This window comes from Aeromonas salmonicida, assembly GCF_028355655.1.
Classification (GTDB): Bacteria; Pseudomonadota; Gammaproteobacteria; order Enterobacterales; family Aeromonadaceae; genus Aeromonas; species Aeromonas salmonicida.
Map to the genome: position 1 here is coordinate 3,177,669 of NZ_CP110645.1, position 57,086 is coordinate 3,234,754.

The window sequence follows — 57,086 nt, forward strand, 5'->3', positions numbered from 1 at the left end:
CCGTCGCCATGGCCAAAGAGTCCGAACCGGATCTGATCCTGCTCGATCTCAACATGAAGGGGCTCTCCGGTCTGGATACCCTCAAGGCGCTGCGCACCGAGGAAGTCACCTCCCGCGTGGTGATCCTGACCGTCTCCGATGCTCGCCAGGACGTGGTCGCCCTGCTCAAGGCCGGCGCCGATGGCTACCTGCTGAAAGATACCGAGCCAGAGATGTTGCTGGCCCAGCTGGCAGACGTGATGACCGGCAAGCAGATCCTGAGCGAGCCGCTGCGTCCCTACCTCGAGAACATCTACGAGCTGGACCACCTGCAACAGAAGCTGGAAAGCTTAACGCGTCGCGAAATGCAAATCCTGCGCGAAATTGCAAAGGGCCTCTCCAACAAACAGGTCGCTTCCGTGCTTCATATCTCCGAAGGCACGGTCAAGGTTCACGTCAAGAGCCTGCTGAAGAAACTCGAGGCGCAAAGCCGCGTGGAAGCAGCCGTCATGTACCTGGAGCAGCGCAACTAACCTCCCCCTTCCCCACAAAAAGCCACCATTCGGTGGCTTTTTTCATCCTCTGGCACAGTCGCTGCATTGTCCTATTCAGCAACTACTCAATGGAGGACGGAACATGAAACTTCAACCTTTGGCATTGTTCCCCTTGCCTTCCCACATACTGCCTGGTGGCAAGCTTCCGCTGCGTTTGTTTGAACCGCGCCACCTGCAGATGCTCAAAGAGTCATTCATCAATGACCAGGGGTTCGGCATAGTGATGGAAGAGGCGACCACCACGGGGAAATCCGGGCGGATCCTGCCGGTCGGTACCCGGGTCAAGGTGACCGATTTTTATACCCTGAATGATGGTCTGCTCGGCGTCACGGTGCTCGGCATGGAACGCTTCTGCATTCATGAGATGGAAACGGACGAGATGGGATTGCGCCGTGCCAGGGTCGAAGCCCTGCCGAACTGGCCAAGCGCCCATTCAGACTTCAGTGACAAGCCGCTGGTCACCCGGCTGCGGGAAGTGTTCGAGCAGTATCCCGAGCTCGATGAGCTCTATCCGGACAAGCAGTTTGACGATGCGGCCTGGCTCTGCCAACGCTGGCTCGAGATCCTACCCATGCCGATCTATGAAAAACAGATGTTGATTGCCAAACAAAATAGCGAAGCGGCTCGTCAATTCTTGCGCCGACTGATCGCACAGTGAGTCAAAGAGTCTTTGCAAAATGCGAATATTCCCACAATGAAAATAACAATTTCGCATTTTGCAAACAGCGGATAGCAATAAAAACAGACAATACCGCTGCAAGCCGCATAAACAGGTTCTGAAAAAGTTGGCACGACTTTTTCATATAGAACAGTACAACCCGATTTATCCCGTGCTCTCTTCAGTATTTGCTGAAGAATTGGTCAACCACCCAGGTTGACCATTTTTTTTACCTGCGATCCGGCAGTTCGGGATGAAAATAGCGTTGCAGGCACTCTCTCAGTCGCATCAGGCTGATGGGCTTGGCTAGAAAATCATCCATTCCCTGGGCTAGGCAACGGGCCCTGTCTTCGGCCATGGCATTGGCCGTCAAGGCCACTATGGGCACCTTGCAGCCCAGCTCCCGCAAGCGGCGAGTCGCCTCCAATCCATCCATCTGCGGCATCCGCATGTCCATCAGGATGAGATCAGGCTTTTGCTCCGCCACCTGGGCCAGCGCCTCCAGGCCATTGGCCGCCAGCCGTACCCGGGTCACCAGTTTTTGCAGCATGAGCGAGACCACCAGCTGGTTGACCGGGCTGTCTTCCACCACCAGCACATCCAGATCCTGAATGGGCAGTTGATCCGGCTCGGGCCGGCTGCTGCACTCGCATGGCAGCGCCATGCCGGGCAGCTCGAACCAGAAGCAGCTGCCCTGACCAGGAGCGCTCTGCAATCGGATCTCGCCACCCATCAGCTCCACCAGCCGTTTGCTGATGGCCAACCCCAGGCCGGTGCCTGAGAAGCGGCGGGTCGCCGAGCTGTCGACCTGAGAGAAAGGCTCGAACAGGAGCGCCTGATCTTCGGCCGAGATACCGATGCCGGTGTCGGTGACCGAGACTCGCAGCCGCTCATGGCACCAACCCAGTTGCAAGGATACGCTGCCCTGACTGGTGAACTTCACCGCATTGCCGAGCAGGTTGCTGATGACCTGTGACAGGCGTACCGGATCCCCCTGCAACTGGGGGGGCACTGCCTCATCCACCAACCAGCGCAGGATAATCCCCTTGCTACTGGCACGCGCTTGCAGCGGCTCGATCAGGGATTGGCACAGCTGGGTCGGGTGCAGGGTCTCGCAATGAAATTCCAGGGTGTGGGATTCGATTTTCGAGAAGTCGAGCACATCGTCGATGATGGTTTGCAGCAGGCGTGCCGAGTGGGTGGCATGTCCCAGCAGAGTCTGCTGCTGGGGTTCAAGCTGGGCGTGCTGCAACAGGTCCAGCATGCCCAGCACCGCATTCATGGGGGAACGAATTTCGTGGGTCATCATGGCCAGGAACTGCGACTTGGCGCGGTTGGCTGCCTCGGCCTCATCTCGGGCCCGTGCCAATTCCTGCTCGCGGCGGATCTGGTTGCCTACATCCCGCGCAGTCCCCCGATAGCCGATGAATACACCGGCGGCATCGAAGCAGGGCTCGGCGTTGATCTCCATCCAGCAGGGGCCCTTGACCAGGCTGACCTGGGCCCGTACCGCCCGCACCGGCAGATGCAGCGCGATGAGACGACGGTACTTGCCCCACTCTGGATCCCGTCTGTCATAGGCGTAATCGTAGAGGCTCTGGCCGGGCTGATGCACCAGCACGTCCCCGTGATAGCCGGGCGCCGACACATAGCTGAGCCTGTGCTCAGTGTCCGTCTCCCAGAACCAGTCGGAGGCCATGCCGGCGAAGCTGCGAAAGCGCTGTTCGCTGGTCTGCAATGCCAGGGTCTTGAGTTCAACCTGTTCTTGCAACCGGGCACGATAGGCGATGTTGACCAGGGCTTGGGAGATGAGCGGGCGGCAGCGCTGCATCGCGGCCTTGCTCTTGAGATCGAAGGTACCCATGACGGCGTGACGGCAGATGAGGACACCGGAGAAACCGGGGGCACGCAACCCCGTCATCATGACGCTGGCCCAGCCGGATACGTGGGCCAGCGGCGCCAGCTCAGGCAATTGGGTGGGATCATAGATGACCAGTGTTTCCCCCTCGATGGCGCGGGAGAAGAGGGGCGTCAGTTGCCAGTCCCGACCCACTTCGCCATCCTGGGTGCTGAGGTGAGTGACGCCGACATCCCCCTCCCAGGCCACCACGTCTGCATGTTCGAAACCGATGAAGGGCTTGAGCACCTGGATCAGGCTGTCCAGCACCTGCTCCAGGGTCTGGGCATCAGCCAACGTAGCCACGCCACACAGCAGGGTCTGCGACTCCTGGCGATATTTGGCCTCGCGTTCCCGACAACGCACCAGCTCCACCAGCGTGGTCTGCAGCTTGTCCCCGAGGGCTTCCAGTTCGGTATTACCTATCATCTTGTTTCCAGCGCCATATATCAGCTGTCGAGGAAGATCACGCTCGATACCATCAGGTTGCCGTGTGCCAGCTCACCGTGGGGTAAACGCCCCTGCTCACCGAAGGTAAACGGGGTAATGAAGGGGATATCCCCCAGCCGTGTGTGAAATTGGTCGACGAATTGGCATAAGCTATCACCAAGAGCCAAGCGACAACCAGCACAAAAAATCACTAGGGCCCCGAACGGCCGCATCTCTGTGGTCATGCCGTATTCGGGTTCGATGCGGGTCGCGTTCAGACTCCGCTGCAACAGCCCCTCCTGGCTGCTGTACATCAGCAGCAATTTCTCCCCGATCTGGGTATCGGTAAAGAGGCGCAAACCGCCCCCTTCTGTCACCGCCTCCGGGTGGGAGAGCTTGTAGTAGGGCATGTCGTCCAGAGTGCCCACCTGACGGGCCAGCGGCGAGAGCGTTGTCTCCCGCAGTATGGGCCCCACAGGCCAGGGTGTGGTTCGTCCAATCCAGCGGGCATAGACCTCGGCGGCAGGCGCATGATCAATGGTGAGGATCTCCCGTCCTGCCAGGGCGGTAATGGTGCCACGATGCTCGGTAGGGACATAGCTGGAGTGAAACTGGAACGCCAGCTGGCACTCAGGATAGAGCACGGCCAGCGCGACGCCCTCGCGGGCACTGCCCTCATCCCAGCACAGCTGCCAGTCACCGCCGACGCTGTTGTCTGCCGCCGAGCCCCCCACGACAGGGACGGTCGTGCCCAGCTCTGCTTCGATGCTGGCAAGCATCGCCTCCTCCTGACCTGGGCTTGCGTGCAACAAGATGAGCTGGGGCAATTCGCCAGGACGCCCGCCATCGGCGATGGCACTGCGCAGCAACTGGCGTACATCCACGTCATCCCCCGTCTGCCCGGCTACCCCGTAGGCGCCCTTGCCATCATAGAGAGCCGCCACCGCCAGCCCGAATCCCTGACGAGCGTGGTGCCCAGTCTGGGTCATGACACCGCCGCAGGAGCTGCACCCTATCAGTCGAGTGGTTGGAAACTGCTGTTTGAGGTGGCGACGCAGTTCCTCGGCATCGTGGGCTTGGGTAAAATAGACCAATAACAGCGAAGGGGAATGGGGTGCTTGAGCGAGCAGCCGCTCACTGACCTGCCGCGCAGCCAGCAGGGAGGTCTCTTCAAGAGAGTGAGCCGTCAGAAAGTTCAACACCATCTCCTAGTTGTTCATGATGCTGGAGGTAAGCAAAAATCATACCTTAATCAAACAATTATCCCGTTTCGTCGGCTAGAATGGCCCTCGATTGAGCCCAACCACAGGACAGCTGCATGTGGCAGAAAAATATCAATGACTTTGACCGGGTCGTCGCCATCGGTGGTGGCCACGGCATGGGCCGTGTGCTCTCCTCACTCTCGTTTCTCGGCCAGCGCCTGACCGGTATCGTCGCCACCACGGACGACGGCGGATCCACAGGACGGCTGCGCAAGAACCAGGAGTGCATCGCCTGGGGAGATCTGCGCAACTGCCTCAATCAACTGGTCACCGACCCCAGTATTGGCAGCCTGCTGTTCGAATACCGCTTCGCCGGCCGCGGCGAGCTGGCGGGCCACAACCTCGGCAATCTGATGCTGCTGGCGCTCGACAACCTCTGCGTACGCCCTCTTGATGCTATCAAGCTCATCAGCGACATGCTGAAAATAGAGTCACAATTGTTACCCATGTCAGAATTTCCCACCGATCTGTGTGCCCACACCGTCTGTGGCAACCAGATCCTGGGAGAGGTCTCCATCGATCAACTCGATACGCCTCCCCTCTCCCTGAGCCTGAGCCCGGAAGTGCCGGCGACCCGCGAGGCGGTGCAAGCCCTGGCTCAGGCCGACATGATCATCCTCGGACCCGGCAGCTTCCTCACCTCCATCATGCCGCCCCTGCTGCTGGCCGAAGTGGCACAAGCCATCAACGAGAGCGATGCCATGCTGGTGTTCATCTGCAATCTGGTGGCCGAAAATGGCCCTGCCAGCCAGTTGAGTCTGCTCAATCAATGGCGCTGGCTGGAATCACGGGTCGGTGCAGGCCGTGTCGATGCCATTCTGGCGCCAGCAGGGGAATATCCTGTCGAGCTGGCCAGCCAGCTGATCCAGGCCGAACTGGGTGAGGCTGACCTCCCCCATCGCCACGATCGGCTGAAACTAAAATTGGCGCTGGATAGGGTTATCCAGCAACTGATCAATCAACGCTAGTAACTGGCAAAGACGCGCAGCGATGAACACGGGGTCACTGCGCAACAAGCTCAGTGATAGTTGGCAAGGTGGGAGAGGACCTGAGGCAGGGATTGCTCCAGCTGGGTCAGCAAGCGGGCAACCTCGTCGGCATCTTCGTGCTTGCAGGCCAGCTCCAGTGCCACCACCTGCTGATAGCTGAGCTGGGCACCATAGCTGCCGCAGGACGATTTCATGCTGTGGGCAAGCCGGGCCAGCGCGGGCCAGTCCCGCCGTTCGTAGAGAGGCCGAAGCTGGGTGAGCTGCTCACCCACCTCCTCGATGAACACCGAGATCACGACCGGCATCATCTCCTGACCTATATCTTCCGCCAGCTGTCGCAACACTTTCTGATCCAACCATTCCATCCCTCAGCCCTCTCTGGTGGTATTCAAACAGACCATACTATAGATGCCCAACGTGACAGCGTCATCCCTCGCCCATATTCACTTGCTGACCGGCAAACGGTGGAGAGAAGGAAAGTGTGATCGAGCTCTATTAATTTGGTGAGAGGCAGGCGTTATTGAAATATAAACATTGCCAATAAATTAACATTTAAATAACAATAAAGGCCGTGAGAATGATGCAGCTCAGCAACACCTCTCTCATCCCTTTTTGCCTGTATGGCTGCTGCGAAGAACCAGGGTAGGATTCTACCCTGGTATTTTTTACATTTAAATCAGACGATTACCGAATCTAACTGCCGCATACTCGCTCACCAAGGCGAAACAGGCTGAACTCGCCGGGCGCCATTTTGACCCAATTTTCATTGCCAGTGAGCGGGCGGGTCGCCACCAGGGTGACCACGTCATCCGGGGTTGTCTCGCTCTGAAAATCGATGGCCACATCTTCATCCAGCAGCCGGGCCTCGCCAAACGGAGCACGCCGGGTGAGCCAATGCAGGTTGTTGCTGCAATAGGTCATCACGAACTCCCCATCCGACAGCAGCATGTTGAATACCCCGAGTCCGCGCAATTCATCGCACAGGGTCGCCAGATAGCGAAACATGGCGGGGAAATTGGCGGGACGCTTGGGGTATTTCTGCTCCAGTCGGTTGAGCAACCAGCAAAAAGCATGTTCGCTGTCGGTGTCTCCCACCGGACGGTGCCGCCCGGTTGCAAGTCGCTTGTAGCCAGTCAGCTGGCCATTGTGGGCAAAGGTCCAGTAGCGGCCCCACAGTTCACGGGTGAACGGATGGGTGTTTTCCAGCGACACGCAGCCGCGGTTCGCCTGCCGGATATGGCTGACCACGGCGCGACTCTTGATGGGCAACGCCTGTACCAGCTTGGCTATCGGCGACTGGGCACTGGGCTCGGGATCCTTGAAGGTGCGAAACCCCCTCCCCTCATAGAAGGTGATCCCCCAGCCATCCTTGTGTGGCCCCGTCTTGCCGCCGCGCAGCATCAGACCGGTAAAGCTGAAGCAGATATCGGTCGGCACATTGGCACTCATGCCGAGCAGTTCGCACATAACCAGCGGACTCCTTATTACTTGGCCATCTCTTTTTCGACCAACTGGATCAGGATATGAATCACCTTGATGTGCACTTCCTGAATGCGGTCGGCATAACCAAAGTGCGGCACCCGGATCTCGACATCGGCCAGACCCGCCATCTTGCCACCATCCTTGCCGGTCAGCGCTATCACCTTCATGCCCTTGGCATGGGCGGCTTCGATGGCCTTGAGGATGTTGCCCGAGTTGCCACTGGTGGAAATGCCGAGCAAGACGTCACCGCGACGGCCGACCGCTTCCACATAACGGGAGAACACATAGTCGTAGCCAAAGTCGTTGGAGACGCAGGAGAGGTGGCTGGGATCGGAAATGGCAATACCAGCATAGCCTGGACGGTTCTCGCGATAACGGCCCGTCAGCTCCTCGGCAAAATGCATGGCATCACAGTGGGAGCCACCATTGCCACAGGAGAGCACCTTGCCTTCCTGTTTAAAGGAGTCTGCCAGCAGTTTGGCGGCTGCCTCTATGTTCTTCAGATTCTGCTCATCTGCCAGGAACGCCTGGAGCACGCCAGCAGCTTCGGTCAATTCATTGCGGATCAGTTCTTGGTACATGATGTCTCTTCCAAAATGTGGGCGGCGTCATTGTCGCACAAGCCAATCCAATCGTCGCCCCCCAGCCAGCCAAGATGCCGCCTGCAGGACGTTATGCCGCTCACAGCGTGAAGGTAACGAGCTTGTAAACAGCTTGATAAGTTTGTGCGTATGAATTACAACAGGGGCCATATCCAACAGGTCAGACCTCTGGATCAGTTAATCTACTGCTTAGCCAACTTCGGCAACTCATGCAAGGAGCGAAAAATGACGACGACCCTCACTCTGCTCGGGGTGATCCTGGTGATCGGCGCCATGGCTTATCGCCGGGCGTCTCTGTTCACATCCACGCTTGCCACGGCCGCCGCCCTGGTCGCTGGCACCCTCTATGGCCATGTCCCCCTGCTGGTGTGGGCACTGTTCGCCGTGATTGCCATCCCCCTCAACCTGGTGGATTTTCGCCGCAATCAGCTGACCAAGCCGCTGTTCAAGATCTACAAGTCGATCATGCCGGAGATGTCCCGCACCGAGAAGGAAGCCATCGAAGCCGGGACCACTTGGTGGGAAGCAGACCTGTTCGCCGGCAACCCGAACTGGAAGAAGCTGCACGCCATCCCGGTCAGCGTTCTGTCAGCCGAAGAGCAAGCCTTCATGGATGGCCCGGTTGAAAACGTCTGCCGCATGGTCAACGACTGGGAAGTGACTCACGAGCGGGCCGATCTCTCCCCCGAGGTATGGCAATACCTGAAGGACAACAAGTTCTTCGCCATGATCATCAAGAAGAAATACGGTGGTCTGGAATTCTCCGCCTATGCCCAGTCCTGTGTGCTGCAAAAACTGTGTGGCGCCAGCGCCGTGCTGGCCTCAACAGTAGGCGTCCCCAACTCCCTCGGCCCGGGTGAACTGCTGCAACATTACGGCACCGATGAGCAAAAAGACCACTACCTGCCCCGCCTGGCGGTAGGCAAAGAGATCCCCTGCTTCGCCCTGACCAGCCCGGAAGCGGGTTCCGACGCCGGCTCCATTCCCGACTTCGGCATTATCTGCAAGGGTGAATGGGAAGGAGAAGAGGTGCTTGGCATGCGCCTGACCTGGAACAAGCGCTACATCACGCTCGCCCCTATTGCTACCGTGCTGGGTCTGGCCTTCAAGCTGCGCGACCCGGATCACCTGCTGGGTGACGAAGAGGAGCTGGGCATCACCTGTGCCCTGATCCCGACCCACATCAAGGGGGTAGAGATAGGCCGTCGTCACTTCCCGCTCAATGTGCCGTTCCAGAATGGTCCGACCCGTGGCGACAATGTGTTTGTACCGCTCGACTTCATCATAGGTGGCCCGGCCATGGCCGGTCAGGGCTGGCGCATGCTGGTCGAATGCCTCTCGGTTGGCCGCGGTATCACGTTGCCCTCCAACAGCACGGGCGGCGTCAAGATGCTGGCCCTGGCGACCGGCGCCTACAGCCGCATCCGCCGCCAGTTCAAGCTGCCCATCGGCAAGATGGAAGGCATTGAAGAGCCGCTGGCCCGTCTCGGTGGCAACGCCTACATAATGGGCGCTGCCGCCAACCTGACAGTGACCGGTATTGATCTGGGGGAAAAACCCTCGGTCATCTCCGCCATCGTCAAATACCACCTCACCGACCGTGCCCAGAAGTGCATCATAGATGCCATGGACATCCACGGCGGCAAGGCCATCTGCATGGGCCCGAACAACTATCTGGCCCGTGGCTATCAGGGTGCCCCGATCGCAGTGACAGTAGAAGGGGCCAACATCCTGACCCGCAGCATGATCATCTACGGTCAGGGCGCCATCCGCTGCCACCCCTATGTCCTGCCGGAGATGCTGGCAGCCAGCCATCCGGACAAGGAGCAGGCGCTGAAGGATTTCGACAAAGCCATGTTCAGCCACGTCGGTTTTGCCATCAGCAACCTGGTGCGCAGTTTCTGGCTGGGCTTGACCGGTGCTCGCTTCGCCGCAGCCCCTTACAAGGATCAGACCAAGGGCTATTACCAGCAGCTCTCCCGCCTCTCGGCCAACCTGGCCTTCCTGTCAGACATGGCCATGGGCACCCTGGGTGGCGAGCTCAAGCGCAAGGAGCGCGTCTCCGCTCGCCTGGGCGACGTGTTGAGTCAGCTCTATCTGGCCTCAAGTGCCCTCAAACGCTATCAGGATGAGGGTCGTCAGCAGGCGGATCTGCCACTGCTGCACTGGGCACTGCAAGATGCGATGTTCAAGGCGCAAGAGGCTATCGACGAGCTGCTGCGCAACTTCCCGAACCGCTGGATTGGCCTTGCGCTGCGCGTCATAGTGCTGCCCCTTGGCCGTGACATGAAGCGCCCGAGCGACAAGCTGGACCAGCAAGTAGCTCGCCTGCTGCAAACGCCGAGCGAGACTCGCAGCCGACTGGCACAGGGTCAATACCTGACCCGCGAAGAGGGCAACCCCTTCGGCTTGCTGGAACAGGCGCTGGATGACGTGCTGGCAGCCGAACCGCTGTTTGACAAAGTATGCAAAGCTGACGGTATCAAGCGTCTGTTTATGCAACTGGACAAGGTGGCGGATGCGGGTCTGGCGCTCGGTGTGCTCAACCAGAATGAGGCCGACTTGCTGCGTCGCGCCGAAGAGAGCCGCCTGCGAACCATCAACGTCGATGATTTCGACCCCATCGACCTGGTTGCCAACAAGACCCTGTTCGAACCATCGGCCTATCACAGAGCAGCCTGATACACAGAAAACGAACCTGACGCCTCCCATGTGGAGGCGTTTTTTATGGACCTGGATCACGATGACAACAAAGAGATTTCACAGATCAAATTTTATTTCTCAATAAGTTTCCTATCCTTAGTGAAGCAGTTAATGTAAGCACAGGATCCCAAACAGGATTGCATGATGGATGACCAAATCCTGATTATTGACGATGACGATCTGCCCCTTCAGGAACAGCAGCAAGCTGGATGGAAGGTGATGATTGTGGATGATGAGCCCGAAGTGCATCGCATCACCAAGATCACCCTGAGCAAGTTTGAATTCGATAACAAACCCATTGAATTTTTGCATGCTTATTCAGCTGCCAAGGCCAAGGAGTTGCTCGCCAAGACCCCGGACGTAGCTTTGTTGCTGCTCGACGTGGTCATGGAAGTCGATCACGCCGGTCTCGATGTGGTCAAATTCGTGCGCGAAGATCTGCAAAACAAGATGGTGCGCATCGTGCTGCGAACCGGGCAACCGGGGCAAGCGCCGGAAGATGATGTGGTCACCAACTACGACATCAACGATTACAAGGACAAGACAGAGCTCACCTCCCAGAAGCTGCGCACCCTGCTGCGGGCCAGCCTGCGTTCGTACCGCGATATTCGCACCCTGGAGAGCAATCGCCAGGGACTGGAAAAGGTCATTGAGGCTTCCAAGGGGATCTTCGAAAAACGGGCGCTACGCCAGTTTGTCGAGGGCGCGCAGGAACAGCTCAGCGCTCTGCTCAATCTGGAAGAGTCCCAGATCTATGACGTGAAGCAGCTTGCCTATGAGGTGAGGGATCAGATCCTGGAGCCTCTGCTGCCCGGCCATCCATCCGTGCGGCTTGTCGATGCTCCTGCTATTTTGCGTCAGGCCATGACCAATCGCGCCAACGTCTATGATGGCAACCAGATGGTGCTCTACTGTCAGAACCCCCGCCATCACCTGTTGTTTCACATCGAAACCACCCGTCAGCTCAGCCAGATGGACATGGGGTTGCTGAGCCTGTTTACCGAAAACATCATAGTGGCGCTGGAGAACATCCGGCTCAACGAGGTGATTGCAGATAACCAGCGCGAGATCATCTATCGCATCGGCGAGCTGGTGGAAACCCGCTCCAAGGAGTCCGGCCTGCACGTCAAGCGGGTCGCCCTCTACACTGAGCTGCTCTGCCAGCTGCTTGGCATGAGCGAGGAGCAGAGCGAGCTCATCAAGCGCGCCTCTCCTCTGCACGATATCGGCAAGGTCGGGGTCCCGGATGCCATTTTGCACAAGCCAGGCAAACTGACCCCGGAAGAGTGGGAGATCATGAAGACCCATGCCCAACTGGGGCAGGACATGCTCTCCGGCAGCGACCTGGCCCTGTTCCAGATAGGTGCCACCATAGCCGGTAACCACCACGAAAAGTGGAATGGCAGCGGTTATCCCCGCGGTCTCAAGGGAGACGATATTCCGCTGGAGGGACGAGTCGTGGCGCTGGCCGACGTGTTTGATGCTCTCGGGTCGGATCGCTGCTACAAGAAGGCGTGGCCGCTGGACAAGGTACTGGCGCTGATAGAAGAAGAGAAGGGACAGCACTTCGATCCCCAACTGGTGGAGCTGATGCTGGCCAATCTGGACAAGTTCCTCGAGATCCGCGATCAGCACAAGGATATCTACGTCGGGGATCATTGACCCCTTTCACACCCGTGCACCAACTGCCGCATATAAAAAAGCCGCCTCAACAGGCGGCTTTTTAGTGAAGGCCTGCTCGTTACTGTTCGGGCAGGTTCAGGTCTAGCTTGGCCTCGGGTTTGGCCCCTTCGCTTTCGGCCTTGTGCGCGGCCATCGCTTTCTTCATCGCACGGCGCTTTTGCAGCAAGATGAATCCCACCCCGCCGAGCAGGACAACCAGTATCCCAGCCCCGCCTAGCAACCATATCAACCAGCCGCTGCTCTCTTTTTCCTCAAATTTGACCTGGGTCGGAACCGCAACCGATGCCACAGGTGTAACCGGAGGGGGAGCCGCCTGCACGGGGAAAATATTGAACGATTTGACCGGCAGTATGACCTGGATCTCGCGGCCCAACCGGGTTGTCCCAAACAGAGTCGCACTCACCTCATATTGACCAACCGCCTTGAGCGCCGACAGATCCACTTCGACTTTGAACCCGGTCGCCACAGCACTGAAAGGCAGACTCTCATTGGTCGTGTTCATCGCCTTGCCTTTGACGACCACGGAGGCGGGATCCAGCTCATCGCCGTCGATCAAAAAAGAGAGCCGGGCACCAACCTCTTGTGACGGGGGCGTCAAGGTGAAGTTGACGGGGAGCGGATAGACAAGGACATCCTGAGACCTGGCCCGGGAGAAGACCTGATTGCCGGTGCTGTACAAAGCCCGATACTTGCCGGCTGGAACATCGAGCAGAGCCTCGGCGGTCATGACGCCATCTCCCGGCACCTCGTCGAGCCCCTTGCCATCATCAAGGTAGTGGCCAAGCACTTCATCCAGAATGGGCTCACCCTGCTGGGTATCATCGTTGAAACGCTGCAACTTCACCGTCATGCCGAGATCCGTGAGGTAATACCCGTCTTTGGGCGGCGCATCGTCAATCAACAGCCAGGATTTGAGTTTGATCACCTCCCCTTGATAGAGCTGGGTCGGCAACTGCTCGGTTTCAAGCTTGATGTTCGACAGGATCCGCACCCGATTGTCAGGGTCTACCTCGCCGATGGCCTGCCAAGGACCCGGCATGGGATCACGAATGGTGATGAGATCATGATCCTTGAGCGCCAGCCAGCCCACCTCGGGTGGTGTGACCTTGCCGACATAGAGCTTGCTGCCATCGGGACGCACCAGTATCACGGAGGAGGTGCCCGGCTTGCGCGTCACGATGAAGGTAATCTCCTTCACGCCATAATCGATGCGAAAGCGATTATCGAGCAGGGGAATGTCAGAGGGGGCAAACACCTCGTTGGCCGTGACCGTCAATGAAGTCAACAGCAGCAGGCCACTCCATAGCTTGCTCATTGCCGCCACAGGCAGGCACCTCCCTTCTTCTGGACCAGGTCTAACCTGGCCTCGTGCACCGCTTCGATATCGGCGCCGGCGCGCACTACCTTGAGCGGCGGACGATTGCTCTCCAGTCGACGAATGCTGGTGTCCTGATTGCGCTCGCTCTCACTGCTTTCGGTGGCCAGGTTCAGCTTGGTCTGGCCACCCGTCATCAGCAGGTAAACGTCAGCCAGGATCTCCGCATCGAGCAAGGCGCCGTGCAGGGTGCGGTGAGAGTTGTCTATGCCATAGCGATCGCACAGCACATCCAGGTTGTTACGCTTGCCCGGGAAAAGATCCCGCGCCATCGCCAGGGTATCCGTGATGCTGCAGATATCCCTGGTTTTGAAGTTGAGCCCGAGCTTGCCGAACTCATAGTCCATGAAGCTCACGTCAAAGGGGGCGTTGTGGGCGATAAGCTCGGCGCCACGAATGAACTCGATGAAATCGTTGGCGATCTGGCTGAATGAGGGCTTGTCCGCCAGGAAGGCATCCGTGATGCCATGCACCTGGATGGCCTCGGGATCCACTAGCCGATCCGGTTTGATATAGACGTGGTAGTGATTACCGGTCAGCTTGCGGTTGATCACCTCCACACAGCCAATCTCGATGATGCGGTGTCCCAGATAGATGGGGCCACCGGCTGTGTTCATACCTGTGGTTTCAGTATCCAGAATGATCTGGCGATTCAGTTGGGGTGTGTTCATGATCCAATCTATGTCAAACTTCGGCCTTACCCGCTAGTTTACCCCAAGACTCACGCTAAAAAAGATCGATTGCTCATGTTAAAACACATTGATTTATACACGGATGGTTCCTGCCTCGGTAATCCCGGCCCGGGTGGCTATGGCGCCGTCCTGGTCTATGGCGATCACCGCAAGGAGATTTCTGGCGGTTTTCGGTTGACCACCAATAACCGGATGGAGCTGATGGCCGCCATCATGGGGCTGCGCACCCTCAATGCCGCCTGCCAGGTACGGCTTACCACCGACAGCCAGTATGTGCGTCAGGGGATCACCCAGTGGATCATCGGCTGGAAGAAGAAGGGGTGGATGACCTCAAATCGTCAGCCGGTCAAGAACGTCGATCTCTGGAAAGAGCTGGATGCCGAAGTGGCCCGCCATCAGATCGAGTGGCTCTGGGTCAAGGGGCACTCGGGTCACCCCGAGAACGAACGCTGCGATGAACTGGCGCGCGATGCCGCCAGCGGCAAGGAACTCGCCGAAGACATCGGCTACCAGCCCTGACGTGCCATGCCCGGTGCCGCTATCGACTCAGGCAAACGCCAGCGACGACGCACCGGGATGAGCGGAAAACGCCGTTTGCGCGCCGCTATTACATAGACGGATGCAAACGGTCTGCAGTAATCCCGCCCCACACTCTCCCGCCACCAGCCGATCCGGCTCTGTTTGCCCATGAACGAATAGCCGAAGCGTTCGTCAAACATCACCTCACAACCGAGCAGTTGCAACCAGTCGGTGACCCGTGCCGGGGTGAACATTCGTGCCGACCAGGGCAGACGTTGGCGCAGGAAAGGCAGACAATGACCAATACCGACCAGACTGAGCGGGTTATAGCCGCTGACGATGAGCCAACCATCGTCAGTCAGCACCCGCTCTGCTTCACGCAGTACCTGGTGGGGATCGGGCGAGAAGTCGAGGCAATGGGCAAGCAGACAGGCATCCACACTGCCGGTGCGCACCGGCAAGGCCAGCGGATCGCCCTTGATATCCAGCAAGCGGCCACTGGTCGCCACCCCTATCTGGTGACGAATGGAAGAGCAACCGCAAGAGAGCTCGGCGCTCAGAGCGCCCACTTTAAGCAGATGATAACCAAAGAGATGTGGGCACCAGCTATCGAGCCGCTCCTGGATCTCGGCAGCCACCCAGTCCCCCATGGGTAACGCCGACCAGCTGGTCGGGACCTCGATTTGTTGTTCGGTACGTGCCAACTGCATAATGGGGCTCAACTTGGGGTGCGAACGCCATCCAGTTATATAAGATACCCTCCCTAAAGAGAAGCTAACTCATGTATACCGTTATCACAGTTCCTGCCTTTACCGACAATTACATCTGGTTGATCAGACACGAAAATCACTGCTTGGTGGTCGACCCGGGCGATGCGGCCCCCGTGCTGGATCGGCTGGCTGCACTGGACTTGCAGCTCGATGCCATCTTGCTGACTCACCACCACCAGGATCATGTGGGCGGCGTCACTGCCCTGCTCAAGCATTTCCCCCATGCCAGATTGTATGGCCCCAAACATGACCCCATGCCCGATCACCATGGCCAGTGGCTCGATGACGGGGATCAGATCAACTGGCATGGTTTGAGCCTGGATGTCATTCATGTGCCCGGTCATACCCATGGCCATATCGCCTACCACGGCCATGGCATGCTGTTTTGCGGTGATACGCTCTTCTCCGGCGGTTGCGGTCGCCTGTTCGAAGGCACCCCGGCCCAGATGCATGACTCGCTGCAGCGGCTTGCGGCCCTGCCCGACGACACCCTCATCTATTGTGCCCACGAATACACTCTCTCCAACCTGCGCTTCGCCTACGCAGTCGAGCCCGACAACAAGGCGATCCAGCAGCGGATCGGCATGATCAGCAAACTGCGCCAGCAGGGCCTGCCGAGTCTCCCTTCTCGCCTGGGCGATGAGCGCGATTTCAACGTTTTTCTGCGTTGCGAGCAGGATTCCGTGAAATTTTCTGCTGAAAAACACGCCTTAAAATGCTTGGAAAATCCAGAGGATACCTTCGCCGTCCTGCGCAGCTGGAAGGACGTTTTTTGAACGAACCTTGATCAGGGGGCCATTGCCCCTTATGATGCCAGCTGTTTTTCAAGAGATGACCTGAGCGAGATGAAGGTACGAACGGCCTTATTGGCGGCGCTGTTTCTCAGCGGCTGCCAAAACCTGAGCCATCAGGATGACCGGGCGCTAACGGCAATCGAGCCGATCAAGTCCCCCCAAGTCAACAAAAAAGCGTATAAAAAACATTCGACGCGCTTCCTGTTCGGTGACGAACAGATCGACGCACTGGATGACACGGATAACCTGTGGGTGCGTATCAGCGATGATATGCAGTTTGAACCACAGGACAATGCCCGTGTCAGCCAACAGCGTGATTGGTTACTGCGCAACGATAAGCATCTGGCGACCATTGCCAGCCGGGCTGAGCCCTACCTGTATCTGATGGTAGAGGAAATCGAACGGCGTGAGCTGCCAATGGAGCTTATTACCATTCCCATGATCGAGAGCATGTTCGATCCCCACGCCCGCTCCCGCAGCAATGCGGTCGGCCTGTGGCAATTCGTGCCTGCGACCGGCAAGAACTTCGGTCTGCGCCAGGACAGCTGGTATGACGGCAGACGCGATGTATTGGCCTCCACCAATGCCGCGCTGGATTACCTGGAATACCTGAACCGCTTCTTTGATGGCGACTGGCTGCAAACTCTGGCTGCCTACAATGCCGGTGAAGGGCGCGTGCGAAACGCCATTGTGCGCAACCAGAAGGCCGGTCGTCCCACCGATTACTGGTCTCTCGATCTGCCGCGCGAAACCCGGATGTATGTCCCCAAGATCCTGGCGATGGCTGACATGATCCGCAATGCGGACAACTACAATGTCACCCTGCCGGTACTGGCCAACAAACCGCAGCTGCGGGTGGTCAATACCGGAGGCCAGATCGACTTGAACGTGGCTGCTCAGCTGGCGGGCTTGCGTCCGGCTCAGCTGAAAGAGGTCAACCCGGCCCTGAGCCGCTGGTCGACGTCTCCCCAGGGCCCCTATCGGTTGCTGGTACCGGTCGAATATGCCGATACCCTGGAGCTGGCGCTGGCCGATCTGCCACAGAGCGAGCGTATACGCACCCGCTCCTATCAGGTCACCAGTGGCGATACCCTCTCCCGCATCGCCCAGAACAACGGGGTGAGCGTGCAACAGCTCAAGTTGGCCAACAACCTGCGTGGCAACAATCTGCGCCGTGGCCAGACCCTGATGATCCCGACCGGCAGCAGCAAGTCTGTTGTCAGTCCGGCCGTTCAGAGCAAGCCGCAGCAAGTCGCCAAGCGCAGCGGTGGCAAGCTCCAGTACAAGGTGCGTTCCGGTGACAGCCTCTGGAGCATCAGCCAGGCTCACGGGGTCAATCATGACGAGCTGGCAAAGTGGAACGGTCTCAATGCCAAATCGTCCCTGAAACCCGGCATGAAGCTGGTGATCTGGCCCAAGCAGGGCAAGAGCAGCAACAAGTCCATGGTCTATCAGGTACGCCGCGGTGACTCCCTCTCCGCCATTGCGGCCCGTTTTCAGGTAGCCGTAATGGATGTGATGCGCTGGAATCAGCTCGGCAAGAGTGACAACCTCAAGCCGGGTCAGGAACTGACCCTGTTCGTGAAAAACAGCAGCTGATTGTTCACCACTCCATAAAAAAACACCCCGCCAAGTGCGGGGTGTTTTTTTATCGGGTCTGGCTGCTCCTATCCGGGAACATCCATCAGGGGGTGATGGCCTGGGCCGAAAAGCGCGCCATGATGGGATTGTGATCTGAGGCATCGGTGGCCGGGCTGCTCACTTCCACCAGATCCAGATTGCGGTAATAGAGATGATCCAGCGGACGGCCAAATGCGGTACGGCGCAGATCCGGCACAGGAATGGCTTCCTGCAACCCCAGCTCCCCCACCAGCTTGTTCAACCAGAATTCCCGCTTGTCGCTCCAGGTGTTGAAATCCCCGGCCAGAATGACGGGCCCCTGATGACGGCGAATGAGAGCCGTCAGGTCATTAAGCTGTTCACGGAAGGTGGCCATGCCCAGTTCGAAGTTGACTGCATGCAGGTTTACCACCAGCACACCGTCAGGATCGCCCTGCAAGGGGTACAGGCTGACCAGACCAGATTTTGGAATGCGTAGCAGAGGCTCGGGGGAACGAACGCCGCAGACGAAGGCCTGTGGCGTTTTGGCGACCGTCATGACGCCAAATGAAACGCCGCCCTGAGTAAAGGCTTGCAACTGTTGCCACTGAAACTCACCGGCCTTGAGCCAGTCCAGCATGTCCGGACGGGTCGCCGACTCCTGCAACAACACAAGATCCTGGGATTTGGCATACTCGTCCAGCCCCTCGCGCCAGTTTTTACGCTGACCCTTGTAGAGGTTCCAGACTGTGATGCCAAACTCGCGGGGCAAGGCGGTGGAGGCCAGCGCCACCAGTGGCGGCTTCTGACAGTTGACGCCGGGAATGATGCCCTGCGCCGTGATCATATGATCCTGATCCGGTACCTCGAAACAGCCAACCAACCCCAACGTCAACAGCGACGTACCCAGAATGCGATAACTATTTTTCATTGGCTAACAACCACCTGCCTCTGCATTGTGTCATGACCATCACAAACGTCACCGCTGCCGACTAGGCTCATAGCTCGTGTCCGGCCCGGCTCATCCAGAAGGAATTCAACGATGGCGAGACAGCACCAGTACCGCGTGACATTTTATGATCAACAAGGAAATTGTCATCAAGTAGAGCTTTCCACCGTCTATCAGATCAGACGGGATCCCCAGTGCGATCTCTGCCTGTTCGACACCGAGCAGTGTGTCGGCTCGGAAGAGATGCTGGAACGCATGATACGGCAAAAAACCGGCTTTGAGCAGGAAATATCCATCATCAACGCCCGACTTGTCTGAGCCGGATCAGACGGGTACCGGACGGGATTTACCCTGCTCGTCGATGGCAACATAGGTGAAAATCCCCTCGGTCACGCAGTAACGTTGAGCCTCGTTTGCACGCAGCACCGGCTTGACCCAGACCTCCAGCTTCAGACGCATGGAGCTGCGGCCAATCTTCAGGCAACGCCCGTAGCAACACACCACATCACCGACCTTGACCGGGCTGTGAAAGGTCATGCCTTCGACGGAAACGGTACAAATACGTCCTTTTGCCAGCTCCTTGGCCATGATGCCCCCACCTATATCCATCTGGGACATGATCCAGCCCCCGAAGATATCGCCATTGGGGTTGGTATCGGCTGGCATCGCCAGGGTTCTCAGCAACAGTTCCCCGTCAGGGTGACGTTTTGTATCTACCATCATTACCGCTCTCTCTATCATGAATGGCGGCATGATAGGGGGCGAGCCCCGCCTTGGCAAACCTCAATTGCCCTGCGTTCTCAGCCAAAATGGGCCTTTGGAGCCGCATGTTACCCGGCAGGGAAACACAATTGAACGAAGGCTAGGCAGCCTCAGTGACCCAGTGCGGCCTGCTCGGCAAACCAGTGGGCCGGATCGGGCCAGCGGTAGCTAAAACCGAGGCGCAGGCAGATAAGCTGGCCCTCGATGGGGGCAAAGGTCCCGGCTGGTTCGATGAAGCTGGGTGCCGGCAAACCGAGCAGGCGAGCCGCAAATGGATAGAACTGCTCGCGGCGCGGATGCACGGGAGCGCTCAGGTTATAGGCATCCCCGTTCTCTGCGTGCGCCAGCATCAGCTGACAGGCCGCCACCACATCATCCAGATGCACCAGGTTTACCGCTTGGGCTCCGCCATCGAGGGTCTTGCCCGCCAGAAAACGACCGGGATGGCGATCCGGGCCGTAAAGACCGGCGGGGCGCAGCACCATGGCGCACTCAAAACCGGCGGTCAACACAGCCTGCTCGGCAGCGAGCATTCGCTCCCCTCTGGCGTGGCCGGGTCTGGGCTGCTCCCCTTCCCCCTGCCCTGGCGCCCATACCGAAGTGGCGCTGACGAACAGCACTCTCTGCACACCCGCAGCTTTTGCCAGCTGGCATAGCCGGGCGATGGCCGCAGGGTAATCCTCCGTCTTGCTCGGTGGTACGCAGATCACAAGCTCGCGGCAGACCAGCGGCAAGACATCCAGCCGGGCCGACAGCTGCAGTGGCCAGGCCTTCACGCCTTCGGCGGTCAAGCGCTCGGCCTTCTCGGCCGAGCTGACCGTCACTACCACGGCCTGGCCTTGCGCCTGCAACGCCAGCGCCAGCGGCAACCCCAGCCAACCGGCTCCCACTATTCCCGTCTGGTTCCTGCATTCTGTTGTCATTGGCAAAAATCCTGGCAAAAAAAAACGGCCATCCATGATGACCGTCGAAAGTAACGAAGGAAATAGCTGGATTGACCAGTTACCTCCCACAGCGGGAAAATCGGGAGCGCAGGCTCCTAATTCATGGGGCCTATGCTAGTGGCAGGCTGGCCAAAAAGCTTTGAAGCGGATCACAGTTGAAAAGGATTTCTGAAAACGGTTTCAATTTTTAATGCGAAGTCAGCAAAAAATTGGCCCATTCAGGGCCAATTTCATCTCATCAGGCGACAGATTCGCGACTGACCAGTTCTGCTTCGAACTTGAGCGTCAGTCCGTCAACCGGCTTGTGATCCAGCAGACGCAAGGCCAGCTCGGCCGCTCGGCCGCCCATCTCCTCGATGGGATAGCGCACTGTCGTGAGCTTGGGGTAGATGTAACGGGCATAAGGGATGTCATCAAAACCCACCACAGAGATCTGCTGCGGGATCTTGTAGCCACGCTCCAGCAGACAGGAGATGGCTCCCGCCACCATGGCGTCGTTGAAACCGAGCACGGCAGTGAATTCTACGCCCCGCTCCAGCAGCTCGCCCATGGCCACATAACCGCCGTTTTCATCGGCAAAGGCACGGCCAATCAGCGCAGGATCCAGCTCAATACCCGCCCGTTGCAGGGCGTAGCGGTAGCCCGCCATCCGCTGCAAGCCATCCACAAACTCTTCGTCATCCGAGGTCACGAAGGCAATCTTGCTATGCCCGGCATCCAGTAGATGCTGACACGCTGTGGTAATACCGGCCTGGTTATCCAGCCAGACACAGCGATCCTCTGCACCCGGTACCTGTCGGTTGATGAAGACGATGGGGGTATTGCCTGCCACCAGTTCGCTCAGCTCCTCGTCCGGCAGTGCCTTGCTGTGCAAGATCAAGGCATCGCACTGGCGCTGCAGCAGCGCCTGAATGGCATGACGCTCACGTGCCGCATCATGGTTGCCGGACATGACGATAGTGAATTTGTCCGCCTTGTCGACCATGGTCTCGATGCCGCGCATCATCTGGGCGAAAAAGGGGCCACCACACAGGTCCCCTACCAGTACGCCGATGCAGTTGGATCGCTTGCTGACCAGCGCCTGGGCAAAACTGTTGGGACGAAAATTCAGTTCCTTCATGGCCGCCAATACGGCCACACGCTTTTCTGGTGCCACTTGTGCCGTGTTGTTAATCACCCGCGACACAGTTGAAATGGACACATTGGCCAACCGAGAAACGTCTTTAATCGTTGCCACTATCAATTCCTTTGTTGGGGAAGCCTGTCTGTGTTGATCGGGCGATTATATCGAACCTGTCAGACCAAGACGTGGCGCCCGATCACCTGACAGGTTTCCTTTTGTAACAAAACCTTGTGGGATAATAACCATTTTGGGGAAGGAAAGGGAATTGGGCAGCCGCCAGGGCGGCTGCCGTCTCAATAAGCGTGACTCAGCTCGCGTTCGGACATGAAGCGCAACGGCTGTTGCAGCTTGTACTGGTAGATGAGATCGAACGACAGCACATTCTGCACATAGTTGCGCGTCTCCTTGTAGGGGATGCTCTCGACCCAGACATCCATTGGCCGATTGCGGCTCTGCTCCCGCCAGCGTTTCACCCGCCCCGGCCCGGCGTTGTAAGCCGCCGTCGCCAGAATACGGTTGCCGTCATACACATCCAGCAAGCGCTTGAGGTAGGCACTCCCCAACCTGACATTGAGGGTAGGCTCGAACAACTGCTCGGGATTGCGATAAGGCACCCCCAGCTTGCTGGCTGTCTCCTTGGCGGTACCCGGCATCAACTGCATCAGGCCGCGCGCGCCCACCGGCGATTCTGCCCGCGGGTAGAGGGCGCTCTCCTGGCGCGACACCGCATAAAGCAGGCTCATATCGACCGAGCGCTCCCGCGCCATCTGGCTGAAGGTCTGCTTGTAGGGTTTGGGAAAACGCAACTCGATCGCATCCCAGGCTTCGGCGCGGATGCTGGCCAGAATAGCCAGCTCATGCCAACCCTGATTGAGCGCTATATGACCGAACTCGATGCGCTGGGCAACCGGGTTGCGATCCATGTTGTGGACCCACTCAGCGCGCGCCGCCGTGATTTCGTTCATGTCCAGCAGCTCACGCACCCGCAGCAGGAAGGGCCAGCGGTGAGTTGCGGTACGCCAGTCAGGCACCTTGGTGCCGGCACTCTGGTTCTTGATGCGATAAGGCACGCCGGTACGCTGAGCCGCCATGAAGCCATAGAAGCCGCGCAAGTTGGCCGTTTCCAGATAGAGATCCCGCGCCGGTTTCTTCTGCCCCTGCACTTCCAGCGAGCGGGCCAGCCAGTAACGCCAGCGGTCCTCTTTCTGCAAGGCCATCGGCATGCGCTTGACCCAACCGGAGAGGCCGCGCCACTCCTGTTCCCAGATGGCAAGACGGGCTCTGAGCTCCAGCAGATCCGGGTCATCGAGCCGCACGACAGTGGCATCCACCCAACTGCGCTGGGCAATGGATCGATCCAGCAGCAGGCGACGGGCCACAGCCCGCTCCACCGGAGCCACCTCGGCAGGCGTCAAACCAAAGCGGGAGCGAGCTTGCGCAAGCTGGCGCAACACGGATTCGGGCTGCTGATTGGCATAACGGGCCAGTCCCAGTGACAGCAGTCGCCGCGAGGGCGCTGCCGTGGAAAAGTAAGCCGGATTCATCGCCCTTGCAGGCTGCTCGAACAAGGCGATCATCTGGTCTGCATAAGGCTGCATACCGCTGCCAAGTTGGGCGCCCAGATGGCGGATCAGGTTGGGGTTTTCCGCTTCAAACGCCAAGGTCATGCGGGTCCAGACCTTCTCCTGAGTGCGCAATCCGGCCTGCTGCCAGAGCTGGAACAAAGGGGCACAGGCATCGGGACGGGATTGGCCGCTCAACCAGAGCTTGCCAGCCTCCTGCAAGGCCTGGGTCTGCTGTCCCGTGTAGTAGCGGGCCTGATAGTGCATGCAGAGCAGATCGGTGGAACTCGGCTTGGCCGGGTAGAAGCGCAGAAACTGGGACCACTGCTGGCTCAGGGCCAGATGGGTCAGGTAGCTGCGCTCCAGGCGATTGGATTGCGGCGTATCGCCGTGTTCGCGAATGAAACGGGTTACTTTGTCATAGTCTGCCGCCCCGGGCCGAAAGGCCAACTGGTAATAATCCAGATAGGGCAACAGCGGATAATGGGTCAAACGGGCACGAATTTGCTGGAAACGAGCCTGATCGTTGGCACGTACCGCGTCATAAGCCTGACGATAGAGGGACTGATCCATTGTCTGTGCCGCGACTGGCATCAGAAGTCCTGGCACGAACAGCGCCGATAATATGATTCCCTGCACGGCTTTCACCAAAGACGTCTCCATTGAGCAGCAATGCCACCGCCCGCTGGCGGTGGTGTCATGTCCACTCATTCTACCCGTTAACATCAAGGGCTACAGCTCGCCCACGATACTATTTTTCTGCCACCACACAGGTATTGTCGTTGTGGGTCAGACGCCGGACATAGCGCTCCAGATAGGGCACAGGCAGCGGCTTGGAGGCGAGGTAACCCTGATAGAAATGGCAGCCCTGAGCTTGCAGGAACTCCAGCTGCTGGCGGGATTCCACCCCCTCTGCCGTCACGTTGAACCCCATGTGACGCGCCATGGCGATGACGGCCTCGACGATGGCCATGTTGTCGCCATCCTTGGGAATGTCCTGAATGAAGGAGCGGTCGATCTTGAGCTCATCGGCCGGCAGCCGTTTCAGGTAACTCAGAGAGGAGTAGCCGGCACCGAAGTCATCGATGGCGAAGCTGATGCCAATGGCCTTGAGCTCACTCATCTTGCTGATGGTGTCTTCCGCATGCCCAAGCACCACCGACTCCGTGATCTCCAGATTCAGGCAGGCGGGGTCCATGCCGGTAGCCGCCAGTACGTCGTGAATGCATTCGACAAAATCGGTGGCATGGAACTGCTTGGCACTCACATTGACCGACAGCTGGGGGATATGGATGCCGTTTTCCTCCCACAGCACATACTGGGCGCACGCCTCGTGCAGCACCCAGTTGCCGATGTCGACGATGAGATCCGTCTCCTCGGCGATGGGAATGAACTCGGCGGGTGAGACCAGTGCCCTCCCCGGCGGTTGCCAGCGGATCAGCGCCTCAACGCCTATGATATCGCCTCCTTCCACCATGTGCTGAGGCTGGTAATAGAGCGTCAGCTCCTGCTGGCTCAAGGCATTGCGCAATTCGTTATGAATGAGCAAGCGACGATCCGCCTGTTGCTGCATGGAGGCATCGAAGAAGCGCCGGGTCTTGCGGCCCGCCGACTTGGCCTGATACATGGCGGTATCAGCCTGCTTGAGCAAGTCATCCACCCCCTGCTCACGCCCAGGAAAGAGGGTAATACCGACGCTGGCACCTATGTGCAGCACCTGCACACCATGGTTGTAAGGCGCAGCAATCTCGCTGATGAGCCGCTCGGCGATGAGGTCGGCCTGCATCTCCGCCTGAGGCGGGCTGGCCGAGAGCGAGGGCAGCAGCAGCACGAACTCGTCACCGCCGAGTCTGGCCAGGCAGTCCCCCTGACGCACCAATCGCTTGAGGCGGCTGGATACCTCCTTGAGCAACCAGTCGCCGGTAGCGTGACCGAGGGAGTCGTTGATGGTCTTGAAGTGATCCAGATCGATGAACAACAGGGCCCCGATCAGGTTGTCACGGCTCGCTTCGCTGAATGCCTGAGCCAGGGTTTCGTGCAACTGGCGGCGATTGGGCAGGCCGGTCAGCTCGTCGTAGTAGGCAAGATCCTGAATGCGGCGCTCAGCCGCTTTGCGCTCAGAGATGTCTTCGAAGCAGATGACGAAATGGCTGATAACGCCTTTGTCATCCTGCACAGGCGTGACGATTTCCCACTGGGGATAGGTGTGACCATCGAGGTGCAGGCGCTGAGTCTCCCCCTGCCAGCGGTTGAGGGTATTGAGCTCGTAGCCAAGGCCATCAAGCCCTGACCAAAGCTCATTGCCCAAATGCAGACCTATCACCCGCTGGCTGTCAAAACCGGTGATCTGGCTGAAGGCATGGTTGACCCGCAGGATCTTGAAATCAGGATCCGTGATGATGATGCCTTCATGAGTTTCAAACGCCACCGCAGAGAGCCGCAACTGGGCGTCGCTCTGCAGCCGCTCCAACTCGGCCACCATACGCACGGAGAAGATAGTCAACACTGAGCCCAGATTGGGGATCTCAATCTCGCCGGAGAAAAGCAGGGCCAGATGACCCAGGATCTGGCCATTTCGGTCAAACAGCGGCTGGGCGTAATAACGCTGCCCCGCCTTTAGCTGGGGGTTGAGCTGACAATGAGATTCAATGGTGACCACGCAGGCTTCACCGCACCGATAAACCTGCTGACAGGGCATGCCAGCGAGCTCGTACTCCTTGAGGTCGATGCCGTGACAGGCCAGCACCTTGAGGCGATCGCTGCCGGTGCGCTCTGCCAGCCAGACCGCATCCGCAACCAGAATATGGGCAAGCTGATTGACCAGGGTATCGAAAAAATCGAGCCCTGTTCTGGCGGAAAGGGCCTGGGCCAGCTGGGCCAGCAGGGGGTCTTGCAACAGAGGAAGCTGCTGGGATAACTCGGCAGGCAAGGGGGTGCTGCGGGTGGTATCGAGCGGTGCAAGCCAGCCACAGCAAACCTGCTGGGCGGGGATGTACTGGCCGCTCCAGAGCACGTGGCGTACGCTCCCCTCTTCATCGTTCAAATGGCCGATAAACTGGGCCGGTTGGTGCGAGTGATAGAGTCTGGAGAGAAAATCGGAGAATCCGGGTTCATCATCTGCTGCCAGCTGACCGGCCCAGGGGTGTGCGCCCTCCCCTTGCCAAAGCTGGTAAGAGGCATGATCGGACAGGCTCCACTGCTCCTGTTGTCGATCATAAAACCACATCATTTGAGTGGCTTGCTGTTTCATGTACTACTCCAACACCACAACAACCACGTTCAATGCCCGAATAACTTGATAGCGCCCACATTCACAGGTCGCACTACGGCATGACGAGGTGCGGCGGGAAGTGCGAAAGATGCGAGACTAAGCGGTGGAAACCGGACATGAGGTCGACATGCGGCGCTGCCAAGAAGGGACAGAAACGATCCAAGTTTTCCCATACTGCCTGCCTGTTTCATGGAGCTCAAGCGCTTTTTGGTGCAGAACGGGAAAAGATCACAATTTATATGTCCCGTGATAGTAAAGGGCTCATTTCGTGACCCAGATCACATTTCATTATTCCCCCATGAGTAATCTGAAGGTGAAGACACAAGCAAGACGACCCGAAGGGGGCCAATATGAAAATCGAAATTACCAGCAAAATCATCGACATTACCCCGGCTATCCGCGAGCGCATTGAATCCCGCTTTGAAAAGCTCGAACGTCTTCAGGTGCCTCTCATCACACCTCATGTGATTGTCTCCAAAGAGCGTCTGATGTTCATCATTGAAGCCACTGCTGGCATCCCCAACGGCAAACTGTTTGCCCAGGCAGAACACGAGGATCTCTACGCCGCCATCACTGAACTGGGGCAAAAGCTGGAGCGTCAGCTCACCCGTCACATCGAAAAACCCATTGCCCGTCGGGCGGCGGCCAGTGCCAAGGAAATTCCCCAGCCGGACGAAGCCGACGCATAATCCGCAATCACATCACACCAATTCGAATTCAAAGGCGGGATCTTCCCGCCTTTTTGCATGCTGACTGTTGTACTATCCCCTTCATGCTTGTGCCGCTGTCCTCAACTTAACCAGTGCAAGCGCGTATCCACCCCTTCTTGCAGTGCATTGAGGACTGGCAACATGAGCAAGGGATCGTCACGCCTTGGTTGATCCGCCAGCTTGTGCTGCCAGCGCTCGCGACCCAGGGGCGAGAGGTTGTCATAGACGGCAGGATCCAGCGCAGCTTGCGGGCCGAGCAAAGGCGGTGATCGCAGCGCCAGCCACAGCCTCACATCCACCATGGATCCCCCCTGCTGCAACCGCTCATTGAGGTGCGCAGAGCCCCCATCATCCTCGCCTCCTTGCAAGGGGGTTACGGCCGGTAGTTCAAAATGGCTGCGCCAGACCCGGGTATCTGGCTTGGAAACCCGCACCGGATCGAACCAGGGCTGCTCTTCCACAGCATCGGTCAGCAGGGCCAGGTGCAGACGAAAGTCGGCCCTGTCTCCGTGCTGGAGATCACGGTTGAGACGCTGCCCCAGCTGGGCCTCGTCAACCAACAGCTGATCACGAATCGCGCTGGGTAACATGAGATAACTCTTGGAAATAGTGGTTTCATTGCTTATCGGCCGCAAATCGGATCCTTTGAGCAGGAAAAATCCCGCCAAGGGGTTCACAACGACAGAAGATCTGTTAGTATGCGCCTCGCACTTGTGGAGGGGTTCCCGAGCGGCCAAAGGGATCAGACTGTAAATCTGACGGCTCTGCCTTCGAAGGTTCGAATCCTTCTCCCTCCACCATTTCAAGTGCAGCCAGTACGCAAGTCAGGCCAATAAAAGTATGCAATACCCCGTGGAGGGGTTCCCGAGCGGCCAAAGGGATCAGACTGTAAATCTGACGGCTCTGCCTTCGAAGGTTCGAATCCTTCTCCCTCCACCACTCTTCAGAAAACCCGGCCTGGCGCCGGGTTTTCGCATTTCTGGCCATCAGGATGTCGTGTGACCCACCATCACACTGCCCCATGAAAACGGGAGGCCAAGGCCTCCCGTTTTTGCATCCCCCTGCCCTACAGGGTGAAGCGGTAGAAGATGTCCACCGCCTGAGCGACGCCGCTCATGGCCTGCAGATAGAGTCTGGGCATCAGCTCGTAACGCAGCTTGAACTCGGCGATGGGGCTGAACACGCCGACCCCGTACTGGAACTGCAAACCGGGCAACAGGTAGGCCGACAGGGTCACCTGAGTGTTGTTGCCACTGCCGGCGGTATCGAGCGCCACATCGCTCATGCCGAGGGATTCCCCCAGGCTGGAGACCACGCCATTGGCCTGGCTGACGGCACCGGCCACCAGCAGGCCGTTGAAACCGCCATCTTCACCACTGGTCTGCAGGCCCTTGCCGCGCAGCAGATAGGAGAGCTGTTCGGATTGTGCCATCTGCGGCTCGGAATAGACGGTGATCTTGGGCTTGCTCGCCGGCCCGGTCACCCGCACCCCGACCGTCACCTTGTCCTCTATGGTATCCGGATCCCGATAGGCCTCTATGTTGAGGAAAGGTCGATCGAGCGGGCCGGAGAAGAGGATGCGGCCATCCTTGATGATGAGGTTCTGACCATAGGCCTTGAACCGGCCATCGTTGAGCACCAGCTGACCGTTGCCCGCCAGTGGCCGGGAAGGCTCCTGGCTGATATTGATGCCACCGCCTACCCGGGTTTTGAGCCCCATGGCCTCCAGCCGAACGTCGTCCCCGAGCCGAACGGCCAGCTTGATTGCCATCGGCAGTGGCGCCGCCTTGGGCACAGGCGGCAGGTCGTCATAGATCACAGTCACATCGTCGGAGACAGAGACAGCACTCTCCGGCAGGCTCTTGACCAGGATCCGAGCCCAGGGAATATCGACCTGACCACTGACCCGGGTCTCCTCTCCCAGCGAGATGGCGATGTCGGGGGAGAGCCGCACCCGTCCCATGCCCGGATACTGGGCTTCCAGTTCCTTGCCCTGAATGGTGAGACTGCCCGTCACCGGCATGCTGGCCCAGCTCAGCCAGCCACCCAGCGCCAGCGGGCCCTTGCCCACCAGCATGGTACCGTCGAGCTCGGCCCGGTTGCCTTCTATCTTGAGGTGGGTCACCAGCTTGGAGAGGGTCACCATGTCGGAGTGGGTCTGCACCTCTCCATCAAGCAGGTTGAGCTGACCGAACAGCAGAGGGGACGCCAGTGTGCCATCGAAGCGGGCATCGGCCGAGATGACCCCCTGCAGGGAGCGCACCTCGGGAATGAGGGGTGCAAACGTCGTCAGCTTGAGGTCATCAAACTTGAGCTGGCCCGACAGAGTGCCACGACCGGCCGGATCCTTGATCAGCAGATCGGTATCGATATGACCTATCTGTTTGGAGACGAAGTCGAGCCGGATCGCCGCCTGCTGGCGTTCAAAGTCCACCCCCAGTTCGAGGCGCTGATAATCGGTCTTGAGCCCGTCAGCCACGAAGGTGCCCGGTGTGGTGCGCACATTGGCATGCAGTGTCGGCTGATTGCCACGCCAGCTGGCGCGACCATCCGCTGAGAGCACCGCCTGCCAGCGGAAGTTTTCCGGCAGCCAGGGACGCAGGCGCTTGAGATCAAACTCGCTTAGGGCAAACTCCAGGCTTCCTTGCTGGGCCGAGACCTGGCTCCCCTTGACGCAGAGGCTGGCCCCCTGGGAGGTCAGGCAGAGATCCCCCATGGTCAGCCGCTGGCGTGGCAGATCGAGATCAAGGGCCCAGGGGTCGGTCAGCTCCCAGCGCCGCAACGGCGTCTTCAGCTTGAGCTCCGACAAGGCACCACGCCAGCGATCTCCGCGCAGCCCGCCGCTCAGGTTGAGGTTGGCCGCAACCGGATCGCCCTTCATGGTCAGACTCAGCACATGTTGGTTGAGGTCGCCACTGAGCGTCAGGGCCAGCTGACTGAGGGTGGTTTTTCCCTGCACCAGACTCGCCACCGTCAGCGCCAGTTCACCGGCCGGCTTGTCACCGACCAGGGCATTGCCCTTGATGGCGATCCCTTTCAGATCCGTGCCCGCATAATAGAGACGGCTGGAGACCAGTTCAGTAGTGACCCGCGGCGCTTTCTGATTACCGGTCAGACGCACCTGTCCCTTTATGTCCCCTTTCAGGCCAGGATAGAGCCCCGTCAGATTGGGGGCATCGAGATCCGCATCCAGTCGCCACGCCTGCTGGCTGAGGCTGCCCTTGGCCTGCAACCGGTTGGGACCGCTTTGCAGCGCGAGAGCCGGGATCTGCCACTCCATCTTGTCGTTGCCGCTGAGCTCGCCCTGGATGGCGAGCGGATACTGATTAAGCTTGCCCTCGACTTTCAGCTCGGGCAGTTGCAACTGCCAGTGACCCGCCTCGCTCAGCTCGAAACGACTGACTATCTTGCCCGCCAGCTTGCCCTTGAGTTCAGGCACCAGTTCGGCGGGATTGATCTCCTTGAATTCGGTGGTGCCCTGCCAGCGAACCCCCTTGTTCCAGGCCAGCTTGCCATCGAGCTTGAGCTCCCCCTTCAGGGCGTTGAGCAGCAGGTTTATCTGGTTGAGTTGTTCCAGATCCCCCTTGCCCGTCAGCGCCAGCTTGAAGGGGGGCACATCCGTGCCTTTGCCGGCGGTATTCAAGGCAAATTGGTAGGCAGAGAGCTTGCCCTTGGCGGTCAGGCTGCCCTTGTCCAGCTGATAGCCGGGCTCGTCCTTGGCTGCTTGTTTGGTGACGGTGTGCAGGGGCCAGCCGAGGCGCTTCCACTCCAGCGCCAGGTCAAACGGCAAGTCAGGGTTGAGGGGGGCCAATGACCCCTTGAGGTTGGCGGCCACAGGCCCCTTGGCTTGCAGTGCCAGCGCCAGCTTGCCCACTGAGCCACCCAGGGTCAGGGTCGCCTGCTCCCCTTTCAGTTCACCATCCAGCAATCCCTTGCGGGCTTTGGCATCCAGGGTCAACGCCAGCGGATAATCCTCGGTCAGCCGGACATGGCCCTTGAGCGCCAGATCCGCCATGGCATGGCGCATGGAGAGCTCGCGCACCTCGATGCGCTCCTCTTTTGCCGTGGCCGACAACCGCAGAAAATCGAGCCCTTCGATCAGCTCGCCTTGCTGGTAGTGCAGCTTGGTGGCATGCAAACCTTCCAGCTGGATCGGGAATGGCAAGTGAATGGCAGGCAAGGTTATGGGGGCTGTCTGCTCTGCCTTGCCCTTGCCCGCCTGCTGCGCCTTGGCGCTCAGCATGGGTTGGGTGGCGGCCTTGTCTGCAGTCGCCTTGTCTTTGCTCGCTTTCTCCCTGGCAGCCTTGTCGGCAGCTGGCTTGGCTGCATTGGCAGGCGGTGTCTCGGCCAGAATCACGCTCAGGCCATCGAGCACGGGCCCACGCACTATGAGCCCCTTGCGATTGAGGGAGGCACCGATATCCAGCGACGTGAGGGTTACCGCGACCCCGGGTACCGCCAGATCCAGATCTGCCACCTTGAGGCTGTCGATCTGAATTTTCAGCGGCAAGGGCCGCCAGACAAAAGGCTCCGATGGTGTTTCCGGTGTCGGTTCAGACTCGGCAACCTTCACCACGGGATGGGTAACCGACAGGGATTTTATCCAGAGCTTGCCCTGCAGCAGCTTGCCAAGATCCCAGTCGAGCACGGCCCGATCCACAGTGACATCCACCAGTTCATCCTGCCAGCCGACCCCTTCCAGGGTCCAGCCGTAGCCCAGTTGACCAGCCACCAGATCCCCCTTGAGAGAAGGCAGCGCAGCCCTGGCCTGCAACCACAGCCACTTGTTGCCCTGGTGGGTGAACCCCAGCAGGCTGACGCCGATGAGCAGCAAGAAGACCAGCCCCATCAGCCAGAGAAAAATGCGTTTTACCCAGATCACAATGCAGACCCCCGCGAAACATGCAGCCGCAGCGGCCAAAGAAACGTGCGTTCAAACGAAATCATAATTCAGGCCCCAGCGCGAAATGCAGCCGCAGCGGCTTGTCTTCCTCGGAAATACCCACCGCCAGATCGAGCCTGACCTGACCTATGGGGGTCACCCAGCGCACACCTACACCGGTTCCTATCTTCCAGGCTTCGCTGTAATCCTCGGTCGCCGTGCCGCCATCTACGAACAGGGCGCCGAGCCACTTGTCGCTGAACCGGTAGTTGTATTCGGCACTGGCGGCGCTCACGTAGCGTCCCCCCAGCAACTTGCCATCACTGTCTCGCGGCGAGATGGTCTCATAGCCGTAGCCACGTACCGTCTGATCGCCCCCGGTAAAGAAGCGCAAGGAGGGGGGTACCAGCGAGAAGCTGTCCCCTATGATGGCGCCCTGCTCGGCCCGCAGCAGGAAGCGGTGATCATCCCCCAAAGTGCGCAGCCACTTGCTGCGGCCCCACACCCGCATGAAGCTGATATCCGATCCCCAGTAAGGGTCGGAAAACTCCAGGGTCAGTTGCTGGCGATCACCCCAGTCCGGTACCAGACCGCCGCGCACCCGCAGCCGCGACCAGGAGACACCGGGAATGAGCAGCAAGCTGTTCCCTTCATCCTTGCCCTGCACATAGCTTTCGTTTTCAAGCCGGATGAAGACGTCGCGGTCCCATGTCTCCGGACGCCGCGTCCAGCGGTGGACGCTGAAGGTGGCGAGATCGGAGCGGGTGTCATTGTTGTTGGTATAGCGATAACCGGTTTGCAGGGAGTAATAATCCCGCAGCGGGTTGCCCACCGGGATCTGGTAATCGAAGCTGAGATCGGCCTGAGGGGCGGAGACATTGGCTGTCGCGTTGAGGCGGTGACCATAGCGGTTGACCCAGGGCTTCTCCCAGGTGGCACTCATGCGCGGGCCCACGTCGGTGGCAAAGCCGACACCCGTCTCTATCTCGTGGTCAACCCGGTTGGACAAGGTGACTTGCACAGGTACACGGTTGCCCTCGGCCTGACTGATCATGGGCTTGATATCCACCTGCTTGAACAGCTTGGTGGAGGAGACATCCTGCGACATCTCGGCCATCCGGATCGCCAGATAAGGGTCGCCACGCTTGATGTTGATGAGCGGTCGAATGAGGCGCAGCGCCTCCGGAGTGGCGTCGTAGTGGATCTCGCCAAAGTGATAGCGGGGGCCGGAGCGGAACAGAATGAAGATTTCGGCCGTGCCCTGATCCGGGAACACCTTGACCTGGCTCTTGCTGATCTTGGCATCGAAATAGCCCCGGGCCAGCCCTAGGTTACCCAGATCCGCCTTGATGGATTCGTACTTGCCGTGGTTGAGGGCATCGCCCTCTTTCAAGGGCAGCTTGTCCAGCAGCTCGCTGTAAACCTCGTCGCTGCCCGCGTCCCCTTCCAGCAAAATATCGAGGCGAGAGATGATGACAGGCTTGCCCGGATCCACCTCTATCACCACCCTGGAGGGAGCCTGCTTGTCGCGACTCAGGGTGATCTTGGGCTGATAGTAGCCATAGACCTGCAAGGCTTTTTGCACGCTCTCGGTGATCTTGGCGCGCGCGGGGCGGAACTGGCGTTCCTGATAGACAGGCAGGGCATTGAGGTAGGCTTCAACGTTGCTCTTGTTATCCCCTCTCAGACCCTTGATCTGATAGGTGAGCTTGGCCGCCATGGCGGGCGTGACAACCAGCAGCAGACATAGGCTCAGGCCAAGTGCGCGAAGCCCGCGACGGAACGCCCGTCCGGGCGGTGAGATCCCTGCTGGCAGGGGCGGATTGCATCCTGTCAAACGTCAATTTCCCCGAAGAACATGATTAAAATAATGCAGTATTCAGAACGATAATGAGGCTCACTCGATGGCAAGCGCGCCTCATCCTAGCATATCCCCAGCCCAACATCAGAGCGGGGTGGCATTGAAATTCACCATATTATTGAAGCCTTTGCCGACCGGGTGACCCCCTTTACCCCCGCGCCGGCCACGCTGACCTGCGCCATTGCGGGTAAAAAGGGGAATTCCTCGCCCGTCAGGCCATGAAGTACCGCCTCAACGACGGCGATTCACGCCAGGAGCCCACTCTCAAGGCGCTCCGGATGATGCGACATCCATTGTCGGCAAACGGTCAAAATGACATCACCACCCTCATGGCCTGCCCCCAAACACTGGCCCTGGCGTCCCCCTCCCTTGAAGACATGTCTATTTAGACGATATAAATCAATTGGTTGAGTAACAATAATCAAAGCCTCGTTCACCTCAATCGATTTATCCCGCTGCCACCTTGCCTCTCCCTCCACCACACTGGGTCTATCAACAAAGGGACGCACATCATCTTCGCCAGCCTTGGCGTTATTCATTGAGGGGACACATCATGCATGCACGTAGCGAACAGATGGCTGACTATATTGCCGATCGTCTCGAGTTCATCACTTTTCTCGCCTGTTGCAGCGCCATGCTGGCCTTGCTGACGGGCATGAACGGCCAGCAGGCGCTGGCCTTTACCGCGCTCAATCTGCCGTTCGGGCTCGCCATTTTACTGGGGCTAGCCATGCTGGCACCGCTGCCGGCACACTGGCGCCTGCCGGGTGTCACCCTGCTGCTGGCAGGCAGTGCGCTAGCCACCCTGCAACTGGGTGGCAACTGGCTCAACCCCCTGGCCATCTGGAGCCTGCATGCCCTGCTGGGCCTGGAGATACTGTGGCAATCACGCCCAAGGGCGCATCTGACGGCTCACCTGCGTGGCTAATGCCAGAGTCCGGCTGACGTGTGCGATGAATTGGGGTAATCTTGCGCCCCGATTTGCCATCCGCCGAGGAGCACCCGAATGAAGAAAGCCTGTGCCCAGCACATCCTGGTCAAGACCGAGAAGCAGTGTCTGGAGATCAAGGAGAAACTTGCCAAGGGAGCCGACTTTGGCCAGATGGCCAAGCGCTTCTCCACCTGCGCCTCATCCAAGCGCTCGGGGGATCTGGGGGAATTTTCGAAGGGTGACATGGTCAAGCCGTTTGACGATGCCGTGTTCAAGGGTGAGTTGCTGACCGTACTCGGCCCTGTGCGCACCAAGTTCGGCTTTCACCTCATCAAGGTGCTATACCGCAACTGAGCGCTCGTAAACTGATGGCTCAGAGCTCGGGTGACAACACCAGGGGCCAACCGCCGCACCGGCGGGCATAGAAGCCAAAGCGCCAAGGATGGCGTTGTGCCCAGTTATCCATCTCGGGTGCCGGCGTGAACCGGCTGTCCGGCCAGAGCGATACCCGGCTAGCCCGACCATGCAGGGCCTGCCAGCGGGTCAGGCTGATGTCAGCCAGACGCCATTGAAAATCATCTCTTGGCAACAGCACAGGGGCAAATGCCTGACCACGGTTGCAATATTGTCCGCCCCCATCATTGCCATCCACCAGTTGCCAGAAAATGTTGAGCAGATCCCCATATCCCACCAAAGCCGGATCGTATTCGATGCGTACCGCCTGACGCCGCATCGCCCTCTTTTCAGCGTCCGGGTTTCCTTTCGGCTCGGGTGTGACATAACCGGGCTCGACCCGGGTCACGCCGGGCACGGCTTCATAAATGATCTCGGCGCGCCACATGTCCCCCGCCGCCATGACAGCCGTGTCCGCCCAGAGCGGTGTGCTTTGGAAAAGCAGCAGGATTGAGATAAATTTACTAACGTTATCAGTCAATTAAGTTTATCCTTCTGGGCACATGTCCATCATAACCAGTGGATCCCCGTTATGCCCAGTTATTTGTGGTGGCCACTACTGGCCTGGATGCTGCCCCTCGCTGGCGCCCTCGGCAGTCGCATGCATCTCTGGCCCTGGTGGGCAGGCTTCGCCCTCTGTCTCGTCAGCGCCCTGATAGCCCTTGGTCTCTTGCTGCGCCTGCCCTGGAGCCGGCACAAGGTGCCAAGCCTGTGGGGCATAGTTCCTCTGTTGCTGCCCCTGCTGTTTGTGGTGCAAGCACTGCGCATGCCGCTGACCAACGATGTCAGCACGGATCCCTATCATCCCCCCGCCCTTGCCTGGGCTGCCGAACTGAGAAGCCCGCAGGATCTGCCGATAAATCCGGCCCCTTTGCAAGTATTTGAGAAAAATCCCGGTCCTCTCTATACCAGAGCCTCCCCGGTCGAGGTGATCACGGAAGCGAGCGAGCTGATGGAAGAGCTCGGCTGGCAGCAACGACCGAGCCCAACCGGCATTGATGCCGTCGTCACCTCTCGCTGGTTCGGCTTTCAGGATGACGTGGCCTTGAGGGTCTTTGCGGGCCCCAAGGAGACCCGAGTCGACATGCGCTCTGCCTCCCGTCAGGGACGCAGCGATCTGGGGGCGAATCGGGCTCGGATCCATGCATTTCTGGATCTGCTCAACGAACGGTTAGGCGGCGCCTATAAACCCAAGATGAAGAAAATTGAAGAGGATCAGTATGCGCGTTGAGGTCAAACCGGATCGGGAATATGCCTGGTTTATCCGCCCCTTTTTCTGGCTGCAAAAACGCAACTACGGTCAGGTGTTGATCCCGGGCAAATGCTGGGGCCGCTCACCACGGCTGTTTGCCGCCGTGGCCACCCTGTATGGTGTCATCAACCGCAAGCGCTCTCCCATCGATCCCGTGCTGCGCTCTCTGGTAACGGTCAGGGTCTCCCAGCTCAACTGGTGCCGTTTCTGCGTCGACATCAACGCCATGACCCTCATCAAGCGAGCGGGCTCCAGCGACAAAGTGGAGGCGCTGGCCCACTGGCGCACCAGCCCCCTGTTCGACGAACGGGAAAAGGCGGTGCTCGACTACACCGAAGCCATGACAGGGCTCGATGGGGTGAGCGACGAGCAGGCGGCTTGCCTCAAGCCCTGGTTCGATGACGATGCAATGGTGGAGCTGACCGGTCTTGTCGCCTTCCAGAACATGTCGGCCAAGTTCAATGCGGCCCTCGATATTGCCCCCCAGGGTTTCTGCCAGTTGCCGGTGCAACCTGAGCGCCCCGTGGCAGCTCAAGAACAGCAGCCCGGCAAGGACGCCTGATGAAGCGCGCCCGCCTGCTGCTCCTGCTGGTGATGGGATGCCTGATTGGCGCCTTTTTCACCCTCGATCTCGGCCGCTACCTGAGCCTGTCCCAGTTGCAGGCCCACCAGGATGCACTGGCACAACTGGTCAACACCCATTTTGTCTCCGCCAGCCTGCTGTTTGTGGCTCTCTATGTGATCAGTACCGCTCTCTCACTGCCCGGCGCCAGCCTGCTGACCCTGGGGGGAAGCGCTGTATTCGGTATTGGCTGGGGGCTGCTGCTGGTCTCCTTTGCCAGTACGATCGGAGCCACACTGGCTTTTCTCAGCGCCCGCTTCCTGCTGCGCGACTGGGTACTCAGGCACTTTGGCGACAAGCTGGCCACGTTTCAGGCCGGCATGGCAAAAGACGGCGCCGCCTACCTGCTGAGCCTGCGCCTCATCCCGCTCTTCCCCTTCTTTCTGGTCAATCTGTTGATGGGGCTCACCCCCATCAGAGTCAGTACCTACTACTGGGTGAGCCAGCTTGGCATGCTGCCCGGCACCTTCGTCTATGTGCTGGCGGGTAGTGAGCTGGCGACCCTCACCAGCACGGGCAATATTCTCTCCCCCGGCCTGATGGTGGCGCTGACCTTGCTGGGACTGATGCCCTTTTTGATGAAGAGGGCAATGACATGGCTGGCCCTGCGTCGCCTCCATGCCCCCTATCAAAAACCAAGCCGCTATGACTACAACCTGCTGGTGATAGGTGCCGGCGCCGGTGGTCTGGTGACCAGCTATATCGCCGCGGCGGTGAAGGCCAAGGTGGCGCTTGTCGAGAAGCACAGGATGGGCGGGGACTGCCTCAATACCGGCTGCGTTCCCTCCAAGGCACTGATCCGAAGTAGCCGCTTTGCCGCGGAGCAGCGCAGGGCCGGGGAACTGGGTTTTAGCCCGAGTCACTCCCGCGCCGATTTTACCGCCGTGATGGAGCGGGTGGCACAGGTGATCAAGGAGGTCGAGCCCCACGACTCGGTGGCGCGCTATCAGAACCTGGGTGTGGAGTGCATCGAGGGCGAAGCAAAACTGGTCTCCCCCTGGGAGGTGGAGGTGAATGGCCGGCGCCTCACCAGCCGCCATATCGTACTCGCCACCGGGGCCAGCCCCCTGGTGCCCAACCTGCCCGGATTGGCCGACACGCCTTATCTCACCTCGGATACCCTCTGGCAGCTGCGCACCCCGCCCCGCCGCCTGCTGGTGCTTGGCGGTGGCCCCATCGGCTGCGAGCTGGCCCAGAGCTTCGCCCTGCTTGGCATACCGGTCACCCAAGTGGAGCTGGCCGATCAGCTGCTGCCTCGTGAAGAGCGCGACGTAGCCGATGCCCTGCAACACCAGATGGTAGCGGACGGCGTCACCCTGCTCACCGGCTGGCGTGCCGAGCGGGTCGACTATGTGCCGCAAGAAGGGAGTGAGCAAGGGGAACACCTCCCCATCCGGCTCCACCTGTGTCGGGGCGATCAACGCCTGATGGTTGAAGGGGATCAACTGCTGCTGGCACTGGGACGGGTTGCAAATGTCAGCGGCTTCGGCCTCGAAACGCTGGGGGTCGAGCTGGCTCCACGCGGCACCATTACTGTCGATGGTTTTCTCGCCACCAACTACCCCAGCATACTGGCGGTGGGGGACGTGGCAGGCCCCTACCAGTTCACTCATTTTGCCGCCCATCAGGCCTGGCATGCCGCCGTCAATGCCCTGTTCGGCCAGTTCAAACGCTTCAAGGCAGATTACAGCGTGATCCCTGCGGCGACCTACACCAGCCCTGAAATAGCCAGGGTGGGTCTCAACCGCAAGGAGGCCATGGCTCAAGGAATCCCCTTCGAGGTGACCCGCTTCGCGCTAGGGGAGCTGGATCGCGCCATTGCCGATGGGGAGCGCCATGGCTTTATCGAGGTGCTGACGGTGCCCGGCAAAGACAAGATCCTCGGCGCCACCATAGTGGGCACTCACGCCGGTGAGCGGCTCGCCGAATTCGTGCTCGCCATGCGCCACCAGCTGGGGCTTGGCAAGATACTCGCCACCATCCACGCCTATCCCACCCTGATGGAGGGGAACAAGTACGTGGCCGGTGAATGGAAACGGGCCCATCAGCCCACTCGGGTGCTGGCCCTGCTGGCCCGTTATCACCACTGGCGCCGCGGCGCCTGACCCTTTGCCCAAGGTAACGCCCATGTTCAAGACCCTGCCTTTGCTCAAATCCCTGTTGTGCGCCCTGCCCCTGCTGGCAAGCGGCACACTCTTTGCCGATGACACTGCCGACGAGGGATCCCGTTGGCAGCAGACCCTTGATCAGGCGAAGGGCCAGACCGTCTACTTCAACGCCTGGGGCGGCAGCCCGGAGATCAACACCTATCTGGTGTGGGCGGGACAGGAGCTTGAGCGCCAGTCTCAGGTCAAGCTGGTACAGGTGAAAGTGGATGACATAGCCCAGAGCGTCAGCCAGCTGCTGGCCAACAAACAGGCCGGCAAAACCACGGGCGGCCCCATCGATCTGCTCTGGGTCAACGGCGAGAATTTCAAGGCGCTCAAGGAGCAGGGGCTGTTGGGTGCCCCCTTCAGCCATGAGCTGCCCAACATGGCCCTGGTAGACAAGAGCCTGCCGGTGAGTGAGGACTTCACGGTACCGGTAGAGGGGCTGGAGGCACCCTGGGGCATAGGCCAGCTCAACCTGATGGTGAATGGGGACGAGGTGAGCAATCCCCCCCGCTCCGCAGAGGCGCTGCTCGCCTGGGCCAAGGCCCATCCCGGTCGTTTCAGCTATCCCAAGCCACCCCAGTTTCATGGCTCCAGCTTTCTCAAACAGATATTGCTGGAGCTGACCCCGGATCCGGCCCCCCTCTATCGGGAGGCAACCGATGCCGATTTTGCCAGACTCACAGCGCCGCTCTGGGTCTGGCTCGATGCATTTCACCCCGCACTCTGGCGCAAGGGCAAGCTGTTCCCCACCGGCGCCGCCGAGACCCGCCAGTTGCTGGATGACGGTGAGCTGGCCATGGCCATCAGCTTCAACCCGCAAGAAGCGCAGAGTGCGGTGCAAAACGGCGCACTGCCCCCCAGCGTGGTGGCCGTGGCCATGGAGAAAGGGGCGCTCACCAACAGCCATTTTCTCGCCATCCCCTTCAACGCCAACGCCCGCGCGGGTGCCAAGGTGGTAGCCAACTTTCTGCTGAGCCCGGCAGCCCAGGCCCGCAAGGCAGAGCCCACCTTCTGGGGCGATCCCAGCGTGCTGCGCAGCGATGCCTTGCCAGCGACCACCAAACAGGTACCAGCCCTGCGCTTCAAGGCGGTGGCTGAACCCCATCCCAGCTGGCAGACCAAACTCGAAGCGGCCTGGGCCGAGCGTTACAGTCACTGATGACGGCAGGACTCGGCAACACCATCCGCCGCACTCTCGGCTGGCGCCCCATATTTACCCTCCTCTGCGCCCTCCTGCTGGCCGCCCCCCTGCTGGGAGGGCTGTGGCTGCTGGTGACACAGGGGACACTCAGCCCGCATCTTCAGCGGCTGCTGGCCCAGCCTGGGCTCTGGCACTCGGCAGCCTTGAGCTTCTGGATTGCGGCGGCCTCCACCCTGGGCAGCCTGCTGTTGACCGCCCTGCTGCTGGCACACAGCGTCAAGAACGGGGAGGAGAGCCGCAGCTTTCGGCTGCTGCGCCGTCTGCTCTCCCCTCTGCTGGCGCTGCCCCACGTCGCCTTTGCCATCGGTTTTGCCTTCCTGCTCGCCCCCTCCGGCTGGTTGTTACGGCTCGTCTCTCCCTCCTTGAGCGGTTTTGAGCTGCCCCCGGACTGGCAGACCATCAAAGACCCGGTCGGGCTGGGTCTGATCCTGGCGCTGATCCTCAAAGAGACCCCTTTCCTGCTGCTGATGGCACTGGCAGCGCAAGAACCCGCCAAGCTGGCCCGCCAGCAGTGGCTTGGTGCCAGCCTGGGTTTCAGTGCCCCGCAGATCTGGTGGCGCCTGTTGTTGCCTGCGCTCTGGCCCACCCTGCGCCTGCCCCTCTATGCGGTGGCCGCGTACGGGGTGGCCGTGGTGGATCTCGCTCTGCTGCTGGGGCCCGATGCCCCTGCCCCGCTGGCCGTGCGGCTCTGGCTCTGGTATCAGGATCCAGACCTTGGCTGGCGCGGCGCCACCGCCAGCGGCGCCCTCTTGCTGCTCGCCATCAACCTGCTGCTGCTCGCCGGTTTGCGGCTGCTGGAGTGGGGCCACACGACTGTCGGCAAGCACGCCTGGCTCGATGGCCGGCGCGCCGAGCCAAATCCGCTGACAGCCAGATTGACCTGCATCACAACCTTTACCCTGATGGTCATCAATCTGGCGGTGCTGGCAGCCTTGGTGATCTGGTCGCTGACCCGGCGCTGGTCATTCCCCGACCTGCTGCCTGGTCAGTGGAGCGGCCACCATTGGCATGCACTCCTGCCGGGCCTGATGCCCCTGCTTGTGACGAGTGCCCTGCTGGCACTGACGAACGGGCTGCTGGCGCTGCTGATGGCGGTATTGAGTCTGGAGGCCCAGCAAGGCCGTCGGCCCTGGCCCCTCTGGCTCATCTGTTTGCCACTGCTGCTGCCCCAGGCCAGCCTGCTGTTTGGCATCCGGCTGGGGCTTGACTGGCTGGGGGGCGGGATTGGGTGGGACTGGGTGCTCTGGAGCCAGCTGCTGTTTGTCTTCCCCTATGTCTATCTCTGCCTGCAGGGGCCCTATCGCCAGTTCGATCCGCGCATCACTCAGGCCGCGCTCACCCTGGGGGCCCGCCCCTGGCACGTCTGGTGGCGGGTTAAAGGGCCATTGCTGGCACGTCCGCTGCTCTTTGCCTTTGCGGTGGGGGCAGCGGTGAGTCTGTCCCAATACCTGCCAACCCTGCTGTTTGGCGCAGGCCGAGTGGTCACCATCACTACCGAGGCGGTGGCCATTGGCAGCGGCCTCAACCGGCGGCTGGCTGGCCTCTATGGCCTGCTGCAACTGCTGCTGCCCCTTGTCATCTATCTGCTGGCACTCTGGCTGCCAGCCCGGCTCAACCCTGCGCTCAAGGACGCCCGATGAACACGAGAAGCTGCCGATGTTAAGCACAACCCCACTTCATCTCTACCTCGATGAGAACCTGCTGCTGTCGCTGCCTGCGCTACAGATTGCCCCCGGTGAGGTGCTGACCCTGATGGGCCCCAGTGGTTGTGGCAAGAGCTCACTGTTGGCGGCGCTGGCGGGCGTCTTGCCGCCCAGGGGGCCGATCCGGCTGGAAGGGGATATACGGCTGGGTGAACGGCTGCTCACCTCACTGCCTCCCCAGACCCGGCGTATCGGCATGCTATTTCAGGATGACCTGCTGTTTGCCCATCTGACGGTGGCTGAAAACCTGATGTTCGGCATGCCTGCCACCCTCAAGGGCGCGGCGGCCAGACGGGCAAAGGCGCTGGACACGCTGGCAGAAGTAGCGCTGGTCGATCAGGCCGACAAGCTGCCTGGAGCACTCTCCGGCGGCCAGAGGGCGCGGGTCAGTCTGCTGCGGGCTTTGCTGGCAGAGCCCAGGGCCCTGTTGCTGGACGAGCCTTTCTCCCGCCTCGACAAACCGCTGCGCGCCGCCTTCAGCACCCTGGTGTTCGAGCGACTCAAGGCGCTGGGTATACCCGCCCTGCTGGTCACCCACGACGAGGAGGATGCGCCGGGGGCTATCCTGACGCTCACCACTCCTTGTTTTACCAAAGAGGACACCGACCTTGTTTGACCGCCATCTGATCCCCCTTATTCGCAGTCCCCTCACCCGGCTGGCCAAACCCCTCTGCCGAGCCGGGATCAGCGCCAACCAGATAAGCCTGACCGGCTTTGCCATCGGCATGCTGGCACTGCCACTGCTGGCCCTGGAGCTCTATTCCTGGGCGCTGCTCGTCATCTTGTTCAACCGGCTGCTGGACGGGCTCGATGGCGCTGTGGCGCGAGAGACGAAGATCACGGATTGCGGCGGCTTTCTGGACATCACCCTCGATTTCATCTTCTACGCCGCTGTAGTACTAGGGTTTGCCCTGAGCGCCCCCGCCAACGCCCTGCCCGCCGCCACCCTGCTGTTCGCCTTCATGGGCACGGGGTCGAGCTTTCTGGCCTTTGCCATCATGGCGGGCAAGCGGGGGATTGAAAATCCCGTCTATCACCACAAGTCCCTCTACTATCTCGGGGGCCTGACGGAGGGGAGCGAGACCATAACCCTGTTCGTGCTGATGTGCCTCTGGCCCGCCGGGTTTGCAACCCTGGCCTACGGCTTTGCCCTGCTCTGTCTTGTCACCACCCTGACGCGGCTCTGGAGCGGTTACCATACCCTTGGCGAGTAACGTTATTCGGGCTTAGGACATAGGGGTGCGGAGCGCACCAACCCATCGACAGGCCACGAGTTTGAGCCCTCATCCATGCACTGAGCACTTGCGCATGGATGACAATGTTTTACCATGTCGACACTCTTTTTCAGGCTCATGAGAACCTTATGCGTCGCCTTGTCTCCGTGCTTACTCTTTCCCTGTTTCCCCTGCTCTACGGTTGCAGCAGCACGCCTGCCCCCAAACCCGTGGCCAAGCCGTTCAAAAGTGCCTTCATCAATCAGACGCCACAAATAAAACCTGCTTACAGCCAAGGGGTTAGCAAGGGAGACTTCGCCAATCGCAACAACGTGGACAGCTTCGTCCAACGCATGGTCGAGAAGCACGGTTTTGACAGCGTCGAGCTGCATCGACTGCTGGCACAGGCGGATCGCTATGACTGGATAATACGGCTGATGGATGCCCAGGCCCCCACCACCGCCAAGCCAATCGGACCGACCGGCGCCTGGAATCGCTACCGCGCCAAGTTCATCACGCCGGACAACGTGCAAAACGGCGTCAACTTCTGGCGTGAGTACGAGAGCGAGCTCAACCGTGCCGAGCAGGAGTATGGGGTGCCGCCCGAAATCATCGTCGGCATCATAGGCGTGGAGACCCGCTGGGGTCGGGTAATGGGCAAGACCCGCATTCTGGATGCGCTGGCGACCCTGGCCTTCGACTATCCGCGGCGCGCCGAATTCTTTACCGGCGAACTGGAGGCCTTCCTGGTGATGACCCGGGATGAGGGAATGGACCCTACTGAACCCAAGGGCTCCTACGCCGGCGCCATGGGGTATGGCCAGTTCATGCCATCGAGCTTCCAGCGCTACGCGGTGGACTTCGACGGCAATGGCCACACCAACTTGTGGGATCCTGTGGATGCCATCGGCAGCGTGGCCAACTACTTCAAGGCGCATGGCTGGGAGCAGGGTCAACCGGTAGCGGTGCGTGGTCAGGGCCAGCTGCCCGGCTATGAGCATGGCTTTCAGACCCGTTACCCGATCACCACCTTGCACCGCGCCGGTCTGAATCCCATCAGCAACCTTGGCAACCACAGCGAAGCAAGCCTGCTGCGCCTGGATGTCGGCACTGGCTATCAATACTGGTACGGCCTGCCCAATTTCTACACCATCACCCGCTACAACCACAGCACCCACTACGCCATGGCGGTGTGGCAGCTGGGGCTGGCGGTAAAAGCTGCCAGAGGCGGTTACTGAGTCAGGCTGCTTGCCAATAAAAACGGGCCCCGCGGGCCCGTTTTTATTACTCGTTTTCCAGCAACCAGCGTTTGAGCAGGGCAGCCAACTGAGCCTGTTCAGCCTCGGTCAGTGGCGCCAGCAAACGCCGCTCGTTCGCCACATGCCGCTCAACGGCCCGATCGACCAGTTCGCGCCCAGACGCCGTCAGGCAGACTAGCAGGCTGCGCCTGTCGCTCGGCGCTGCCTGTCGCTCGATCAGGCCACGCTCTGCCAGCTTGTCGAGCCGTGCCGTCATGGCCCCGGAGCTCAACATGGCAGCTTGATAGAGCGCGGTCGGCGTCAGCGGCTCACCGGCCCGGCGCAGGGTCGCCAGTATGTCGAAGTCTGAGCCCAGCAGGCCGCACGCCTTGAGCTCTTCACTCACCTCGCGCCCGGCGATGGCCGCCATGCGCGCCACCCGCCCCAACACCCCCATGGGGGAGCAGTCGAGATCCGGTCTCTGCCGCGCCCACTGGGCCAGCAACAGGTCTACATGATCACTATTCATCTTGGTCACTTATCTTTTTATCGAGATACTTGATAGTAAACCAATTTGAGACTAAGTTATCTTCACAAAAAGATACTTCATAAAGAGATAAGCCATGCCACTGCTGATTGCCTTGCTGGCCCCCCTGCTATGGGGCAGTACTTATGCCGTCGTCAGCCTCTACCTGACTGACTACTCCCCCTATTGGGTGGCCGTGTGGCGGGCGCTGCCGGCCGGGCTGCTCCTGTTGTTGCTGCATCCGCGTCTACCGCCCCTGCCCTGGGGCAAGCAGTTCCTGCTGGCGTTTTGCAACATAGCCGCCTTCTTTGCCCTGCTGTTTGTAGCCGCCTTCCGGCTACCGGGGGCAGTGGCAGGCACGCTCGGGGCCACACTGCCGCTGGTACTCATGCTGCTGGCCTGGTTGCAGGATGGCACGCGGCCAACCCTGAAGTGGTTGCTGCTGGGGCTGATGGGTCTCGCCGGTGTCTTGCTGCTGCTCAATCCCTCCGCCAATCTGGATCCCATAGGTGTGACATGTGCCCTGCTGGCAACCCTGCTGATCGGCCAATCCAGCCGCTGGATGCAGCGCTGGCCGGTGAGCGATCTGCTGGCCCTCACCGCCTGGCAACTGCTGCTCGGTGGCCTGATGCTGATCCCGCTCGCCTGGTGGCTGGCCGGTCCCATGCCACTGCCCCAATCAGCTGCAGCACCCGGGCTTGTCTGGCTCATTTTGCTCAACACGGCGCTGGCCTACTGGGCCTGGCTGTGGGGGCTCAAGCGTCATGGCCCCGAGGTAATGGGCATGCTGGCTCTCACCAACCCCATGGTGGCGGTCTCCCTGGGTGTGCTGATGGTCGGTGAAACCCTGGATGGCCGGCAGTGGCTCGGCATAGGGGTGATCCTGCTCTCCCTGTTTCTGATGAAGCTGCCGGCGCGCTCCTTCTTCAAGCGCTGGCAAGCCCGCAGGGCGGCGATCACCGATGACAAGGCCTGAGGCCGGGCAGGGAAACCCTGAACCGAGAAAAAGAACCATAAAAAAAGAGGAGCCGCTGTGGCTCCTCTTGCTATCTATCCGATCTTCAATTCAGCCCGCCAACGGCATGGGTCAGACGCCTGCCTTGGCCAGCGCAGCAGAGACAATCTGCTGGGCTTCTTGCTGGATCAGATCCAGGTGTGCTTCGCCCTTGAAGCTCTCCATGTAGATCTTGTAGATGGACTCGGTACCGGAGGGACGCGCCGCGAACCAGCCGTTCTCGGTCACTACCTTGAGGCCACCGATGGCGGCATCGTTGCCCGGCGCGCGGGTCAGCTTGGCAATGATGGGCTCACCGGCCAGGGTAGAGGCTTCGACCAGTGCCGGATCCAGCTTGGAGAGCACGGCTTTTTGCGCGCTGTTGGCGGGGGCGTCGATACGACGGTAGCTGGAGCGGCCGAATTTGGCTTCCAGCGCGTCGTAGTGGGCCTGCGGATCCTTGCCGGTGACCGCCAGAATTTCGGCCGCCAGCAGCGCCAGAATGAAGCCATCCTTGTCGGTGGTCCAGACGGTGCCGTCTTTACGCAGGAAGGAGGCGCCTGCGCTCTCCTCACCACCAAAACCAAACTCGCCGCTGTAGAGGCCATCCACGAACCACTTGAAGCCGACCGGCACCTCTTTCAGGGTACGGCCAATCTCGCTGGCAACCCGGTCGATCATCGAAGAGGAGACGAGCGTCTTGCCGACGGCAGCCGCTTTGGGCCAGCCGGTGCGATGGGTAAACAGATACTGGATCGCCACCGCCAGATAGTGGTTCGGGTTCATCAGACCCGCCTTGGTGACGATGCCGTGACGGTCGTAGTCAGGGTCGTTGCCAAGGGCGATGTCGAACTTGTCTTTGAGGGCAATCAGGCCCGCCATGGCAAACGGGCTGGAGCAGTCCATCCGGATCTTGCCGTCTTTATCCAGGGTCATGAAGGAGAAGGTTGGGTCGACACGATAGTTGACCACCTCGATGTTCAGACCATAGGTCTTGGCGATGACGTCCCAGTAGGCGACACCTGAGCCGCCCAGCGGATCCACACCTATCTTGATGCCCGCTTTCTTGATGGCATCCAGATCCAGCACGTTTTTCAGGTCGTCCACATAGGGGGTGACATAGTCGTGCTCAACCACGAAGGGGCTCTTGAGGGCATCGGCGAATGGCATGCGTTTCACGCCGGCCAGACCGGCTTCCAGAATGGCGTTGGCCCTGTCTTCCACCCACTTGGTGATCTCCCCTTCGGCAGGACCCCCGTGGGGCGGGTTGTACTTGAAGCCGCCATCTTCCGGCGGATTGTGGGACGGGGTGATCACCACACCGTCAGCACGCGCAGCGGGTTTACTAGCGTTGTGGCGCAGGATGGCGTGAGAGATGACCGGCGTCGGCGTGAAGCCCATACCAGCCTGAATGCGAGTCTCGACGCCGTTGGCCGCCAGCACTTCCACCGCACTGGCAAAAGCAGATTCAGACAGGGCATGGGTATCCATGCCGACAAACAGCGGGCCCGTGATGCCGGCTTGCTGGCGATACTCCACCAGCGCCTGGGTCACCGCCAGGATGTGAGATTCGGTAAAGGCATTGTGCAAGGCACTGCCACGGTGGCCGGAGGTGCCGAAGGCCACCCGCTGCTCGGGGCGGCTCATGTCAGGCTTGTTGAGGTAGTAGGCGCTGACCAGACGGGGAATGTTGGTCAGGTCACTTAAACGAGCCGGCTGACCGGCTTGGGAATGCTGAGCCATGGCGTTATCCTTGCTTGATGGCGGCCTTGCCGGGCAAGGCCTGAACTTGATGAACCGTTAAATCGCGCTGCTTACCTGGGCGATCAGCGCCTCGTCGTAGCCCATGCTGGCCATCATCTGGGCCACCATGTTCTGCTTGCGACTGGTATTGGTATTGCTGATCACCCAGAACGGGGTATCCGGCACCGGCTTGGGCTTGGTGGTGCTGCCGCTGGCACGCAGTGCCTCTGGATCCCGCGAGAAATAGACGCGCTTGCGCCCCTTGATTTCGGTGGCCTGGGTAAACCCGACCGGATTATCCCGATAGAGGGTACTGAGCACCTGCATGAAGCGGTTGATGGACTTCTCTTCTTTTTGCAGCTCGCCAGAGTCGAGCAGGGCCTGCAGCCCCATGGCATCGGTGGCGACGCTCGGCTGGGGGAGGTCCACAGGCTCGGCAACCGGCACTGTTATGTGCGTGGGCTGTTCCAGCAGACGGCGCAGGATATCGGAGGCACTCTCACCAATGTGCCGGGTCTGGCTGGCGATATAGAAGTAGAGATCGTCATCAAGCTCGATGGTTTTCATAGGGATGCGCTGGACTCGTCGAAATTCGGATGCGGCGATTATACATAGGCAAACCCGGCAGCCCAAGCCAAGGGCTGGCAGATGTGCATGAATCTCATCGAGAATACGGCATAATACGGGGCCAAGTGTGTGATCCTCCGCACTGATAGCGCATCCGGGGTCATTTTTTTGAAAAAAAACCACAAAAAAATGCCCCTCAAGGAATGAAATCCTTTTCTTTCAGTGTGTTAAAAATAAGGCAAAAAAGCCCACGACCGACAAGGTGTCATTTTGCAACAAAACTCATTATTGAACTTCAAGGAACAGGGCCAGGGCCCGGCCGTTGTGCTGATCCACGGCCTGTTCGGCAGCCTGGACAACCTGGGGCTGCTGGCACGCGCCCTGAGCGAACACTATCGCGTCATCAGCGTGGATCTGCGCAACCACGGCGCCTCGTTCCACAGCGACGAGATGAGCTATCCCCAGCAGGCTGCCGACGTGCTCGCCCTGCTCGATGCCCTGGCACTGGATCAGGTATCTCTGGTCGGTCACTCCATGGGCGGCAAGGTCGCCATGCAACTGGCCAAGCAGGCTCCCGCCCGGGTTGCCAGGCTGGTGGTGGCCGACATAGCCCCTGTCGCCTATCCCCACTCCCGCCATCAGAATGTGTTCGCCGGTCTCAACGCCACCCTGAACCAGCCGGTGCAGAGCCGCAGCGAGGCAGAGGCCATTTTGGCCGAGCACATCGAGATCGCCGGCGTACGCCAGTTCCTGCTCAAATCCTTCGCCAAGGGAGAGTCCGGTTGGGGCTGGCGTTTCAACGTACCGGCCCTTGAGCGCAATTACGCCAACATCATGGGCTGGCCCGACAACCAGCGTCGATTCGAAGGACCGACACTCTTTATCAAGGGCGGCGATTCGGACTATATGCAGCCCCAATATACCGACACTGTGATGGCACAATTCCCGGCGGCAAAGGCGCGCATCATCGCCGGAACAGGCCACTGGCTGCACGCCGAAAAGCCGGTTTTGTTCAACAAATTGGTTGTGGATTTCCTGTCGACAGGCGGTTAACAGTTTCAAATCCTTTGTGATATAGTGCGCCCGTCATAAGGAGTGTGCGCAATCCATGCTAAGTGAACATATCGATCTGATTGAGAGTCTGGGCCTGAAGTTATTCTTGCTGGCCATTTTCATATTGATTGGCCTAGCCATTCACGACGTACTCAAACGCGGCAATGTGCCCCGTTTTGGTCGAGTCATCGTCTGGTTGGTACTCTGTCTGGGTTGCGCGGGTTTTGTCGCCAAGGGGCTGATCGAATTGGGCTGGGAAGGCTCAGGGATCGGCTAACTTATTTTCATCTGTGATGTATGGCCAAACAGCAAACTGATCGAACAACACTGGATCTGTTCGCAAATGAGAAGCGCCCCGGCAGGCCAAAGACCAATCCACTCCCCCGTGAGACCCAACTCAAGATCAACAAGCGCAACCAGCTTAAGCGCGATCGCGAGAACGGTTTGAAACGGGTCGAGTTAAAGGTGGAGGCCGAGTTGCTGGAGCGCCTGAACCAACTTGCGTTACAACAGAACGTCAGCCGAGCCGAGCTGATCCAATCTATCCTGAAGCAACAGATTGAGTCTGCTTTCGCAGCAGGCATCGCAATCTGACCGTTAAGCATTAACACCAGATACGGGTAACTAAACACTATGGCTAGTGTAGGTCTGTTTTTCGGCAGCGATACCGGTAATACCGAAGCTGTCGCCAAGATGATCCAGAAAGAACTGGGCAAACAACTGATTGAAGTCCGTGACATTGCCAAGAGCAGCAAGGCCGACATCGACAGCTTCGATCTGCTGATGTTCGGTATCCCGACTTGGTATTACGGCGAAGCCCAAGCCGATTGGGATGACTTCTTCCCCGAGCTGGAAGAGATCGACTTCACCAACAAGCTGGTTGCCATCTTCGGATGCGGCGATCAGGAAGACTATGCCGAGTACTTCCTCGACGCCATGGGCACACTGCGTGACATAGTCGAAGCCAAAGGCGCCATCATCATCGGCAACTGGCCAACCGCCGGTTACGAGTTTGAAGCCTCCAAGGCTGTGGTGGATGACAAGCACTTCGTGGGTCTGGGTATCGACGAAGATCGCCAGCCGGAACTGACCGCCGAGCGCGTCAAGGGCTGGTGCAAGCAGCTGCATGAAGAGATGTGCCTGGCCGAGCTGGAGTGATCCGGCAAGCCAGCTACCTCTGACAACAAGGGCCCCGACGGGGCCCTTGTTGTTTTTGCGATCCGATCTTTTCAGCCACCTCTGTGCTCGGGTTTGGCACGCACATAGAGGGTGCGTTTGACCTGGGCCACCAGCTCGCCACTCTTGTCCTGCACCGTGACCTCGAACTCGGGGAAGTGCTTGTTGCCCCCCTCGGTCGCGGCCACTATGGACGCCAGCTTGCCGTCGGTCAGGTTGAACTCGGCCACCAGTTTGCCTTTGCCCGGCTTGATGTAGTTGATGCTGCCCGCCTTGTCCCAGACGTAATAGCGGTTCTTGAAGTACCCCATCAGCATCAGCGGATAGATGGGATCCGTCATCGCAAACATGCTGCCGCCAAACTGGGTCCGGTTGGCATTCTTGTTCCACCAGCGTGACTTCAACGTCACCCGGCAAAAACGGAAGTCATCACTCAGGGTTTCTATCTTGATGCCGGCGCCCCAGAAGGGAGGCCAGGCGTTGAGGGCGCGCCGCACCCAGGCCGCGTTGTCAAAAAGCCAATCCATGGATCTCATCCGACCAGACAGTGAAGAAGGTTACATCTTATCAACATTCGTCCGCTGAGCAAGCCGGCGACAGGATTTGATCAATTCGGCCAGATGGCGGACTTTGCGCTAAAGCCCTTGAATTACTGGGTTTATTTTTAGGTTGGCTACGACCTATAATGACAGGCCAAGCGAGTTCGTGGTTGCCATTCCAGCGGCAGTCAATCAGAATAACCACACCTTCGAGAATGCGAATAAGTAGAATATGGCAGACAACAACCAAGCGTTAAAAAAGGCCGGGCTCAAGATCACCTTGCCCCGTGTCAAAATTCTGGAAATCCTGCAACAGCCGGATTGCCAGCACACCAGTGCGGAAGATCTGTACAAACGACTGATCGACCAGGGTGAAGAGATTGGTCTCGCTACCGTATATCGCGTTCTCAACCAGTTTGATGATGCCGGTATTGTTACCCGTCACCACTTCGAAGGTGGCAAGTCGGTATTCGAGCTGGCCACCCAGGAACACCACGACCACCTGGTCTGCCTCGATTGTGGCAAGGTGATCGAGTTTTCCGATGAGGTGATCGAGCAGCGCCAGCGCGATATCGCCAAGCATCACAATATTCGCCTGACCAATCACAGCCTCTATCTGTACGGCCACTGCGCCAACGGCGACTGCAAGCACGACGACTGATGGCGTCTTGCACCGGTCAATAAAAAAGCCAGCATAGCGCTGGCTTTTTTTGTGTCCGTAATCAGGACAAGAGCGGCAGGGTCTCCCCTGCCCTCTGCTTGTCAGACTTTGGCCATCAGGCCTCGGCCTTGCCCCAGACGTCCCGCAGGGCCACGGTGCGGTTGAACACCAGGTGCTCGGCGCTGGAGAGCTTGTTGTCGGCGCAGAAGTAGCCTTCGCGCTCGAACTGGTAGGCAAACTCCGGCTTGGCGTCCTTGAGGGAAGCCTCGACGCGGGCCCCCTCGATGATCACCAGCGAATCCGGATTGAGTGCCCCTTCGAAGTCATCCTCGGCACCCGGGTTCGGCATCTTGAACAGACGATCGTAGAGACGGATCTCGGCCGGCAGGGAGTGAGTGGCGCTGACCCAGTGGATCACCCCCTTCACCTTGCGACCATCCGCCGGATCCTTGCCCAGGGTCTCGGGATCGTAGGAGCAGTAGATGCAGGTCACCTTGCCATCCGCATCCTTCTCGACCCGCTCGGCCTTGATCACATAGGCGTTGCGCAGGCGCACTTCCTTGCCCAGCACCAGTCGCTTGAACTGCTTGTTCGCTTCTTCTTTGAAGTCCGCTTCGTCGATGAAGATCTCGCGGGTAAAGTTCAGTTCACGGGTACCCATCTCGGCGTTGTTCGGGTGCGCCGGTGCGGTCAACACCTCGTCGGCCGCCAGGTTCTCGATGACCACCTTCACCGGATGCAGCACGGCCATGGCGCGCGGTGCGTTCTCGTTGAGATCGTCACGGATGCAGGCTTCCAGCATGCTCATCTCGACTATGTTGTCCTGCTTGGTCACGCCGATGCGTTTGCAGAACTCGCGGATGGAGGCTGAGGTGTAGCCACGACGACGCAGACCGGAAACGGTCAGCATGCGCGGATCGTCCCAGCCATCCACGTGCTTCTCGGTCACCAGCAGGTTCAGCTTGCGCTTGGACATGACGGTGTATTCGAGGTTCAGACGAGAGAACTCGTACTGACGCGGGTGGCAGTCGATGGTGATGTTGTCCAGCACCCAGTCATACAGACGACGGTTGTCCTGGAACTCCAGGGTACAGATGGAGTGGGTGATCCCTTCCAGCGCGTCCGAGATGCAGTGGGTGAAGTCGTACATCGGATAGATGCACCACTTGTCACCGGTCTGGTGATGGTGGGCAAACTTGATGCGATAGATAACCGGATCGCGCATCACCATGAATGGCGATGCCATGTCGATCTTGGCACGCAAGCAAGCGGTGCCTTCGGCAAACTCGCCGTTCTTCATCTTGGCAAACAGCGCCAGGTTCTCGGCCACTGGACGATCGCGGAACGGGCTGTTCTTGCCGGCCTCGGTCAGGGTGCCGCGGTACTCGCGCATCTGCTCCGCAGAAAGCTCGTCCACATAGGCCAGACCTTTTTCGATAAGCTCGATGGCGTAGCCGTGCAGCTTGTCGAAATAGTCGGAGGAGTAGCAGATCTCGCCGCTCCACTGGAAGCCGAGCCACTGCACGTCCTGCTTGATGGACTCCACGTACTCGATGTCTTCTTTCACCGGGTTGGTGTCATCGAAACGCAGGTTGCACTGGCCCTGATAGTCACGGGCGATGCCAAAGTTCAGACAGATTGACTTGGCGTGGCCGATATGGAGATAACCGTTCGGCTCGGGCGGAAAACGGGTATGCACGTGGTTGTGCTTACCGCTGGCCAGATCTTCATCAATGATCTGACGAATAAAGTTAGTTGGGCTGTTCGCCTGACTCATGGCTCACCTCAAAAATGCGTCACTGGCGGAAGTTGTGCCGGCTGGCACCCTCATCCCCCCGCCATCAAGCCGGTTATGATCCCTCATTACGCGCCTTGCCTCAACCTGAATTTGGCCAATCCGGCCCCTTGGCACGCCAAAACGAAGTGATCCAGCCGCCATCATCTGCTCGCGGATAAAAAAGACCCCGCACTGGGCGGGGTTCAAGGTGATGAAAAACAAAAACAGACAATACACACACACAACAAAGGCTCACACGCACAGTCAACCTTTCCCAAACCCGATGCAGTGTCGGCCTTGGGAAAGGCGGGTCTTGCGACCCGCCAGGTGTTAGCGGTTGGCTGCTATCAGTTCAGCTCGGTGACGCGACTGGTGCGCTGGCCATCGAAACTGGTGGTACGCAGGTAGACCTTGCCGGTCACGCTCGGCTTGGCCGCGGCGTCGTAGGCAGTCCAGGTGGTGCCGTCCAGGCTGTACTGGATGGGCAAGCCCGGCAGATCCACGTTCGCTTCAAGCTTGCCATTGATGACCTTGGCGCCCGGTACTGAGAGGCGGTATTCAACACCGGCCTGATCCAGCTTCGGCAGCACGCGCTGACCCAGCAGGTTGGCGAACTGGTTCCACTCTTTATTGAGGGTGGCCTTGTTGACATGCTTGGTCTCACCGGAGAACTCGCGTCCCTTCACATAGTTCAGCTCGAAGCCACCTTTGTGCCAGGCACGCTCGGCCACGGAGAAGATACGCGGGTAGACCATGTACTCGTACTGGGCATCGGTCCGCACGGTTTCACTCCACTGCTGACCGGAGATACCGCGGAACTTGACCGGATCCTGGTCACCCTTGGCCACGAAGGCGTTGCCGTCGCGGTCAACCGAGGTCTCGGCGTTCTGCGGCAGGTTTTCCGGGGCAAAGGCGAACACCTTGCGGGTGTCATTGAAACGGGTTGCCCAGTAGTAGCCACGCTCGGCCGGGTGTACCTCATTCGGGAAGTCGAAGTAGAGGTAATCCGGGTTGGAGAGCACAACGTCATAGCCCTTGTGCGCCCACTTCATCGCTTCGTTGAAGCCACCCCAGTAGAGGGTTTCCCAGAAGTTGACCACTGTCTTGTCGGTGGCGAAATCCTTGGCGCTATTGGCATACTTGAGGCCATCTTCCCATGCCTGCAGGGTGGAGAAGCCACGGTCTTTCGCCAGCTCGCTCACTTCCTTGGCGAAGTAAACCGGCAGCTCGGCCACGTCCTTGATCTTGCCATCATCGATCATCTTCTGGCAGACCGGAGACTTGCCGAACGGCTTGTCCTGCTTGCTGGAATCGACGTTGCCCTTCCAGGCGACCAGATCGGCTTTCTGGGTAACGGCCGGATCCTGATAGCCACCGCCCTGCATGATGTTCTTCGCCTCGTCACCACCGTAATGCCAGGCGGTCAACGGCTGACCGGCGGCCTGGTGCATCTGGGCCACTTCATCCATCACCTTGCTCACGAAGGTGGCTGCACCCGGCTGGCAAGGGTTGATGAAGGACATTTTGTCGTAGAACTGGACCGAGGTGACATTGGAGGTATCCGCCGGGTCAGTCAGACGGAACTGGTTGGCTTCGGCCTCTTTGCCCTCGCTCATCAGACGCTGGTAACGCGCTTCCATGGAGACCACGGCAGCACGGGCGTGCGCCGGCATGTTGATCTCGGGGATGACGGTGACACCACGGGCCTTGGCATAACGCACCAAATCGATGTAGTCGGACTTGCTGTAGAAACCGGAACCCTGGTTGTCGCTGGTCGGGCCGGAACCCAGCTGCGGCATCAGGCACTTGGTTTCAGACAGATCGTGGCAACGCTGGCTGCCTACATCCGTCAGCTCCGGCAGACCCGGGATCTCCAGACGCCAGCCTTCATCGTTGGTCAAACCCAGGTGCAACTTGTTGAGCTTCATGGCTGACATCTGGTCAACCAGCTTCTTCATGGTTTCGAGGCTACGGAAGTGACGGGCCACGTCGGTCTGCATACCGCGGTATTCAAAACGCGGCGCATCCTCGACGCTCATCTGGCTCACCAGCTTGTCGTTCACCCCCAGCAGGGAGAGCAGGGATTGCGCGCCCCAGAAGGCACCCTCGATGTCGTTCCCCTGGATCACAGTGCCCTGCTTGCCTATGGTCATGTCATAACCTTCGGCCTGCTTGAGCTTGCTGCCGAGCTTGACGGTCACTGGATAGCCGGTGTCGGAGAGGGTAACACCCAGCTTGGTCAGTTGAGCCTTCAGGGCTTCGGCGCGATCGCTTGGCAAGTCCAGCGCGTTGAGCTTGATGGTGGAGAAATCCACTTGCGGACCCGATTTGATCACTTGCTTGAGCGGGGTCGGCAGTATCTGATCATCAATCTTGCTGGCCGGCAGCAGGCTGCTGGTCAGGTTGGCATCGAAACGGGTCTCGCTGTTCATCAGGATGTTGTTGTCATCCTTGGTACGCTTCCAGCCATCGGCCGGCATCGGCTTCTCGTAGGTGCTGGCGTCGTCGATGTTGCTCATGCTGGCAATCACCTTGGGCTCTGCGCCGTCGGCAGCCACATACCAGCTAGGCATGATGTCAGATTCGAACAATACCCAGTATTCCACCACCAGCGGCACTTCGACCGTGGCATCCTTGGCAAAGCCCTTAAACTGCTCGGTTGGCGTCAAACGATAGAGGTCGCCGGTCAGATGGGTGATGGTGAACTGGTCGTTGTCGACGCGCTGGATACGGCGGATGGAGGAGACATAAATACCCCAATCCTTGGAGGTCACGTCAGCACCGGTATTGGTCAGGTGCAGCTTGGCAACGCCACAGCTCGCCCACTCGGAACCCAGCGCCTGGCAATCGAGGCCAGCACCGGCACCGTCGTTGGTGACGACTTCGTACTTGACCACCAGGTTGCTGGCGAGGGAGTCGACCACGGCTTGCTTGGCGGCATCGGCTGCCTGTACCTGGCTGACAAAAATAGTAGACATGGCAATGGCTAACAGAGAATGTTTCAAGTTCATAACTGCTGCTCTCATTTGAAGTAAAGGTTGGATTTTCTTGGCGTTTTTTATATTGGGCCCCGTGGCGGGGCCCTAGTTATGTCAACAATGGACTTAGACTTGAGGCGAGCTTGGCGCCCGATTAACGCAGGGCCTTCATCTCACCGGCAATGATCTCGGCCAAGGGGCCCAGAATCACCTGCAGGTTCTGTTCACCGAGCTTGACCACACCGGCCGCGCCC

The 57,086-nt window shown here is 59.4% G+C and carries 52 protein-coding genes and 2 tRNA genes (2 of these 54 cut by a window edge); 28 read left to right on the forward strand and 26 right to left on the reverse strand.

Annotated elements, in window-relative coordinates:
* On the forward strand, positions 1-512 hold the 3' portion of the coding sequence (narL, locus tag ONZ54_RS14875) for a two-component system response regulator NarL (protein ID WP_017411638.1). The gene continues 127 nt to the left of window position 1, outside the view; 512 of the gene's 639 nt are visible here — the last part of the coding sequence; its start codon lies off the left edge, out of view; it ends in the stop codon at positions 510-512.
* Positions 513-615: 103 nt separating this feature from the next.
* Positions 616-1,191 (forward strand): LON peptidase substrate-binding domain-containing protein, encoded by a 576-nt coding sequence (locus ONZ54_RS14880; RefSeq protein ID WP_005309859.1) that lies wholly within the window; start codon positions 616-618, stop codon positions 1,189-1,191.
* Positions 1,192-1,420: 229 nt separating this feature from the next.
* On the opposite strand, the gene ONZ54_RS14885 is transcribed toward ONZ54_RS14880, so the two are convergent.
* Both ONZ54_RS14885 and ONZ54_RS14890 read right to left on the reverse strand, forming a co-directional pair.
* Positions 1,421-3,517, reverse strand: a complete 2,097-nt coding sequence (locus tag ONZ54_RS14885; protein ID WP_271786544.1) for a hybrid sensor histidine kinase/response regulator — start codon at positions 3,515-3,517, stop codon at positions 1,421-1,423.
* A gap of 20 nt (positions 3,518-3,537) precedes the next feature.
* Positions 3,538-4,722 (reverse strand): FIST signal transduction protein, encoded by a 1,185-nt coding sequence (locus tag ONZ54_RS14890; protein WP_271786545.1) that lies wholly within the window; start codon positions 4,720-4,722, stop codon positions 3,538-3,540.
* 113 nt (positions 4,723-4,835) lie between these two features.
* Between ONZ54_RS14890 and ONZ54_RS14895 the strand changes: the two genes are divergently transcribed.
* On the forward strand, positions 4,836-5,747 hold the full coding sequence (locus tag ONZ54_RS14895; protein WP_271786546.1) for a gluconeogenesis factor YvcK family protein: 912 nt from the start codon (positions 4,836-4,838) through the stop codon (positions 5,745-5,747).
* A gap of 50 nt (positions 5,748-5,797) precedes the next feature.
* Here ONZ54_RS14895 and ONZ54_RS14900 read toward each other — a convergent pair whose 3' ends face one another.
* The 3 genes from ONZ54_RS14900 to lpcA all read right to left on the reverse strand — a co-directional run bounded on the left by ONZ54_RS14900 (position 5,798) and on the right by lpcA (position 7,831).
* Positions 5,798-6,133 carry an Hpt domain-containing protein gene (locus ONZ54_RS14900; RefSeq protein ID WP_005309846.1) on the reverse strand — a complete coding sequence of 112 codons (336 nt, stop codon included), beginning with the start codon at positions 6,131-6,133 and terminating at the stop codon, positions 5,798-5,800.
* A gap of 328 nt (positions 6,134-6,461) precedes the next feature.
* The gene (locus ONZ54_RS14905; RefSeq protein ID WP_005309844.1) at positions 6,462-7,235 is read right to left on the reverse strand and encodes a class II glutamine amidotransferase; all 774 of its coding nucleotides are present in this window, start codon (positions 7,233-7,235) and stop codon (positions 6,462-6,464) included.
* A 17-nt stretch (positions 7,236-7,252) separates the two neighbouring features.
* On the reverse strand, positions 7,253-7,831 hold the full coding sequence (gene lpcA / locus ONZ54_RS14910; RefSeq protein WP_005309841.1) for a D-sedoheptulose 7-phosphate isomerase: 579 nt from the start codon (positions 7,829-7,831) through the stop codon (positions 7,253-7,255).
* A gap of 246 nt (positions 7,832-8,077) precedes the next feature.
* On the opposite strand from lpcA, the gene fadE reads away from it, so the two are divergent.
* Positions 8,078-10,534, forward strand: coding sequence for an acyl-CoA dehydrogenase FadE (fadE, locus tag ONZ54_RS14915; protein WP_059168589.1), 2,457 nt, complete (start codon positions 8,078-8,080; stop codon positions 10,532-10,534).
* 165 nt (positions 10,535-10,699) lie between these two features.
* Positions 10,700-12,217, forward strand: a complete 1,518-nt coding sequence (locus ONZ54_RS14920; RefSeq protein WP_021137880.1) for an HD domain-containing phosphohydrolase — start codon at positions 10,700-10,702, stop codon at positions 12,215-12,217.
* Between the two features lie 79 nt (positions 12,218-12,296).
* Here ONZ54_RS14920 and ONZ54_RS14925 read toward each other — a convergent pair whose 3' ends face one another.
* Positions 12,297-13,553, reverse strand: a complete 1,257-nt coding sequence (locus ONZ54_RS14925) for a TIGR03503 family protein (RefSeq protein ID WP_058395004.1) — start codon at positions 13,551-13,553, stop codon at positions 12,297-12,299.
* The gene (dnaQ, locus tag ONZ54_RS14930) at positions 13,550-14,284 is read right to left on the reverse strand and encodes a DNA polymerase III subunit epsilon (RefSeq protein ID WP_021137882.1); all 735 of its coding nucleotides are present in this window, start codon (positions 14,282-14,284) and stop codon (positions 13,550-13,552) included. Before dnaQ ends, ONZ54_RS14925 begins: the two co-directional genes overlap by 4 nt.
* A 75-nt stretch (positions 14,285-14,359) precedes the next feature.
* Between dnaQ and rnhA the strand changes: the two genes are divergently transcribed.
* Positions 14,360-14,824 carry a ribonuclease HI gene (gene rnhA / locus ONZ54_RS14935; RefSeq protein WP_058395005.1) on the forward strand — a complete coding sequence of 155 codons (465 nt, stop codon included), beginning with the start codon at positions 14,360-14,362 and terminating at the stop codon, positions 14,822-14,824.
* Here the strand turns inward: rnhA and ONZ54_RS14940 are convergent.
* The gene (locus tag ONZ54_RS14940; RefSeq protein WP_005309825.1) at positions 14,812-15,534 is read right to left on the reverse strand and encodes a class I SAM-dependent methyltransferase; all 723 of its coding nucleotides are present in this window, start codon (positions 15,532-15,534) and stop codon (positions 14,812-14,814) included. The two genes, rnhA and ONZ54_RS14940, sit on opposite strands and share 13 nt — an antisense overlap.
* 71 nt (positions 15,535-15,605) lie before the next feature.
* Here ONZ54_RS14940 and gloB point away from each other — a divergent pair, with 71 nt between their 5' ends.
* Both gloB and ONZ54_RS14950 read left to right on the forward strand, forming a co-directional pair.
* On the forward strand, positions 15,606-16,370 hold the full coding sequence (gloB, locus tag ONZ54_RS14945) for a hydroxyacylglutathione hydrolase (RefSeq protein ID WP_021137884.1): 765 nt from the start codon (positions 15,606-15,608) through the stop codon (positions 16,368-16,370).
* Positions 16,371-16,439: 69 nt separating this feature from the next.
* Positions 16,440-17,987, forward strand: coding sequence for a LysM peptidoglycan-binding domain-containing protein (locus tag ONZ54_RS14950; protein WP_087756020.1), 1,548 nt, complete (start codon positions 16,440-16,442; stop codon positions 17,985-17,987).
* Positions 17,988-18,072: 85 nt separating this feature from the next.
* On the opposite strand, the gene ONZ54_RS14955 is transcribed toward ONZ54_RS14950, so the two are convergent.
* Positions 18,073-18,918: an endonuclease/exonuclease/phosphatase family protein gene (locus ONZ54_RS14955; protein ID WP_011898910.1), complete on the reverse strand. Its 846-nt coding sequence runs from the start codon at positions 18,916-18,918 to the stop codon at positions 18,073-18,075.
* A gap of 111 nt (positions 18,919-19,029) precedes the next feature.
* Here ONZ54_RS14955 and ONZ54_RS14960 point away from each other — a divergent pair, with 111 nt between their 5' ends.
* On the forward strand, positions 19,030-19,254 hold the full coding sequence (locus ONZ54_RS14960; RefSeq protein WP_034523267.1) for a hypothetical protein: 225 nt from the start codon (positions 19,030-19,032) through the stop codon (positions 19,252-19,254).
* 6 nt (positions 19,255-19,260) lie between these two features.
* Here ONZ54_RS14960 and yciA read toward each other — a convergent pair whose 3' ends face one another.
* The 5 genes from yciA to ONZ54_RS14985 all read right to left on the reverse strand — a co-directional run bounded on the left by yciA (position 19,261) and on the right by ONZ54_RS14985 (position 26,577).
* Positions 19,261-19,659: an acyl-CoA thioester hydrolase YciA gene (gene yciA / locus ONZ54_RS14965; RefSeq protein WP_005309782.1), complete on the reverse strand. Its 399-nt coding sequence runs from the start codon at positions 19,657-19,659 to the stop codon at positions 19,261-19,263.
* 149 nt (positions 19,660-19,808) lie between these two features.
* Positions 19,809-20,621: an NAD-dependent epimerase/dehydratase family protein gene (locus tag ONZ54_RS14970; protein ID WP_271786547.1), complete on the reverse strand. Its 813-nt coding sequence runs from the start codon at positions 20,619-20,621 to the stop codon at positions 19,809-19,811.
* A 259-nt stretch (positions 20,622-20,880) separates the two neighbouring features.
* Positions 20,881-21,879, reverse strand: a complete 999-nt coding sequence (locus ONZ54_RS14975) for a LacI family DNA-binding transcriptional regulator (protein ID WP_034523272.1) — start codon at positions 21,877-21,879, stop codon at positions 20,881-20,883.
* 179 nt (positions 21,880-22,058) lie between these two features.
* Positions 22,059-23,975 (reverse strand): transglycosylase SLT domain-containing protein, encoded by a 1,917-nt coding sequence (locus ONZ54_RS14980; protein ID WP_271788291.1) that lies wholly within the window; start codon positions 23,973-23,975, stop codon positions 22,059-22,061.
* A 103-nt stretch (positions 23,976-24,078) separates the two neighbouring features.
* Entirely contained in the window at positions 24,079-26,577 is a 2,499-nt protein-coding gene (locus ONZ54_RS14985; RefSeq protein ID WP_271786548.1) for a putative bifunctional diguanylate cyclase/phosphodiesterase, read from the reverse strand.
* Between the two features lie 371 nt (positions 26,578-26,948).
* Here ONZ54_RS14985 and hpf point away from each other — a divergent pair, with 371 nt between their 5' ends.
* Positions 26,949-27,287 carry a ribosome hibernation-promoting factor, HPF/YfiA family gene (gene hpf / locus ONZ54_RS14990; protein WP_005309768.1) on the forward strand — a complete coding sequence of 113 codons (339 nt, stop codon included), beginning with the start codon at positions 26,949-26,951 and terminating at the stop codon, positions 27,285-27,287.
* 101 nt (positions 27,288-27,388) lie between these two features.
* Here hpf and ONZ54_RS14995 read toward each other — a convergent pair whose 3' ends face one another.
* Positions 27,389-27,898, reverse strand: a complete 510-nt coding sequence (locus ONZ54_RS14995; RefSeq protein ID WP_005309766.1) for a VC2046/SO_2500 family protein — start codon at positions 27,896-27,898, stop codon at positions 27,389-27,391.
* 125 nt (positions 27,899-28,023) lie between these two features.
* On the opposite strand from ONZ54_RS14995, the gene ONZ54_RS15000 reads away from it, so the two are divergent.
* Positions 28,024-28,108 (forward strand) — tRNA-Tyr (locus ONZ54_RS15000).
* Positions 28,109-28,162: 54 nt separating this feature from the next.
* Positions 28,163-28,247: transfer RNA gene (locus ONZ54_RS15005), tRNA-Tyr, on the forward strand.
* A gap of 127 nt (positions 28,248-28,374) precedes the next feature.
* Here ONZ54_RS15005 and tamB read toward each other — a convergent pair.
* The 3 genes from tamB to ONZ54_RS15020 form a co-directional block, all read right to left on the reverse strand.
* Entirely contained in the window at positions 28,375-32,190 is a 3,816-nt protein-coding gene (gene tamB / locus ONZ54_RS15010) for an autotransporter assembly complex protein TamB (RefSeq protein WP_271786549.1), read from the reverse strand.
* Positions 32,191-32,251: 61 nt separating this feature from the next.
* On the reverse strand, positions 32,252-34,027 hold the full coding sequence (tamA, locus tag ONZ54_RS15015; protein ID WP_271786550.1) for an autotransporter assembly complex protein TamA: 1,776 nt from the start codon (positions 34,025-34,027) through the stop codon (positions 32,252-32,254).
* A gap of 269 nt (positions 34,028-34,296) precedes the next feature.
* Positions 34,297-34,590, reverse strand: coding sequence for a hypothetical protein (locus ONZ54_RS15020; protein WP_256688060.1), 294 nt, complete (start codon positions 34,588-34,590; stop codon positions 34,297-34,299).
* 14 nt (positions 34,591-34,604) lie between these two features.
* On the opposite strand from ONZ54_RS15020, the gene ONZ54_RS15025 reads away from it, so the two are divergent.
* Together ONZ54_RS15025 and ONZ54_RS15030 are read left to right on the forward strand one after the other, a co-directional pair.
* Positions 34,605-34,979, forward strand: a complete 375-nt coding sequence (locus ONZ54_RS15025) for a hypothetical protein (protein ID WP_005309754.1) — start codon at positions 34,605-34,607, stop codon at positions 34,977-34,979.
* 78 nt (positions 34,980-35,057) lie between these two features.
* The gene (locus ONZ54_RS15030) at positions 35,058-35,336 is read left to right on the forward strand and encodes a peptidylprolyl isomerase (RefSeq protein ID WP_005309750.1); all 279 of its coding nucleotides are present in this window, start codon (positions 35,058-35,060) and stop codon (positions 35,334-35,336) included.
* 19 nt (positions 35,337-35,355) lie between these two features.
* On the opposite strand, the gene ONZ54_RS15035 is transcribed toward ONZ54_RS15030, so the two are convergent.
* Complete coding sequence (locus ONZ54_RS15035) at positions 35,356-35,916, reverse strand: peptide-methionine (S)-S-oxide reductase (protein ID WP_271786551.1); 561 nt, start codon at positions 35,914-35,916, stop codon at positions 35,356-35,358.
* 51 nt (positions 35,917-35,967) lie between these two features.
* Between ONZ54_RS15035 and ONZ54_RS15040 the strand changes: the two genes are divergently transcribed.
* From ONZ54_RS15040 to mltB, 8 genes are all read left to right on the forward strand, one after another.
* On the forward strand, positions 35,968-36,666 hold the full coding sequence (locus ONZ54_RS15040) for a DUF1499 domain-containing protein (RefSeq protein WP_125596402.1): 699 nt from the start codon (positions 35,968-35,970) through the stop codon (positions 36,664-36,666).
* The gene (locus ONZ54_RS15045; protein ID WP_271786552.1) at positions 36,656-37,249 is read left to right on the forward strand and encodes a carboxymuconolactone decarboxylase family protein; all 594 of its coding nucleotides are present in this window, start codon (positions 36,656-36,658) and stop codon (positions 37,247-37,249) included. Before ONZ54_RS15040 ends, ONZ54_RS15045 begins: the two co-directional genes overlap by 11 nt.
* A complete protein-coding gene (locus tag ONZ54_RS15050; protein WP_271786553.1) occupies positions 37,249-39,414 on the forward strand; it encodes an FAD-dependent oxidoreductase in 2,166 nt (721 codons plus the stop codon). Before ONZ54_RS15045 ends, ONZ54_RS15050 begins: the two co-directional genes overlap by 1 nt.
* 22 nt (positions 39,415-39,436) lie before the next feature.
* Positions 39,437-40,621, forward strand: coding sequence for an ABC transporter substrate-binding protein (locus ONZ54_RS15055; RefSeq protein ID WP_271786554.1), 1,185 nt, complete (start codon positions 39,437-39,439; stop codon positions 40,619-40,621).
* Positions 40,621-42,303, forward strand: coding sequence for an ABC transporter permease (locus tag ONZ54_RS15060; RefSeq protein ID WP_271786555.1), 1,683 nt, complete (start codon positions 40,621-40,623; stop codon positions 42,301-42,303). The genes ONZ54_RS15055 and ONZ54_RS15060 overlap by 1 nt, the downstream gene beginning before the upstream one ends.
* A 16-nt stretch (positions 42,304-42,319) precedes the next feature.
* Positions 42,320-42,982 carry an ATP-binding cassette domain-containing protein gene (locus tag ONZ54_RS15065; RefSeq protein ID WP_271786556.1) on the forward strand — a complete coding sequence of 221 codons (663 nt, stop codon included), beginning with the start codon at positions 42,320-42,322 and terminating at the stop codon, positions 42,980-42,982.
* A complete protein-coding gene (locus tag ONZ54_RS15070) occupies positions 42,975-43,580 on the forward strand; it encodes a CDP-alcohol phosphatidyltransferase family protein (RefSeq protein WP_005309725.1) in 606 nt (201 codons plus the stop codon). Before ONZ54_RS15065 ends, ONZ54_RS15070 begins: the two co-directional genes overlap by 8 nt.
* A gap of 149 nt (positions 43,581-43,729) precedes the next feature.
* A complete protein-coding gene (gene mltB / locus ONZ54_RS15075) occupies positions 43,730-44,818 on the forward strand; it encodes a lytic murein transglycosylase B (RefSeq protein ID WP_005309722.1) in 1,089 nt (362 codons plus the stop codon).
* A gap of 46 nt (positions 44,819-44,864) precedes the next feature.
* On the opposite strand, the gene ONZ54_RS15080 is transcribed toward mltB, so the two are convergent.
* Complete coding sequence (locus ONZ54_RS15080; protein WP_271786557.1) at positions 44,865-45,347, reverse strand: MarR family winged helix-turn-helix transcriptional regulator; 483 nt, start codon at positions 45,345-45,347, stop codon at positions 44,865-44,867.
* A 94-nt stretch (positions 45,348-45,441) separates the two neighbouring features.
* Between ONZ54_RS15080 and ONZ54_RS15085 the strand changes: the two genes are divergently transcribed.
* Positions 45,442-46,320, forward strand: coding sequence for a DMT family transporter (locus tag ONZ54_RS15085; RefSeq protein WP_058395024.1), 879 nt, complete (start codon positions 45,442-45,444; stop codon positions 46,318-46,320).
* A 111-nt stretch (positions 46,321-46,431) separates the two neighbouring features.
* On the opposite strand, the gene pgm is transcribed toward ONZ54_RS15085, so the two are convergent.
* A complete protein-coding gene (gene pgm / locus ONZ54_RS15090) occupies positions 46,432-48,081 on the reverse strand; it encodes a phosphoglucomutase (alpha-D-glucose-1,6-bisphosphate-dependent) (protein ID WP_271786558.1) in 1,650 nt (549 codons plus the stop codon).
* Positions 48,082-48,138: 57 nt separating this feature from the next.
* Entirely contained in the window at positions 48,139-48,648 is a 510-nt protein-coding gene (gene seqA, locus ONZ54_RS15095) for a replication initiation negative regulator SeqA (protein ID WP_021137907.1), read from the reverse strand.
* 288 nt (positions 48,649-48,936) lie between these two features.
* On the opposite strand from seqA, the gene ONZ54_RS15100 reads away from it, so the two are divergent.
* Genes ONZ54_RS15100 through fldA form a run of 4 tightly spaced genes read left to right on the forward strand, consistent with a single transcriptional unit; the run spans position 48,937 to position 50,859 of the window.
* Positions 48,937-49,701, forward strand: a complete 765-nt coding sequence (locus ONZ54_RS15100) for an alpha/beta fold hydrolase (RefSeq protein WP_271788292.1) — start codon at positions 48,937-48,939, stop codon at positions 49,699-49,701.
* A 55-nt stretch (positions 49,702-49,756) separates the two neighbouring features.
* Positions 49,757-49,978: a DUF2788 domain-containing protein gene (locus ONZ54_RS15105; protein WP_005309702.1), complete on the forward strand. Its 222-nt coding sequence runs from the start codon at positions 49,757-49,759 to the stop codon at positions 49,976-49,978.
* Positions 49,979-49,998: 20 nt separating this feature from the next.
* Entirely contained in the window at positions 49,999-50,295 is a 297-nt protein-coding gene (gene ybfE, locus ONZ54_RS15110; protein WP_005309699.1) for a LexA regulated protein, read from the forward strand.
* Between the two features lie 39 nt (positions 50,296-50,334).
* Complete coding sequence (fldA, locus tag ONZ54_RS15115; RefSeq protein ID WP_017412672.1) at positions 50,335-50,859, forward strand: flavodoxin FldA; 525 nt, start codon at positions 50,335-50,337, stop codon at positions 50,857-50,859.
* 71 nt (positions 50,860-50,930) lie between these two features.
* Here fldA and ONZ54_RS15120 read toward each other — a convergent pair whose 3' ends face one another.
* On the reverse strand, positions 50,931-51,404 hold the full coding sequence (locus tag ONZ54_RS15120; RefSeq protein WP_005309695.1) for a DUF4442 domain-containing protein: 474 nt from the start codon (positions 51,402-51,404) through the stop codon (positions 50,931-50,933).
* A gap of 244 nt (positions 51,405-51,648) precedes the next feature.
* Here ONZ54_RS15120 and fur point away from each other — a divergent pair, with 244 nt between their 5' ends.
* Positions 51,649-52,077, forward strand: coding sequence for a ferric iron uptake transcriptional regulator (fur, locus tag ONZ54_RS15125; protein WP_005309693.1), 429 nt, complete (start codon positions 51,649-51,651; stop codon positions 52,075-52,077).
* Positions 52,078-52,192: 115 nt separating this feature from the next.
* On the opposite strand, the gene glnS is transcribed toward fur, so the two are convergent.
* The 3 genes from glnS to nagE form a co-directional block, all read right to left on the reverse strand.
* The gene (gene glnS, locus ONZ54_RS15130; RefSeq protein ID WP_021137911.1) at positions 52,193-53,854 is read right to left on the reverse strand and encodes a glutamine--tRNA ligase; all 1,662 of its coding nucleotides are present in this window, start codon (positions 53,852-53,854) and stop codon (positions 52,193-52,195) included.
* Between the two features lie 347 nt (positions 53,855-54,201).
* Positions 54,202-56,865: a beta-N-acetylhexosaminidase gene (locus ONZ54_RS15135; protein WP_271786559.1), complete on the reverse strand. Its 2,664-nt coding sequence runs from the start codon at positions 56,863-56,865 to the stop codon at positions 54,202-54,204.
* A gap of 121 nt (positions 56,866-56,986) precedes the next feature.
* Positions 56,987-57,086, reverse strand: partial view of an N-acetylglucosamine-specific PTS transporter subunit IIBC gene (gene nagE, locus ONZ54_RS15140; RefSeq protein WP_087756036.1) — the 3' portion only. It continues 1,355 nt past the right edge of the window; the window shows 100 of its 1,455 coding nt (coding positions 1,356-1,455); the start codon falls outside the window, past its right edge — the gene reads right to left on this strand; it ends in the stop codon at positions 56,987-56,989.

Bases quoted from the DNA above. Each gene is read 5' to 3' on its own strand.
- ONZ54_RS14880 (WP_005309859.1), top strand. From the start codon at position 616: ATGAAACTTCAACCTTTGGCATTGTTCCCCTTGCCTTCCCACATACTG.
- ONZ54_RS14885 (WP_271786544.1), bottom strand. From the start codon at position 3,517: ATGATAGGTAATACCGAACTGGAAGCCCTCGGGGACAAGCTGCAGACC.
- ONZ54_RS14890 (WP_271786545.1), bottom strand. From the start codon at position 4,722: ATGGTGTTGAACTTTCTGACGGCTCACTCTCTTGAAGAGACCTCCCTG.
- ONZ54_RS14895 (WP_271786546.1), top strand. From the start codon at position 4,836: ATGTGGCAGAAAAATATCAATGACTTTGACCGGGTCGTCGCCATCGGT.
- ONZ54_RS14900 (WP_005309846.1), bottom strand. From the start codon at position 6,133: ATGGAATGGTTGGATCAGAAAGTGTTGCGACAGCTGGCGGAAGATATA.
- ONZ54_RS14905 (WP_005309844.1), bottom strand. From the start codon at position 7,235: ATGTGCGAACTGCTCGGCATGAGTGCCAATGTGCCGACCGATATCTGC.
- lpcA (WP_005309841.1), bottom strand. From the start codon at position 7,831: ATGTACCAAGAACTGATCCGCAATGAATTGACCGAAGCTGCTGGCGTG.
- fadE (WP_059168589.1), top strand. From the start codon at position 8,078: ATGACGACGACCCTCACTCTGCTCGGGGTGATCCTGGTGATCGGCGCC.
- ONZ54_RS14920 (WP_021137880.1), top strand. From the start codon at position 10,700: ATGGATGACCAAATCCTGATTATTGACGATGACGATCTGCCCCTTCAG.
- ONZ54_RS14925 (WP_058395004.1), bottom strand. From the start codon at position 13,553: ATGAGCAAGCTATGGAGTGGCCTGCTGCTGTTGACTTCATTGACGGTC.
- dnaQ (WP_021137882.1), bottom strand. From the start codon at position 14,284: ATGAACACACCCCAACTGAATCGCCAGATCATTCTGGATACTGAAACC.
- rnhA (WP_058395005.1), top strand. From the start codon at position 14,360: ATGTTAAAACACATTGATTTATACACGGATGGTTCCTGCCTCGGTAAT.
- ONZ54_RS14940 (WP_005309825.1), bottom strand. From the start codon at position 15,534: ATGCAGTTGGCACGTACCGAACAACAAATCGAGGTCCCGACCAGCTGG.
- gloB (WP_021137884.1), top strand. From the start codon at position 15,606: ATGTATACCGTTATCACAGTTCCTGCCTTTACCGACAATTACATCTGG.
- ONZ54_RS14950 (WP_087756020.1), top strand. From the start codon at position 16,440: ATGAAGGTACGAACGGCCTTATTGGCGGCGCTGTTTCTCAGCGGCTGC.
- ONZ54_RS14955 (WP_011898910.1), bottom strand. From the start codon at position 18,918: ATGAAAAATAGTTATCGCATTCTGGGTACGTCGCTGTTGACGTTGGGG.
- ONZ54_RS14960 (WP_034523267.1), top strand. From the start codon at position 19,030: ATGGCGAGACAGCACCAGTACCGCGTGACATTTTATGATCAACAAGGA.
- yciA (WP_005309782.1), bottom strand. From the start codon at position 19,659: ATGATGGTAGATACAAAACGTCACCCTGACGGGGAACTGTTGCTGAGA.
- ONZ54_RS14970 (WP_271786547.1), bottom strand. From the start codon at position 20,621: ATGACAACAGAATGCAGGAACCAGACGGGAATAGTGGGAGCCGGTTGG.
- ONZ54_RS14985 (WP_271786548.1), bottom strand. From the start codon at position 26,577: ATGAAACAGCAAGCCACTCAAATGATGTGGTTTTATGATCGACAACAG.
- hpf (WP_005309768.1), top strand. From the start codon at position 26,949: ATGAAAATCGAAATTACCAGCAAAATCATCGACATTACCCCGGCTATC.
- ONZ54_RS14995 (WP_005309766.1), bottom strand. From the start codon at position 27,898: ATGTTACCCAGCGCGATTCGTGATCAGCTGTTGGTTGACGAGGCCCAG.
- ONZ54_RS15020 (WP_256688060.1), bottom strand. From the start codon at position 34,590: ATGAATAACGCCAAGGCTGGCGAAGATGATGTGCGTCCCTTTGTTGAT.
- ONZ54_RS15025 (WP_005309754.1), top strand. From the start codon at position 34,605: ATGCATGCACGTAGCGAACAGATGGCTGACTATATTGCCGATCGTCTC.
- ONZ54_RS15030 (WP_005309750.1), top strand. From the start codon at position 35,058: ATGAAGAAAGCCTGTGCCCAGCACATCCTGGTCAAGACCGAGAAGCAG.
- ONZ54_RS15040 (WP_125596402.1), top strand. From the start codon at position 35,968: ATGCCCAGTTATTTGTGGTGGCCACTACTGGCCTGGATGCTGCCCCTC.
- ONZ54_RS15045 (WP_271786552.1), top strand. From the start codon at position 36,656: ATGCGCGTTGAGGTCAAACCGGATCGGGAATATGCCTGGTTTATCCGC.
- ONZ54_RS15050 (WP_271786553.1), top strand. From the start codon at position 37,249: ATGAAGCGCGCCCGCCTGCTGCTCCTGCTGGTGATGGGATGCCTGATT.
- ONZ54_RS15055 (WP_271786554.1), top strand. From the start codon at position 39,437: ATGTTCAAGACCCTGCCTTTGCTCAAATCCCTGTTGTGCGCCCTGCCC.
- ONZ54_RS15060 (WP_271786555.1), top strand. From the start codon at position 40,621: ATGACGGCAGGACTCGGCAACACCATCCGCCGCACTCTCGGCTGGCGC.
- ONZ54_RS15065 (WP_271786556.1), top strand. From the start codon at position 42,320: ATGTTAAGCACAACCCCACTTCATCTCTACCTCGATGAGAACCTGCTG.
- mltB (WP_005309722.1), top strand. From the start codon at position 43,730: ATGCGTCGCCTTGTCTCCGTGCTTACTCTTTCCCTGTTTCCCCTGCTC.
- ONZ54_RS15080 (WP_271786557.1), bottom strand. From the start codon at position 45,347: ATGAATAGTGATCATGTAGACCTGTTGCTGGCCCAGTGGGCGCGGCAG.
- ONZ54_RS15085 (WP_058395024.1), top strand. From the start codon at position 45,442: ATGCCACTGCTGATTGCCTTGCTGGCCCCCCTGCTATGGGGCAGTACT.
- pgm (WP_271786558.1), bottom strand. From the start codon at position 48,081: ATGGCTCAGCATTCCCAAGCCGGTCAGCCGGCTCGTTTAAGTGACCTG.
- seqA (WP_021137907.1), bottom strand. From the start codon at position 48,648: ATGAAAACCATCGAGCTTGATGACGATCTCTACTTCTATATCGCCAGC.
- ONZ54_RS15105 (WP_005309702.1), top strand. From the start codon at position 49,757: ATGCTAAGTGAACATATCGATCTGATTGAGAGTCTGGGCCTGAAGTTA.
- ybfE (WP_005309699.1), top strand. From the start codon at position 49,999: ATGGCCAAACAGCAAACTGATCGAACAACACTGGATCTGTTCGCAAAT.
- fldA (WP_017412672.1), top strand. From the start codon at position 50,335: ATGGCTAGTGTAGGTCTGTTTTTCGGCAGCGATACCGGTAATACCGAA.
- ONZ54_RS15120 (WP_005309695.1), bottom strand. From the start codon at position 51,404: ATGGATTGGCTTTTTGACAACGCGGCCTGGGTGCGGCGCGCCCTCAAC.
- fur (WP_005309693.1), top strand. From the start codon at position 51,649: ATGGCAGACAACAACCAAGCGTTAAAAAAGGCCGGGCTCAAGATCACC.
- glnS (WP_021137911.1), bottom strand. From the start codon at position 53,854: ATGAGTCAGGCGAACAGCCCAACTAACTTTATTCGTCAGATCATTGAT.
- ONZ54_RS15135 (WP_271786559.1), bottom strand. From the start codon at position 56,865: ATGAACTTGAAACATTCTCTGTTAGCCATTGCCATGTCTACTATTTTT.